Origin of the sequence: Corynebacterium sp. HMSC036E10, assembly GCF_001836265.1 — a bacterium.
GTDB classification, from domain to species: domain Bacteria; phylum Actinomycetota; class Actinomycetes; order Mycobacteriales; family Mycobacteriaceae; genus Corynebacterium; species Corynebacterium coyleae.
The window spans coordinates 57290-112980 of record NZ_KV827977.1 but is presented as its reverse complement, the minus strand read 5'-3'; the positions used below and the strand labels follow the sequence as shown (position 1 = coordinate 112980).

Below are 55691 nucleotides of genomic sequence, written 5' to 3'. Positions count from 1 at the left end.
CCTGGAAATCGAAACCGGCGAAATCGCTGGTGCTGGCCACGCCGCCACCGTCGGCCGTTTCGACGACGACCAGCTGTTCTACCTGCGCTCCCGCGGTATCCGCGAGGAAGACGCCACCCGCCTGATCATCCGTGGCTTCTTCAACGAGGTCCTCAACCAGATCCCAATCGAGTCGGTCCGCGAAGACCTCATCGCCCGCGTCGCCGGCGAACTCGAGCGCAACGAAAACTAAAAGGAGCTTCTATGTCCACCCTCGAAATTAAGAACCTGCACGCCAACGTCCTTCCCTCCGAGGAAGGCCAGGAGCCGACGCCGATCCTCAAGGGCGTTAACCTGACCATCAAGGGCGGCGAAACCCACGCCATCATGGGCCCCAACGGCTCTGGTAAGTCCACCCTCGCCTACACCCTCGCCGGCCACCCGAAGTACGAGGTGACCGAAGGCGAGGTTCTCCTCGACGGCGAGAATATCCTGGAGATGGATATCGACGAGCGCGCACGCGCAGGCCTCTTCCTGGCCATGCAGTACCCGGTCGAGGTTCCAGGCGTGTCCTCCTCGAACTTCATGCGCTCCGCAGTCACCGCAGTGCGCGGTGAGGCTCCGAAGCTGCGCGAGTGGGTTTCCGAGCTCAACGCCGCCCGCGAGGCACTCCAGATGGATGCGTCCTTCTCCGAACGTTCCGTCAACGAAGGCTTCTCCGGTGGCGAGAAGAAGCGCCACGAGGTCATGCAGCTTTCCCTGATGAAGCCGAAGTTCGCCGTCATGGACGAGACTGACTCCGGCCTTGATGTCGACGCGCTTCGCATCGTCTCCGAGGGCATCAACCGCTACCAGGACGAAACCGGTGGTGGAGTGCTCATGATTACGCACTACAAGCGCATCCTGAACTACGTCAAGCCGGACTTCATCCACGTCTTCGCAGACGGCAAGATCGTCAAGACCGGCGACGCTTCCCTCGCTGATCAGCTCGAGGCCGAAGGCTACGAGAAGTTCATCTAATGACGCTCGACGTAACTGCAATCCGGCAAGAGTTCCCGATCCTGGGGCGCACCGTGCGCGGCGGAAAGCCGTTGGTGTACCTGGATTCGGGGGCGACGTCGCAACGCCCGCAGCGGGTGTGGGACGCTGAGCGCGACTTCGTGCTCGGCTACAACGCTCCCGTGCACCGCGGTTCTTACCTCCTCGCGGAGGAGGCAACCGACGCCTACGAATCAGCCCGCGAGGCGATCGCGGCCTTCGTCGGGGCGCGTAACGACGAGATCGCGTTCACCAAAAACGCCACCGAAGCATTGAACTTGGTTGCGTACGTGCTCGGCGATTCGCGGGCAGGTTCTCTTGCGGTCGGGTCCGAGGACACGATCGTGATCACCGAGCTCGAACACCACGCAAACTTGGTGCCATGGCAGGAGCTCGCCCGTCGCACAGGCGCGACGTTGAAGTGGTACAAGATGACCCCGGACGGGCGCATCGACCTCGACTCGCTCGAGCTCGACAACTCCGTCAAGGTGGTCGCCTTTACCCACCAGTCAAACGTCACCGGTGCGGTTGCAGATGTCGAGGAGATGGTGCGCCGCGCAAAGGCTGTCGGGGCTCTCACCGTGCTCGACGCTTGCCAATCCGTGCCGCACATGCCGGTCGATTTCCACGCCTTGGACGTCGACTTCGCTGCCTTCTCCGGGCACAAGATGTGCGGCCCCAGTGGCGTGGGCGCGGTGTACTCCAAGCACCTCAACGAGCTGCCGCCGTTCTTGACGGGTGGCTCCATGATCGAGGTCGTGCGCATGGAGGAATCCACCTTTGCTCCCGCACCGCAGCGCTTCGAGGCGGGGACCCAAATGACCTCGCAGGTCGTCGGGCTCGGCGAGGCAGTGCGTTTCCTCACCGAGATCGGAATGGACGAGATCCAAGCCCACGAGCATGAGCTCACCGCGTACGCCCTGGAGCAGATGCAGGCGATCGACGGGCTGCGCATCGCTGGCCCGCTGACGGCGGAGAATCGCGGTGGCGCGATCTCGTTCACTGTCGACGGCGTCCACCCGCATGACTTGGGCCAGGTGCTCGATGCTGAAGGTGTTGCGATCCGCACCGGCCACCACTGTGCGTGGCCGGCCCACCGGGGCCTCGACCTGCAGTCGACCTCGCGGGCCAGCTTCTACCTGTACAACACGCTTGACGAGGTAGACACCCTGGTGGCCTCTATTGCCAAGGCGAAGGAGTTTTTCGCACGATGAACCTCGAATCCATGTACCAGGAAGTCATCCTGGACCACTACAAAAACCCGCAGCACGCCGGGCTCCGCGAGCCTTATGAGGCGGAGGTGCACCACGTCAACCCGTCCTGTGGCGACGAACTGACGCTGCGTGTTCACCTGTCCGAAGACGGCTCCACCGTCGAGGACGTCTCCTATGACGCCGAAGGGTGTTCCATCTCCCAGGCTTCGACCTCGGTGATGGCCGAGGAGGTCATCGGGCTGCCGGTTGCTGAAGCAATGAAGAAGCTCGAAGCTTTCGACGAGATGATCACCTCCCGCGGCACCCTCGAAGGCGACGCGGAGATGATCGGCGATGGCGTCGCCTTCTCGGGTGTGTCGAAGTTTCCGGCCCGCGTCAAGTGCGCGCTGCTCGGCTGGAAGGCATTCCAGGCGGCAACGTCGGATGCATTGGAAGAAAAGGAGTAACTGTGACCGAATCGAACAAGCAGTCCGAGCGACCACAGCAAACCGAAGAGCAACTCAAGTTGGTCGGTGAAGTAGAGGAGTACCTCCACGATGTCATCGACCCGGAGCTGGGTATCAACGTTGTTGACCTCGGCCTGGTCTACGACCTGTGGATCGAGGAGCGCGAGGGCAAGACTGTCGCGGTGCTCAACATGACGCTCACCTCGCCGGCGTGCCCGCTCACCGACGTGATCGAGGAGCAGGCCACCAATGCGGTGGTGTCGAATACCGCGGTCGACGAGCTTGAGCTCAACTGGGTATGGATGCCGCCGTGGGGCCCGCAGTTCATCACGGAAGAGGGCCGCGAGCAGCTGCGTGCGCTTGGCTTCGCTGTCTAGACATCTATCTTGATCTTTCCCCGTCACGGATTGACTGTGGCGGGGAATTTTCGTTTAGGGGTGGTTGATAGAGTGGTGCCCCGTGATTGTTACGAATGATCTCGAGGTCCGCGTCGGGGCACGCACGCTTCTCGACGCACCAGGCCAGCACCTTCGCGTCCAACCCGGCGATCGCATCGGCCTAGTCGGCCGCAACGGCGCCGGCAAAACGACGACGATGCGCATCCTGGCGGGGGAGACCGAACCCTACGGTGGCTCGGTGACTCGGGCTGGCGAGATCGGTTACCTCCCGCAGGACTCCAAGGAGGGCGATATCGAGCAGACCGCCCGCGACCGTGTGCTCTCCGCGCGCGGGCTGGATCAGATCCAGCGCTCCATGGCAAAGCAGCAGAAGATCATGGAGGAGACCGACGGGGCGGAGCGCGACAAGGCGATTGCGAAGTTCTCCCGCCTGGAGGAGCGCTACCAGGCGCTCGGCGGCTACGAGGCCAACGCTGAAGCGGCGCAGATCTGTGACAATTTGGGGCTTCCGGCCAGGGTGCTTGATCAGAAACTTAAGACGCTTTCGGGTGGTCAGCGTCGCCGCGTCGAACTGGCCCAAATTCTCTTTGCTTCTCGCCAGGGTTCGGGTAAGTCGAAGACGACGCTTCTTCTCGACGAGCCCACTAACCACCTCGACGCCGACTCCATCACCTGGCTGCGTAACTTCCTGTCCAAGCACGAGGGCGGGTTGATCATGATCTCGCACGACGTTGAGCTTCTCGACGCCGTCTGCAACAAGGTCTGGTTCCTCGACGCCGTCCGCGCGGAGGCCGACGTGTACAACATGGGCTTTTCCAAGTACAAGGACGCACGCGCCCTCGACGAGGCCCGGCGGCGCCGCGAGCGCGCCAACGCCGAAAAGAAGGCCTCGGCTCTGCAGAAGCAGGCTGCGAAGCTGGGAGCGAAGGCGACCAAGGCTGCCGTCGCGAAGCAGATGCTGGCGCGTGCCGAGCGCATGATGGGCGAGCTTGACGACGTTCGCGTCGCCGACAAGGTCGCTTCCATCTCCTTCCCGGAGCCGGCACCGTGTGGCAAGACTCCGCTCTTTGGCAAGGGGCTGACGAAGATGTATGGCTCCCTCGAAGTGTTCGCGGGTGTCGACCTTGCGGTGGACAAGGGATCCCGGGTGGTCGTTCTCGGCACGAATGGTGCGGGCAAGACTACTTTGCTCAAGCTGCTCGCCGGGGTGGAGCGCACCGACGGGGAGGGTGGCGTCGTCTCCGGCCATGGCCTCAAGATTGGCTACTTTGCCCAGGAGCACGACACGATCGACGGCTCCAAGTCGGTGTGGGAAAACACGATCGAGGCTTGCCCCGACGCTGGCCAACAGGACCTGCGTGGGCTGCTTGGTGCCTTCATGTTCTCCGGCGACAAGCTCGATCAGCCGGCGGGCACCCTTTCTGGCGGCGAGAAGACTCGCCTAGCGCTGGCGACGCTGGTTTCCTCGCGTGCGAACGTGTTGCTTCTCGACGAGCCCACCAACAACCTCGACCCACAATCCCGCGAACAGGTCCTCGATGCGCTGAAGACGTACACGGGAGCGGTGGTGCTGGTCACCCACGATCCGGGTGCGGTGCGGGCGCTCGAGCCAGAGCGGGTCATCATCATGCCGGAGGGCGATGAAGATATGTGGAGCGACGAGTATATGGAGATCGTCGAGCTGGCTTAGCAATTCGCCATTGGGGCTTGGGCAGGCTAGCGCACACCTACGTTCGTTCGAGGCAGGCGTGTTCCCGGAGGCGGCCTAAAACGGCGGGTGAGGGGATTGGCGGTTTGCCCAGGGTGGTGGCTCGGTAGGCTCGCGCGGTGGTGGTTTCGCTGTAGCAGTCTTCGGTCGGTGGTTTCGTTTACGGATCCGATTGACGGCTGAGTTTTCCGCAGCATCGGCATGATTGAACCTGATTTCGGTGGACCCGGGTTGCTTCACGCCGGCACGACCAGCTGCGTGGTCCCGTTCGATGTGACTCGTGTTATTTCTGTGGTCTTTGAAGTCGTTGTTGCACCGGTGATGGGTTCTACAGAGGGCCGCGAGGTTGTCGATGTTGGTGTCGCCGCCCTGAAGCCACGAGGTGATGTGGTGGATCTCGGCCTGGGTCAGCGGGGCGGTGCACCCCGTCCAGGCACATACGCCCTGCACCGCGAGCAGTGTGATCCTCTGCGCCAGTGATGCAAGGCGGTTTGTGCGGTAGAGGTTCAACGGCAGTGCGGTGGCGCCATCAACGGTCAGGATGAAGTCAGCGGTACCGTCCATGCCGAGGCGGACGAGGTCGAACGCGGTGAGGTCGATGCCGGTATTGGTTTGAAACCTTGTGGTTGGGGAGGCATCGGCGATCTCGTCGAGCGTCACGGAGACGACGACAGATGCGCAGCCGCCACCCGTTGGCTTCTGGCACGTGTCGTAGTGCTTCAGCATTTTTGCGAACTGGTCGTAGGCCCGTTGTGCTGGGGACCGGTAGTCGTCGACATCCTTTGGCATGTTTGAGTTTGGCGCTAGCCCCTTATCGGTGAGCGCCTTGAACAATGCGGTGTCGCTGGCGGTTGCGTCGATGGTGATCTTGTGGGTGCCGTCGGCACGCTGCGGCCCGATATGGAGTCCGCGCTTTTCCATCCCTGCGTTCGGATTCGCCGGGTCGAGGTGTTCGCGGTTGGCTTCTTCGACCCAGCGTCGTACGGTTGCGCGGAGGTCTTTGACGGTACGGCGCGGAGCCTCCTCGAGCGCCTTAGCCTGGAGGCGAGCACGAGCACCTTTAGCAGCCTCAACGAGGCGATCCAGTTCGAGGCGGATCACGCGCTGTTTCTCGGCGTTAACGCGCTCGGCGTTTCGGCGTGCCGTTTCCTGCTCGCGGCGCGCCTGTTCGCGTGCCGCTTGCTGTGCAGCTGCTTTCGCCGCCGCGTGTGCGGCATCGTCGACTATGGATTCAGCATCGGAGTCGAAGAGGTCTCCATCAGCAGTGTCCTGTGTGGTCTGCTCGCAGTCGGGCTCGCCGTAGTAGTCGCGGCCACGGGCGAGGCGGTCGTAGGCTTCCTTGGGGTCAAGACCAAGCTTCTTCTGCAAATACTGGGTCGGATGTTTCGCGCCGACGGTGCGGCCAGCTTCGTCGCGTTCGCAGAGGAAGGCGAAAAAGGCGTCGAGGCTTGCCTTGACGTTGAAGGCTGCCTCAAAGCGTTCCATTTCTTCGTGGATGTCGTCGAAGTGCAACGTTGCCGGGTCGTGAAAGAGGTCCTTGATTGCGAAAAGGGCATGGGAGATGGTGTCGACGTGGCGCGAAAGATCCGTTGACATGGTTTCTCTCCTTTCTCGCAATCGGAATCAGTGTTAGAACGGACCTTTAACAGATGTAGGGATGGAGTCGGTGCAGGGCACAGCGGCAAGAAAGCTAGATGCGATGGATTCTCGGCGTGGTTGTATCAGCCGTTCATGTATGCGGTTCATCGAGTCTTCGTTGACATCGACCACCATGATCAACCGGCCGGAGCTATCGCTCAGGCGCAATGAATTTTCCGGCGAATCAATGGTGAGGAAGGGATGGTCGCTCGGGAAGTGTGGTTTCACTTCGTTCTCGTATTCGTCGCCAAGCAATGCATCTTGGAATGGGCGAATCTGGACGTGTGGTGGCTCCCAGTGGAATAGGGTTTGCGCCAAAATCTCCGCAGTAACGGATCCATCATCCCGGAGTGAAAGCAGATTGGTCAGGATCCTGTTCCCATCGGTCGGAAGCAGGATATCCAGGCCAGAGCAGTACTCGCCGTTGCGCTTTGAGATAACGCGTATGACTTTGCGTTCAAGAAGTGGCGGCGGCTGCATATACATGTCCGTGTTGTGAGCACGAGCCAATTCGTAAAGTGGCTTAACGTTCTCATGGTCAAACGTGCAACGGTCCGGCTTATAATTGTCGATCCTGAGCGTCACTTCGCGCCGGGCGTAGTCGAGGATTAGGTATTTTTCGCAGAGCTCATCGAGGTAAGGCGTGTCCACATATTGTGTGGATAAAGGCTCTGGAAGTTGGCCGAGAAGATTTGCGATGTCGCCGAGTCCCCGTGTCGGATTTTTTGCGTCGATCCGATATGCGTAAATAGATTCGAGTATGAATGCGAATCCATCCCCGTGAAGATGAAATGTTGTGCCGACAGGCTCGCATTCATTGCGTTCGGTTATGACATGTAGCAGCGGTTCTGGGAACATTATTGCGCTCCTTGGGGTATGGAAATTGTGTTACCAGCGACCGTAATCAACTAAAAGCAATTCGCACAAGTGTTTGCTCATTATATTGTGCATTAACCTCTAAATAAACGCAATATCCAAAATGGATGGGATAAGGGCAGTACACTTATCGACGATCCACCTGACCGGCTACACTCACCTCCATGGCAATTAGCAATGAGTTCATCGACACCATCAAGGACGCATGGAACAGCTTGTCCTCGGATCAGAAGACAATCGCTGGCGTCCTGGCCACAATCGATACAGCAGGCAAAGCCTTTGCGCTTCGCGACCTCGCTCGGACCAATTCCAAGAGGATTCGTGGCCCGAAGTGGCTGTGGACTCCGATTATCGGTGCGGTGAACACGTTGGGCTGGGTCGGCTACTTCATCATTGGGAAGAAGCGCTAGGTCCCACGGCAGAGGATCCGCGGTAAAAGCGGATCTTGCTGATGTTTTGGGGGTCGGGCCGCTGCCAGGGATAGCGGTCGGGGTAGGCCCGTACCTCTTCGCTCAGGCGCATGAGTGTGTCTGTTCCAGCAGGACCGCCCAGAGTAAGCACTCCGTCGACGATCTCGACCGCCGATGAGTAAGAAGGTTCGTCCGACATGCTTTGCACCGAAGCCGTTGGGAATTCCGCGAAGAGTGTCCGGCCGCGCCTGAAAACGAAGACGTTCTCGTCGTAATAGCTAGGACGAATTCGCTCCGCGGCGATCAAGCCCCACACGTACACCACGGCCCACAGCGACAGCAGCAACGCAACGACGCGAATGGTACCTGCAGGCAGTACAAGGTGGACAACGACTGCCTCGACGGCAAGCACCGCTGTGACCATCCCAAGCAATTGCAATCGACCAGGTTGATGGGGCAGCGCCGTAGCCTCTTCGGGGATGAGTGTCTCCCGGCGGATCCAACGCAAGAGATCTCGGTATAGACCGAGTTCATACTTGGCCAGGCGGAAGCCGGGGTGTTTTCGGAACAAGCGGAGGAAGCTACGCAAGGGGATCACCTGCCAGCACTTGAAGCACTAATCCCTGTGCGCCCTTCGTAGGTACATCCGACGACGCAAGTGGCACGTCTCCGGGGCTGAGGGTGGGGAAAATGTCTCGCATCAGTCCGGCTTGCGCCAGCGGGCGCAGCCTATCGACGATTACTTCGACGGAAGGGTCTCCAGGCCGCAATTCACCGAGTTTTAGCCAGAGGTCCGCAGCCTTTCGAGCTGCGGCGAGACAGCTGGGATCTTGAAGATTCTTCCGGAGCTGCTCCCAAGTGCCCGGCGTAGCAACGCCGGTAAGGGCCATGAGATCCCATGAATCCAGTTCGATCCGCAAAAGTGACGAATCATCGATTAAGGAGCTGAGCGAAAAACGGATGTCGTCCGGGGTCCCATGTGGCGATGTAGACAGAGCGAGAAGGCGCTGTTTTTGCCGTTGGAGCTGTGTGATGCGTTCGTCGAGAAGGACGAGCGATTTCTCAACAGCATTCGGGCTCTGGACTTCAGATACCGGAACGCCGGCGTCGATAAGTGCTCTGGCGCGAAGGACCGCCGCGAGATCGGATACGGAATAGTTGCGGTAGTTACCACTGGTCCGAGCAGGTTCGGGAACTGCGCCACTCGTATGCAGGTGACGCACGGCCCGCACGGAGCAGCCTGCGACTGCAGCGACTTCTGAAATCTTCACACGACCATTCTCAACCCTGACACTGTGTCAGGGTCAAGATGCCCGTGAAACTAATTAGTTCCTAAACCCGTGTACCGGTGCGGGGATGAAGCCGCCACGGTGAATGAATTCGTCGTTGCCTACCTTGTTTACGGGGATGACCGGTGCGTAGCCGAGTAGACCACCGAAGTTGACCTCGTCGCCAGGCTTGGTGCCCGGGACTGGGATGAGGCGTGCTGCGGTGGTCTTATGGTTCATGACACCGATTGCTGCTTCGTCGGCGATCATGCCGGCGATGAGCTCGGCGGAGGTGTCGCCTGGGATCGCGATCATGTCGAAGCCGACGGAGCAGATCGAGGTCATGGCCTCTAGTTTGTCCATGGAGATCGCACCGGAGTTGACGGCGTCGATCATGCCCTTGTCCTCTGAGACTGGGATGAAAGAGCCGGAAAGACCACCGACGCGGGAGCAAGCCATCATGCCGCCCTTCTTTACCGCATCGTTGAGCAGGGCGAGTGCTGCGGTGGTGCCGTGGGTGCCCACCTGGTCGAGGCCCATGCGTTCAAGAACGTGCGCAACTGAGTCGCCCATTTCTGCGGTCGGTGCGAGCGAGAGGTCGACGATGCCGAACGGGACGCCAAGGCGCTCAGCAGCAAGAGTGCCGACGAGCTGGCCCGCACGGGTGATCTTGAACGCGGCCTTCTTGATCTCCTCGGCGACTTCGTTGAGCGTCGCGCCCTTGAGTGGAGCAATAGCGTTGTCGACGACACCCGGGCCCGACACACCAACGGAGATAACCGTGTCAGGCTCTTCGATGCCGTGGAAGGCACCGGCCATGAACGGGTTGTCTCCGACTGCGTTGGCGAAAACGACGAGTTTCGCACAGGCGATGGAGGAGCGGTCCTTGGTCAGTTCCGCCGCTTCTTTCACGATTTCGCCCATCTTGGCCACGGCATTCATGTTGATGCCAGCGCGCGAGGATGCGATGTTGACGGAACTGCAGACGTTGTTAGTTTCTGCGAGTGCTTCCGGGATGGAGTAGATCAGATTCTTATCGGCGCGAGTGCCGCCCTTTTCTACAAGCGCGGAATAGCCACCGACGAAGTTCACACCAAGTTCAGCTGCTGCGCGATCAAGTGCACGAGCGATCTCAACCGGGTTGCCCTCGACACCTGCAGCGACGAGTGCGACCGGGGAGACTGAGATGCGCTTGTTCACAATTGGGATGCCAAGCTCGCGTTCGATGCCCTCGCAGACGGGAACGAGGTCGCGGGCGCGTTCGGTGACGCGGTCGTAAACCGCCTGTGCGGTGGCCTCCATCGTGGCGCGGGTGCAACCGATGAGTGAGATGCCCATGGTTACGGTGCGGATGTCCAGGCGGTAGTCCTCGATCATCCGGATGACGTCGAGGAATCGTGCGTCAGAAAACTCGAGTTTCACGGAACTCCCTTAGATGTCGTTGATAGCGCTGAAGAGTGCTTCAGATTGGATCCGGACTACCATGCCGAGCGGCTTGCCGCAGGCGTCGAAGGCGTCCTGGAGGACACCCATGTCAACATTTCCTTCGGGGAGCTCGACGCGCATGATCATGGTGAAGAAGTCATCCATGATGGTTTGCGATACATCTACGATGTTAAGGCCCTGGTCGGCTGCGGTTTTCGATACCGCTGCAATCACGCCCGGGCGATCCTTACCTGTGGTTGTAATAATTGCATGCATGCGAAAAGTATAGGCAGGAAATGTGCGTTAAGGTCGCATTTATGAAAACTCAGCATGTACTTGTTCTCGGTGCGGGTGGAAACGTCTCGCGCTTCACTGTGCCCAAACTAGTGGGCAATGGCCATAACGTTAGTGCTCTTGTCCGGAATCCTGACCACGCCAAGCAGCTTATCGACGATGGCGCCACCGTCATCGTTCGCGATCTCACCACTCTCGACCAGGAGGGATGGGCACGCCTCCTTACACCATTCGATGTGGTTGTCTGGTCTGCGGGCGCAGGCGGGGGTTCTGCGGAGCGGACCTGGGCGGTGGATCGCGACGCTGCGATGACGATGATCGACGCGCTCGAAGAGCTAGACGAGTTCGCCCCTTTTCTCGTCATGGTGTCCTATGCAGGTGCTACCGAGGCCTCCACTGAGGATGATGGCGGTTCGTGGTACGCCTACGTTGAGTCAAAGAAAGCCGTTGATCGGCGACTGCTTGATTCGAGCCTGCCACACCAGATCCTTGGCCCAACGCTGCTGACCGATGATCCAGCAGAGGGCATCGCGCTTCTCGACGAACCACGTGGCACCGAATCCGAAACCCCTCGAGAGCTCGTAGCAGATGTGATCGTCGAATCGGTTGGCCGTGGCGAGCCGTTTGCACGTAACCCGCTGGACTTTGAGGGGGGCAGCGGGGCAGTCGCAGGCCTCTAATTGTCGAGGGAGAAGTAGTCCTCGCGGCACAGCCGGGCGAAGTTGCGTAGAAGCATGTTCGCCCGGCTGACGTCGTGATTGGGCAGATCTGCGACGATGCGGGCGTACTCCTCGGCAGGGAAGTAGCCGTAGTCGTGGAAGAAATCCATACGTGTACGCATGGCGTCGGCGTCCATTTCGGCGTGAAACTGTGTGGCCCACACGTGGTCGTCGTAACGCACCATCTGCACTGGGCAGGAGGGACCTGTAGCGAGTACGGTCAACGAATTGGGCAACTCTACAGGGTTCTCTGTATGTCCCGTCAGCGCGGTAAACGTGCCGGAGCCACTGACTACGGGGTCAAGTTCTCCTTCGGCTGTCACGTCAACGATGGTAGGTCCAGAAGGCTCAGGCGAGGTGCGCCCAACGGTGCCGCCGAGGTGGTCGACGAGCCAGGAGATGCCGAAGCAGACGAAAAAGACAGGCTTGCCAGATGTAACCACGGTGGATAGCACGTCGTCGATATGCAGGTGCCAGGCACCACGTTCTTCATTGGTGACGTTCAGCGAGCATCCGCCGACGATAATCCCGCTGACCGTGTCGAGCGGGCCTAATTCAGCGTCAGGCGAATTGATGATGCGAAGCTCCATATCCAATTCGCTCAGGCCAGTTGCGCGCAGCGTGTCGTGATATTCGGCGTGCGCGACATCTGGGCCGATCTCGCCGTTGCGAAGTGAAAGGAAAAGGAGCTTAGCCATGCCGGCTACTCTATACCGCTCGGTCTAGTCCTGATTCATTGGGTGCCGAACGGCTTGCTCCACGATGTCAAGCATCGATTCGAGGCGTTCCACAGGCTCACCGGCAGCGAGTTTGGTGATAAACCCTTCGAGAACAGTCTCCAGGTAGGTCTGCACTACCTCCACGGGGACGTCGTCGCGCATATGCTTGTTCGATTCCAAGCGCGTCCGCACAGCCTGGTCGAGCACCTCTTGATGTTCCCGCCAGCGTGCTTCGAACTTCGGGTCAGTTCGCAGTCTCCGCAGGATTTCCGCACGAGTGGTGAACCAATCGTTTGCTTCAGTGTCGTGGAGCATCCCACGCATGACCTCAACCAAACCCTGCTCACTGACCACTTGTGCCTGGCGCTCCGCGTCCGCTTTCGCAATAGCAAGGAACAGTGATTCCTTGTCTCCGAAGTGATGGAAGATCGCGCCTCGGGTTTTACCGGTGGCTTCCTCGAGCCGTGCAACAGTGGCGCCCTCGTAGCCGTAATGGGCGAAGCATTTGCGTGCGGTATCGATAATCTCGCTACGGCGGCGTGCGAGCTCGGCCTCGCTCACGATAGGCATGTCAGTGCTCCTTGGCGTAGTTCTAGGTCAAAAGTGGTCGAAGACTAGCGGAGTGCGGAAACAAAGGATTAGGGGGTAAAAATGCGGAAGGGGCCCCGCGTAGTGCGGTGGCCCCTTCGCGGCGATGGCGTCAGGAGAGCTGACTAGCTCTTGACCATCTGGCGAAGCACGTACTGCAGAATGCCGCCGTGGCGGTAGTACTCAGCCTCACCTGGGGTGTCCACGCGGACAACAGCGTCGAACTCGACAGCGTCAGCGCCGTCCTTCTCAGCCTTGACGTGAACCGTTGCCGGGATGTCACCCTTGTTGAAGTCGGTGATACCGGACAGGGTGAAGGTCTCGGTGCCGTCGAGGCCGAGGGACTCGTGGGACTGGCCCTCCGGGAACTGCAGCGGCAGAACACCCATACCGATCAGGTTGGAACGGTGGATGCGCTCAAAGGACTCGGCGATAACTGCCTTCACACCAAGCAGGTTGGTGCCCTTAGCAGCCCAGTCACGGGAAGAACCGGTGCCGTATTCCTTACCAGCAAGGACGACGAGCGGAATGTTCTTCTCGGCGTAGTTCATCGCAGCATCGTAGATGTATGCCTGCGGTGCACCCTCCTGGGTGAAGTCGCGGGTGAATCCACCCTGCTCATCAACCAGCTGGTTGCGCAGACGGATGTTTGCGAAGGTACCGCGAACCATGACCTCGTGGTTGCCACGACGGGAGCCGAAGGAGTTGTAGTCCTGGCGCTCAACACCGTGGGAATCGAGGTAGTTCGCAGCCGGGGTGCCCGGCTTAATGGAGGAAGCAGGGGAGATGTGGTCCGTGGTGACCGAGTCGCCCAGCTTCGCCAGAACGCGAGCACCCTCGATGTCCTTGACATCCTCCGGCTCCTCCGGCATGCCGTCAAAGTACGGTGCCTTGCGGATGTAGGTGGAGTCTTCGTTCCACTCGAAGGTTTTGCCGGTCGGGATGTCGAGACCCTGCCACTGTGCGTCGCCCTTGAAGACGTCGGCGTAGTCAGACTCGTACATCTCACGGGAGATGGTGCCAGCGATGGTCTCCTCGATCTCCTCGGTGGACGGCCAAACGTCCTTGAGGAAGACGTCGTTGCCGTCTGCGTCCTGGCCGAGCGGCTGGGTTTCGAAGTCGAAGTCCATCGTGCCGGCGATGGCGTAAGCGATGACCAGCAGCGGGGACGCGAGGTAGTTCATCTTCACGTCCGGGGAGATACGACCCTCGAAGTTGCGGTTACCGGAAAGTACGGCGGTCGCGGTGAGGTCGAACTCGTTGACAGCCTCGGAGACCTCAGCCGGCAGCGGGCCAGAGTTGCCGATGCAGGATGCGCAGCCGAAGCCGGACAGGTAGAAGCCAACAGCCTCGAGGTCCTTCCAGAGGTCTGCGCGCTCGTAGTAGCCGTCGACAACCTGGGAGCCCGGAGCCATGATGGTCTTGACCCACGGCTTAGCCTTCAGGCCCTTCTCAGCAGCCTTGCGTGCGAGCAGGGCAGCGCCAACCATGACGGACGGGTTGGAGGTGTTGGTGCAGGAGGTGACTGCAGCAATTGCGACGAAGCCGTGGTCGAGGGTGTACTCGCCACCCTGCGGGGACTCGACGATGACCGGCTTGGAAGCGCGGCCCTCAGCACCCACAGCAGCGGACTCGCCGTTTGCCGGCCAAGACTCGTTGTAGGAGACGCTGTCGACCTTTGCTGCACGAACCGGCTCGGACGTGCCCTCGCCAGCGGTGTTGTAGTCCGGCAGCTGCTTGCGGAAGGTCTCCTTGGACTCCGCGAGCAGGATCCGGTCCTGCGGGCGCTTCGGGCCAGCGATAGACGGCTTGACGGTGGAGAGGTCGAGCTCGAGGTACTCGGAGTACTCAGCTTCCGCAGCGTCCTGCTCAAGCCACATGCCCTGTGCCTTGGCGTATGCCTCGACGCGGTCGATGTCCTCCTGGTTACGACCGGTCAGGTGCAGGTAGTTGATGGTCTCCTCGTCGATCGGGAAGATCGCGCAGGTGGAGCCGAACTCTGGGGACATGTTGCCGATGGTGGCGCGGTTTGCCAGCGGGATCTGCTTGACACCGTTGCCGTAGAACTCGACGAACTTCTGGACCACGCCGTGCTCACGCAGCATCTCGGTGATGGTCAGCACCACGTCGGTTGCGGTCACGCCGGTCGGAATCTCGCCGGTGAGCTTGAAGCCGACAACGCGCGGGATGAGCATGGAGACCGGCTGGCCAAGCATCGCTGCCTCAGCCTCGATACCGCCGACGCCCCAGCCAAGGATGCCCAGGCCGTTTTCCATGGTGGTGTGGGAGTCGGTACCAATGCAGGTGTCCGGGTATGCAACGCCGTCGTTGTCAAAGACAACGCGGGAGAGGTACTCGATGTTGACCTGGTGGACGATGCCGGTTCCCGGCGGGACAACGCGGAAGTTAGAGAAGTTCTCTGCACCCCAGCGCAGGAACTGGTAGCGCTCCTCGTTGCGCTGGTACTCAATCTCTACGTTCTTCTCGATGGCATCGGTGGAACCAAAGGCCTCGATGATCACAGAGTGGTCAATAACCATCTCTGCCGGGTTCAGGGGGTTGACCTGATCCGGGTTGCCGCCGAGCGACGATACGGCCTCACGCATGGTGGCAAGGTCGACGACACACGGCACGCCCGTGAAGTCCTGCATCAGCACACGTGCTGGGGTGAACTGGATCTCAACGCTCGGCTCTGCCGACGGGTCCCAGTTTGCAATGGCCTTGATGTGGTCTTCGGTGACGTTCTTGCCGTCCTCGGTGCGCAGGAGGTTCTCGCCCAACACCTTAAGGGAGTAGGGGAGTTTCTCCATGCCTTCAACAGCATCGAGAGCGAAGTAGTCGTAAGACTTACCGCCAACCTCGAGCGTCTTCTTGGCACCGAAGGAATTCTTGCTTTCTGCCACGGTGAGCTCCATTCCTCGTCGTAATCAAAAACAGGGATGATGACCCTATGGTCAAGTCCCATACTAAGCGACCCGCCATAGATCCGTACTGATGATAACAGTACGTTCGTTATGTTTTCATATTTTGCTTATCGACTACAGCAAAATCACTCAGATTAGAATCGGCCCAGCAGTTTGGCATGAAGGAGTAATCGTGGAGCCGGAGACGACATTGGACGAGCTAATCGGCCAGCTTGAAACCTCTGCCGTGGCTTTTGGTACGGAGAATCCGGTAAACGATGACCTGCGAAATGGCATTGAAGGCGTGCTGAGCTCGCCGCATTCGGATTCGATTGACCCTGCCGCAGTAGTCGTTTTAGAGCGCACTCCAGAAAAGGTTGCCCAGCTCCGAGATCTTGCCCAGGACATTGCAAACGCTACGGAATATTCAACGGTGCTGATCCGCACACCCCACACCGCAGTGGGGGTAAGCGAAGAGTTGAGTCGTGCGCAGATAGAGACAGGGGAGCTCGCGATGATGTCGCATGCGGATTATGTCGAAGGACTGAAAGCGTTTACAGGGGAGGCGAGTTCCTTCTCTCCAATGTGGCCGGTAGTTGTTGGGGTGGTGCTAGTCGCGTTTGCCCTCCTCGCGATCGCTGCGCGGCGCCCAAAGCCGTCGCGCTAGACAAGTTGCAAGACTTGACGGAATTAACGTCAGGAGTATCTCGGGCTGCCGGAGGGTGCCTGCTCCGCGGCTCTTATTTTGCCATTTTCCCACGTCAAAACGTATAGGTAACGGTTCGGTAACCTTGGATGTGAGCAAACTCACACATCAAATAAGCGTGTCAATACATGCAGGTGAGGCGCCTGTGAATCATGTGACAAGACTTGACTTGATCAACTTTATGTAACGAAAGGGATACAAGTCGGTTGGCTTGACGTATGGTGCTCCTATCGGCTCGCGGGTCGATAGTTGTCACACGTTTCGCGTGAAGCTTCATTGAGCGCTCTAGTCAAGCGTTCGACTGATGGATCGGGCTTGTGGGGAAGCACGCCGAGATCCTGAAACATTGTTGAAGCGCCACGGATTCTTGTGGTGGCTACTTCTTCGCGCTGCCGCGTTAGTAGTCAACATCGAGGCCGCACGTTCCTACCCCTAGTCAGGGTTTATGTGTGCCTTGGCGCGCCTGCAGGTTTCTTGATCACCTGCAGGCCTGCCACGGTATGCGCGTGCGGCGTGAAGGAGCACCTTCGTGGCAAATCCACTTAGGGGCACCCGGTTTGGACGTGCACGTAATGTGTTCGGTACTGCCGCGTGTGTCGTTACCGTGTCGTTGGCGGTGGGCCTCGTCAGCCCGGCTGCCTGTGGTCAGAGCTCGACGTCTACCGTCAGCGAACTCGTTTCCGCAGTCACCCGCGCTCAAGCGGACGTGGACGCCCGAAACTTGAACCTCGGCGAACTGCAAGAGGCGGTTAACCAGTCGCTCGTCGATTTGCACGACGCTCATGCAAAGGCCCAGCAGGCCCGCCTCGGCGAAGAGGAAGCTAAGCGTCGCCTGGACGAGGCTCAGGCTCGCGTCGAAAAGCTGCGCACCGAGCTTGATGAGTTAAGCCGTTCCCAGTATCGCGGGGCGTCGACAAGCGATGTGCTCACGTCGATTAGCGGTAAGGACACGCAGCGCGACGTGCTGGATCGCTCGCTGTTCCTGCGCCAGCGTTCTGAAGAAAAGCGTGCGAAGCTGCAGGAAGCGGAGCAGGCCCGTGCAGAGGCGGCGAACGAAGAGTCGACGCTGCGTCAGACGCGTGAGCTTGCCGACTCGGCTGCTCAAGAAGCCGAGGCTGCGGAGGCGCAAGCGCGTCAGCTTCTCGACGACAACCGCGCAGCGCTCGAGGCAAGCACGGCTGAGCGCGACGCCGCGCAACGCGAGCTTGAAGTAGCGCAATCTGATCTCCAGGAGCAGCACGCGCCTGAGCAGCAGGAAGCATCCGATGAGACAACGGAGGGCCCTGTGGCCAGCCCGTACGCTTCAACCCTGACCATTTCGCGCGGCGATGCCACCTATGAGGTCCCAGAAGAGGTCGTGGACCGTGTTCGGGAGCGCATCTCTGGTACCTCTCCTGAAGCCGGCGAGCCGAGCCGTGAGGCCATCGTGGATGCCGTGCGTGTTGTAGCCCAGACTTCTTCTTCAGATACGACGTCCGACGACGTGTCCCAGGTTGCTGCGCTTTCTTCGGCAGCAGGCTTGCCACAGCTTGACGACGACGCTATCGCGAAGGCTGGCGCCATCGCCGTCGGCGTGGCCCTGGTTGGGGGTGTTGCTGCGAACCACGGCTCCTTCTCTGATGCAGTGAATAGCGGTGACGCAGGTCAACTTGTGACTGCGTTCGCAGAGGGCCTCACTGGTGCCTTGGGCAATGTCGATAACACCTCAGGCACCGTGGCTGACGTATTGCCGCAGGTGCAGACTGCGGCAGATCTTACTGAGAAGGCTCGTGCTGCCTCTGCGGCCGTATCCGACGCCTCTCAGGTTGAGACGGTTATCGCACGGGCTCAGTCGATGATCGGCACGCCGTATGTCTGGGGCGGTGGCGATGCAAACGGTCCAACCACGGGCTTGGAAGGCGGCGGTCAAGCTGGCTTCGACTGCTCTGGCCTCGTGCTTTACGCATTCGCCGGCGCTGGCATTGCATTGCCCCACTACACGGGCTACCAGTACCAGCGCGGCACGCATGTGCCGGCGAGCGAAGCGCAGCGCGGCGACTTGCTGTTCTGGGGTCCGGGCGGCAACCAGCACGTTGCCATCTACCTCGGCGACGGCACCATGATCGAGGCACCGCAGTCTGGCATGAACGTGCAGATTTCTCCGGTCCGTTGGTCCGGCATGGCGCCGAACGCGGTCCGCCTGCTCTAATTTTTCGGGGCCACAGTCTAGGCTCAAGGCTATGGCTCTCAACGACTACGACGCACTCCTCGTCCTTTCCTTCGGTGGACCCGAAGGAAAGGACGAGGTTATTCCTTTTCTAGAGAATGTCACCCGTGGCCGCGGGATTCCGCGTGAGCGGCTCGCCAAGGTAGGGGAACACTACTTCCACTTCGGTGGTGTTAGCCCGATCAATGAACAGAACCGAGTGCTGATTGGCAACATCGAAAAGCAGTTGGAGGCTCGGGGGATTGAACTTCCGGTGTACTTCGGCAACCGGAACTGGCACCCCTTTGCGGAAGATACTGCGAAGCAGCTGGAGGCTGACGGGCATAAGCGCGTGCTGGTGTTCGTGACCTCGGCATGGGGTGGGTACTCGGCCTGCCGACAGTACGACGAAGACATCCAGAGGATCCGCGAAGTGACGCCGCAGCTTGAGTACACCAAGCTTTGGCAGTTCTACGCCCACCCGACGTTCGTGCGGCTTATGGCGAACGTGTTGCGTAGCGCCGTCGATGCAGCGCCGGCTGGTGCAAAAGTACTGTTCACTGCTCACAGTGTTCCGAATGCTGCGGATGATGTCTCAGGTGGCCCGGAGGATGCCAACCTGTACTCACGGCAGGTGCATGAGGCGGCCCGGCTGGTCGCTGCAGAGGCCGGCGTCGAAGAGTACGAGGTTGTCTGGCAGTCTCGCTCCGGCAATCCGGCAACGCCGTGGTTGGAGCCGGACATCGTAGATCGCACCGAGGAGCTTCATGATCAAGACGACACCTTTACACACTTGATCTGTGTGCCACTCGGCTTCATCACCGACCACATGGAGGTGATCTGGGACCTCGACACCGAGCTGCGACAGGCCTGCGAGGCACGCAACATCACGCTAGATCGCGTTGCGACGGTGGGGCTCGAGCCCGATTTCGCTGGCATGGTCGTCGATATCGCACGAGCTATCGCCGATTGTGACAAGCCTGAAACCTTGTCTAACGTTACTGTTCAGGGTTGTACCGTCAACGGCGCGCCGTGCAAGCCGCATTGCTGCGAGCCGTTGAAGCACCCGGGCCGACCGGGTAGCGCAAACTAATTCGCTAGATATTCGCGCCGGTAATCGATCACTGCGTCTGCGACCCCCGCCATGCGGGCGGTGCGGACGTGCCGCCACAGTGCAAACAGGTGAGGGTCGAAGGAGTGGTCGTCGAGGCGCTCCGTTACCGTCTCGATCGTCGCGGCAACACGGTCAGCCCTGGCAAAAAGCTTTGCCGCTCGCGCAGTCACCCCAGCCGGCAGCCCAGGGGTGTCGTAGAAATCAGCGAGCGTGCCGACGGTAAGCCGGGGATTTGGCAATTCCTTCGTGGTGCCACCAGCCGCCTCAATCAAAACGGCGGCTTCATCGGTTGCGCGCGACAGCAGTTGATCTGCCTCACCCGGAGTTAGCCAATCCGGTTCCGGCAGCCGCTCAGTTTCTTCAAACCAACGCCAGCGCACTTCCGCCCCCGAGTAGTCGGGGACAAGGATGTGGCTGATCCCATCTCCCCGGACAACCAACGCACCAGCCTGGGAGAGGGCGTCCATTGCGGGGGATCCAGCTCGGAGGCGCGGTGCCTGTCCTGGCCCCCACAGAATCAAGCGGATAACTGGATCCGGAGACTCAAGGTCGGCGGCGGCGCGGACGTCGCTAAGCAATTGCACCATGGGGGCGTCGCAATAGGTGTGGGTGCCGCCAAGGTCTGTTAACGCGTCGAGGGTGTCGTCCGTGGACTCGATGTTGTACAGCCATGCGGCAAGCCACACTGCAGTGTTTTGGAGAGGCGAGTAGACCTGAGCGCGCGTGTGCATCCAGTTGAGTCTAGCTAGGGGGATAGAATACGGAGCCACTATGGGAGATAGCCGGTATAGCGGAGATATTTTTCAAGGCCACGCGCGTAAGAGGAGGCCAACGTATCCAGAGATGCCTGCAGAGCCAGGCATCATCGTGGAGATCGTCGGCAACGACTTTGTCGGCGCAGTGGTTGGATTCGAGCGAACCTACGACGGCGACTTCGTCCGCCTGGAGGACCGCTATGGAACCCAGCGGCTGTTCAAAATGCTGCCGGGGGCATTCATGGTCGAAGGGCAGCGTGTCACCCTCACCCGATATGTTGCACCGCGTAACGACGAACCAAAGCGCTCCAACTCGGGCTCACGCAAGGTTGCTAACGTGCAGGCGAAGGTTGCAATGCCGTCACGCATCTGGGTGGAGGGCATCCACGATGCTGCGATCGTTGAGCAGGTGTGGGGGCACGACCTGCGTGTTGAGGGGGTTGTCGTCGAGTATCTGGAAGGGCTAGACAACCTGCAGATGCGTCTCGACGAGTTCCAGCCTGGACCGGACCGTCGCGTCGGTGTGCTCGCCGATCACCTCATTAGGGGGACTAAGGAGGCTCGGCTCGTCGAAAATGTAGGACCTCATGTGTTGGTGACGGGGCACCCCTACATCGATATCTGGGCTGCGGTGAAACCGAAGAGCGTCGGCATCGCCGCCTGGCCGGAGGTTCCGTACGGCGAAGACTGGAAGACGGGCGTGTGCCGTCGCTTGGGTTGGTCTGATCCAAAGGAAGGCTGGCGCCGCGTTTCATCGTCCGTGCGCACTTTCCGCGACTTGGATTCAACACTTATCGGTGCAGTTGAGAGACTGGTGGACTTCGTCACTAATCCCGAGCTCACGAAGGAAGATCTCACACACATGTAAGATTTGCGCCGTGGGAGCATTGATTTGGTTTATTGTCGCGGCAGGTTTCGCGCTACTCGAGCTTGGCGTGGGCGAATTGACGCTGCTCATGCTCGCTGCGGGTGCGTTGACAACATCGGGGGTCGCCTTATTCGACGTTCCACTTGCAGCTGAAGTCGCGGTGTTTATCGCTTCCTCGTTGCTGTTCTGGTTCTTCCTAAGGCCACGTCTGCGCAAGCGGATGGATAAGCCGCTGGTGCTCGATGAGACGCCACGCGCGCTCGTCGGAAGTCGTGCAGAGGTTGTCGAGGACATCGGCCCCGGGGGTGGGCAAGTGCGTTTCGACGGCAGCCTGTGGTCGGCACGCGCCCTGGATCCGGCAAAAACTATTCCTGCAGGTTCCCACGTGACCGTTTACGATATCGACGGACCCGTAGCCGTCGTTTGGAAGGAGTCCTAAATGGGTGGGTTAGTTACCTTCGCCGTCATACTTATTCTGTTTATCGCGCTGCTTACAGCGTCGATCAAACTGATTCCGCAGGGAGAAGCTGCGGTTATTGAGCGTCTGGGACGCTACACGCGCACTGCGTCCGGTGGGTTGACGTTCCTGGTGCCGTATATCGACCGCATCCGTGCGCGCGTAGACACGCGTGAGCGCGTGGTGTCGTTCCCGCCCCAGGCAGTAATTACCCAGGACAACCTGACCGTGGCGATTGACACGGTGGTGACGTTCCAGATCAACGAGCCTGCGAAGGCCATCTACGGCGTGGACAACTACCTCGTCGGTGTGGAGCAGATTTCGACGGCAACGCTGCGTGACGTCGTTGGTGGCATGACGCTTGAGGAGACGCTGACCTCTCGCGAAACCATTAACCGCCGCCTGCGCGGTGAGCTAGATGCTGCGACCGCAAAGTGGGGCCTGCGCATTAGCCGCGTGGAGCTCAAGGCGATTGATCCGCCACCGTCGATTCAGCAGTCCATGGAGATGCAGATGAAGGCGGACCGCGAAAAGCGCGCGATGATCCTCACCGCTGAAGGTAAGCGCGAGTCCGACATCAAAACCGCTGAGGGTGAAAAGCAGGCTCGCATTCTTTCTGCCGAGGGTGAGAAGCACGCAGCGATTCTCGCCGCTGAGGCTGAGCGTCAAGCAATGATGCTGCGCGCCGAAGGTGAGCGTGCCGCGAAGTACCTCGCTGCGCAGGGTGAGGCGCGTGCGATCCAAAAGGTGAACGCCGCGATTAAGTCCTCTGGAGTGACGCCGGAACTCCTGGCATACCAGTACCTGGACCAGTTGCCGAAGATTGCCAACAACGAGGCGGCCACGATGTGGATGATTCCGTCCCAGTTCGGCGATTCGTTGCAGCAGTTTGCCAAGGCGTTTGCCAACAAGGACGACGACGGAGTGTTCCGCTACGAGGCGGCACAGGTTGACGAGCGCGATCTTGAGATGGCCGATGAGGGCAATCCGGAGCGTTGGTTCGACACCTCGACCGACCCGGAGCTAGCCAAGGCGCTTGCAGAGGCCCGCGCGGTGGCGAACAAACACGTAGACGATCCAGATCCGACCCAACCTACCGCTGACACCGCTTCCAGCGACTCGGGGTTGCGAGAGATCAGTGCCCCTGCGAACGAGCCGACCGATTTCGGGTTCAATGACCAGGTGTCGAACCCGCTTAATCAGCCAGATCAGCAGCCCGAGTAATCAGGTTGAGGGCCAGTTGCCAGCCGGCTTGTTCGGCTGGCCATCCCGCTGCCTGGAGCCTCTGGCTGATTGCCTGCTTGGATATGCCGAGCTCGGCTGCTGCTTCATTCTGATTCAGCCCGCGGCGCACGAGCGAGGTCGCTTCTCGTCCCTCGAATGTCCGCTTGTGCAGCACGTGGGCTAGCAGGGCGAATGCGGCAGCGATATCCGCAGCCTCAGTAGTTGCGCCTTGCTTGTCGACGACCACACGCACCTGGCCCGCTTTCACCCCAACCGCCTTTGAGGCAGCTTTCAAGGCATCGCTGTTGCTTGCAGCGACCCCTAGGCCGATGGCCCAGTTGCCGTCGGAGAGCAGCGCCATGATCAGGTTTAACGAAGCCTCAGCGTCATCCACCAGGGTGCGGATATCTTCAACACCGAGCACTTCAAACGGGCTGATGCCTGGGAGAGTGCCAAGCGCCTCCGCGGAACGCTCGACGACGGCAGCACGCCCTTTTTCGCGGCCCCTGTATTTCGCATGCACGGCAATCATGGCTGCCAATACTACGCGGGTCTACCCGTGAGCCTTTACTTACGCGCCGGAAGTCGTGCGTCGAGAATCAACCCGCTAAGGCCAATCACTGCCAATACAGCCATCACTGCGATCACCACAGGGTTTGCCTCACCCGTGAGGGTGTCGCCAAAGATAGTGACCAACACGGTTCCTGGAAGTGAACCCGCAAACGTTGCGATGGCAAACGGCAACACCGGAACGCGCGTGAGCGCTGCTGCGTAGTTGAGGACGGAAAATGGAACGGCTGCAATGAGGCGCAGGCTGAAAATCGCGAGCCAGCCGCGTTCTTCGAGGCGCCGGTTGATCTGCTCAACAGCAGGATGTGTCAGCCGCGGTTCTACCCAATCCCGCAGCAGAGTGCGCACGATCAACAGTGAGATAACTGCGCTGACTGTCGTCGCGGTAATCGCGATCAAGATCCCTTGTACCGAACCGAAAAGAATGCCGGCAGAGACGGTCATCACGGTGCGCGGGATAGGGAATTGGGTAATCAAGATATAGAGCAGCCAGAACGCTACTGGGAACCAGGGGCCGAGTGTGTCAGCCCAGGTGCGAAGTGTGGAGAGTGGTGGGACGTCGAGAAACACCCAGCCCGCTATGAACACGACGATAAGCGCTGCGAGTACGAGCTTGTTGCGGGCGGAACCCGATATCTTGGGCATACGCACTCCTCGACCATGTCTGTAAATATAAATGTCCCGCTCCGCAGTTCTATTGACTGCTGAGCGGGACTTATCTGTGCCCGGAGGGGGACTTGAACCCCCACGTCCGTTAATAGGACACTAGCACCTCAAGCTAGCGCGTCTGCCATTCCGCCACCCGGGCTAGGGTGTTTGTTCAGCCTCTCGGCTGGGCACCTGCACTACTATAGGGTCGGTTCTTGCAGGTACCAAATCGCCAGCATAACGCGCAGATTCTGCTAAATTTTGCGGGGTGATAGCTCCACCGCGCAGAATGCTGACGTACCGCTGGTTCGTCCCACAAGTTCCGCCTGCTCATGACCCCGCCCGGCTCCACCCGGCGCGATGGGAGGAAGGTAACCGGGTCGTTCGGGACATGGTTTCCGCGTATCCGGGTGTGCTCGCACTGCATATTCTGAGCTACCTTTTTGGCTCCGGTATCGCAGCGTTCGTGCCGGTGGTGGTCGGCATGATCGTGGACGGTCTCCTTGGCGAAGAAACGTTTAACGCGTGGTGGCTGTTTGCGGTACTGGTGGGCATTTTTGTTTTGTCGTTCATTGGTGAGGCAACCGGCGACGGCCTTGCGGCAGCGTCGGTTGGCCGGGTTACCCACAACGCCCGGTTACACTTATCCTCCGGAGTGCTGCGCGATGGTGCAGGCGCGATGAGCCCGGGTACGGTGCTCAACACGATCGATGCAGACGCAAGCACGGTCGGACGGTACCGCGAACTGCTGTCGTTTCCGCTTATGGCGATCGGTTATGCCGCGGGTGCAGTGGTGGCGATGTGGTCTGTGTCCCCGTGGGTGGCACTTGCCATTCCGGTTAGCGCGATGATCATTGGGCTTTTTGCGGCGTGGACCGCAGGACCAGTGACACGGATCTCGTTGAAGCGTCGCGCTGCGGAAGCGGATGTCGCGGGCTTGGCCACGGATGTCTCTCAAGGCATTCGTGCTGTGAAGGGCCTTGGCGCGGGTGCATCTGTTGCACAACGTTTTGCAGTTGAGACGGCCAACGCCAGGACATTGATCTTGAAGCACCTGAAGGTTGAAGTCGGGCTGGGCTTTGTTCGTCTTGTGGTGGCTTGGCTGTGCAATCTGGCGATCGTGGCACTTGCTGCCTGGTTGACGCTTCGCGGAGAGATCACGCCTGGGCAGATGACATCGGTTGCGCTGCTAGTGCCGCCTGCGCTGAATATGGCGGGATTTGCCTTCGGTGACCTAGCTAGTGGGTGGGGCAGGGCGGTTGCCAGTGGCAAGCGCATCGTGGAGTTGCACCATGCAGCCGAAAAGGTGTCTGAGCCGCAGCCAACCTCCAACGCGATCCCCGGTCCAGGGCTGTGGATCCTCGCTCCGGATGAGCGATCGTTTGCGGTCGTTGAGGCATGGGCGGAGCGTGAGGGGGTGCTGTTCCCACCGCACACCGTCAACGTATTTGAGGGCACGATCGCGGATAACGTGAATCCGCGCGGTGATTTGCCGGCAGTCGTCGTCAAGCAGGCGCTCGCTGCGGCGCATTGCCAGGACATTCTGCGTCGCCTCGGAGGTGTCCGAGAGAACGGTGAATTGCCTGATGCGCCGCTGGGGGAGGCGGGGCTGAATTTGTCGGGCGGGCAGCGGCAACGTGTGGCACTTGCACGCGCACTCGCAGCGGATCCGGACGTGCTCATTTTGGACGACCCAACAACAGGGCTGGACTCTGTCACCCAAGCTGACGTCGTTGCGGCGGTTAAGACGCTACGCGCGGACAAAACAACCATAGTGATCACTGGAAATGCCGCGTGGCGCTCTGCAGGTAACGCATTGGAGGTGCAGTAAATGAAGCGTGAATACGAGCGCGTCGATGCCGTTGCCCCCGCTGGGGTGAAGGAGACCTTCGCGTACCTTGCGGAACTGCCGAACGCACTGGATCGTCGGTGGTGGGTAATGCTGTTGAGTATCCAGGCTGTGATCGTTGCTGTGAACACGACACAGTCGAACCTGTTTGGGCGCAGCGTTGACCCGTTGATCGGTGGCTCGATACCCGGGCTCGGCTCTGGCAGCAGTGCTTTTATTTGGGCCATCGCATTGGCAATGTTTTGCATGCTGATCGAGCTGTCCCTCCGTGGTCTGGGCAACTATGTGGTGGGCCAGAAGGTCGCCCGTGCGTCGATCGATCTGCGCCGTCGTTGCCTCGACGCTATCTTGCGCGCGCCTGTGCCGCGGGTGATGGAGTTGGGCACCGGCAACGTGATTACGCGCATGACGAAGGACATCGATGATGTGGTGCAAACGATCACCGCGATCGGATCCAGGGTCCTCACCACAGCCTTCGTGTTTCCGATTACCTTTCTCGGGCTTTTGCTTATCGACGTCCGCTTTGCCCTCATCCTCGTCATAGTCGGTATCTGCACGTACCCGTTCGCGCGTGCCGTTGTGCGTGCAATCCCTGCTGCGTCGAACGCAGTGAGTGTGGCGGAGGCTCGTAGAAACGCAGTGCTGCTTGATACGGTGCGTGGCCTGCCGACGCTTCGCGCGTTCGGACTAGAACGTTGGGCGCTTGGGCGCATGCGTCGCACCTCCTGGGGTGCGGTGGAGGCGACGATGGATCGTGTGCCCTGGTTCATTCGTCTCATGGGCATCGGACAGTTCGCCTTCGCAGCATGGGTGCTGCTCACTCTTGGTGTGGGTGCCTGGTTGGTGTCTACAGGCGCTGTGACACCTGGGGAGGCCAGCGCTGCTGTGTTCATGGTGATCCGTGCTGAGGTCGTCGTGTTTAATGCGCTGTTTTTCATCGGAGAGCTCCAAAGCGCCGCCACGTCTGTTGGGCGCGCGGTGAGTTTGGCCAAACTGGCGGACGGCCGAGCGGCCACCGTGGTACCTGATGACCTCGATGCCCCTGAAGACGTTGAGATCAACCACGTGTCCTTTGCCTACCCCGGCGGAGCTAACGTTCTTGAGGACCTCTCGGTGACGCTCGCAGCGGGCACGACGACGGCGCTCGTCGGCACTTCTGGCGCGGGCAAATCCACGCTGGCAGCGCTTATCGCAGGCTTGGTGGAGCCGACTTCGGGGAGCATCCGAGTTGGTGGGGTAGATACCTCCCAAGTCAGCGACGTCTGGACTGCGAAGAACGTCACCCTGCTCACCCAGGACGTGCATATCTTCGCGGGCACGCTGCGCGAAGACCTGTCTATGGCTGCTCCGGAAAGTGACGACACTGTTTTGCTCAAGGCGCTCGCCAGTGTCGGGTTGGATCCGAACAGCACGCAGTTTGCCCGACTCTTCCCCAATGGGCTCGACACCGCTGTGGGAGCAGGCGCAGATGACCTCCCACCCGAGGTGAAGCAACAGGTCGCGCTCGCGCGTGTGGCGTTGGCAGGTCCGAAGATCCTCATCCTGGACGAAGCGACAGCAGAGGCGGGCAGTGATGCCACAAACACGCTCGAAGATGCTGCTGCAAGGATTACTGAAGGCACGACGGCGTTGGTTGTCGCGCATCGCCTCGATCAAGCTGCAACCGCTGATCGCATCCTGGTAATGGAAGCAGGACGCATTATCGAAGACGGCACCCATGCCGAGCTTCTTACTGCCGGTGGGAGATACGCACAACTCTTTGAGGCGTGGAGTGGCGAGGGTCACTGATTTTCGGGTAGGAATGGGTCTATGACTGCTTCCTATGTTTCAGACCGTTTCCCCGGCCCCGACCCATATGAGCCCCTGGCGGACGTGCCTTCGTTCACGGTGACCTCGGATGACATTGTTGACGGCGAGCGTCTCAACGACACACTTGCCGGCGATAACGCCACCAGCCCGCAGCTTGCGTGGGAAGGTGCGCCTGAGGGGACGAAGACCTACGCAGTGACGTGCTTCGACCCGGACGCACCAACCGCGTCAGGTTTTTGGCACTGGTCCGCGTTCAACATCCCGGCAGATATCACCGAGCTGCCTGCTGGCGCAGGCGCCAAGGAGGACCTGGGCGTCGGCGCGGTTGTGCTCACCGGTGATTCCGGAGTTAAAGGGTTCTACGGCGCAAACCCGCCGGCAGGCCACGGGCCGCACCGCTACCTGTTCGTAGTCCACGCGGTGGACACGGAATTGCCGGCAGATCAGATCGCGAACCCAACGCAGCTCGGGTTCCACCTGAACTTCCACTCGTTGGGCCGGGCAATCATCTGGGGTTGGTACGAGAACCAGTAGTATTCGGCGAATGGTACCTGTGCAGCTTCGCGTCGGCGGTGCCTTTTTAGGTCTTGCCGCCGCACTCGTCCTCTATGCAGTCGTCGGATTTACCCGTGGTGATGAGGGGTTTGTGATCACCCCTCAGGTGCTCACGGTGCTTGTGGCTGTCGCTCTCGTCGGTGCGTTTGCGACCACGAACAAAGAGCAGCAAGGCTCGCGCACGCAGGTTATCGCCCTTTTCATCGCGATCGTCTTGATCGGCCTTGGGGTAATTCTGCCGAACACCGCATTATTCACGACGACGCCGGTGTGGCTTGTCGCTTGGGCTATCGCCGCGGGCTTCTGCGCCGTGATTCTACGGCGCAGCGTGCAACCGAAGGCCTAGAGCGCTTTCCACTCAAGCCCACTGCCCACGGCCTGCTCAATAGAGTTCAGACCGTGGGCCTTAATCTGTGCAGCAATGCCCCGGTGGATATCCCGGATCCAACCCGGGCCGCCGTAGATGAATGGCGTGTAGCCCTGCAACAGATTGGCACCTGAAGTGATGCGTTCCCACGCCTGTTGGGGTGTGGAGATACCGCCAACACTGATGATCGCCAATTGGCCGCCGATGCGGTCGTAGAGGCGCTTGAGCACCTCGAGTGAGCGTGCCGCAACAGGTGCACCAGAGATGCCACCCGCACCCATGGCTGCAACCTCGTCTGCATTGGTGTGCAGCCCGTCGCGGGAGATCGTGGTGTTGGTCGCCACGATGCCGTCGAGTCCAAGTTCGGCAGCGAGGTCTGCAACAGCGTCGATGTCCTCGTCCGAAAGATCTGGCGCGATCTTGACCAGCACCGGGGTGGTGGTCGACTCTTTCACCACGGAAAGGATGGGGCGAAGCTCCTCCACCGCCTGCAGGTCGCGAAGACCCGGCGTGTTCGGGGAGGACACGTTGACCACGAGATAGTCGGCCAGCGGGCCAAGGGCGGTAGCGGTTGCGCGGTAGTCGGCGACAGCGTCTTCGGCGGTCTTGTTCTTGCCGATGTTAATCCCGACGATGTCGTCGGACTTCCTGCTGCGCAGGTTATCTGCGACAACGAGTGCACCCTTGTTGTTGAACCCCATACGGTTCAAAATTGCCTTGTCCGCGGGAAGGCGGAACAGGCGTGGGGCGGGATTACCCGGCTGCGGCTTCGGAGTCACCGTGCCCATCTCTGCGTAGCCGAAGCCAACGGCGCCCCAGGCGTCGATAGCTTCAGCGTTTTTATCAAACCCAGCCGCAAGTCCGAGCGGGGCAGGGAAGTCAACGCCGAACACTGTCTGGCGCAGCACGGGGTCGTGGACGCGTACAACCTTCTCGAGTGCGCGGTTGATGGGACTCGCGGCATCCAGCACACGCAGGCCACCGCTGATGATGCCGTGGATGCGCTCCGGCGGGATGCGGAACATCAGTTGCAGGGCGCGGTCGTAAAGACTCATGTTGGTCTCCTAGTTAATCTGCTCGTCGGGTGCGACGATTTGGATGCCATCGCCGGTGGCGGATGCGAGGACGACGGTGCCGTCGTCAAGCGAAATGATGCTCTGAGCGTTCGCGACAGTGGCGAAACTCTTCTTTTCGATCGGCACACCCTGGGAGATGTCGTATCCGGTTGCGGTGTTTTCAGCCAAGGAACTTACCCATGCAAGGCGTTGCGACGAATCCCACGCGACGTCCCACGGGCCTTCCGGCACAGGTGCGCTCTGCTGGAGACGAATGATGTCGTCGGTGGTGTAGACGTGGATCTGGTTGCCAGTCGAATCGGCGGCGAGCACAAGCCCGTGCTCGCCTGCGGCAACCTTGCCCACGCCAAGGCCAACGCGCAGCGTGCCACCCTGGCGGGAGCCCTGCCAGTCGATATCCTGGATGGTGGTGTCGAAGCTGCTGATGCGAACTACCGCGTCATCTTGGCCGTCAAGGGCGACCGCCTGCAGCTGGTCGGTCTCGCGGGCAACATCGATCGTGTCCGACAGTTCCCCGTCCTTAAACACCCACACTTTGCGCTCCGTATCGCTTGCAGCGAGCACTTCACCGCTGGAAACAACAGTCGCCGAAGTCACCGGAAGGTCGGTGCTAATAGTTTGCGCGGCTTGGCCGAAGACGTTGACAGCCCCATCACACGCCACTGCGAACGACCCATCGCTGGCAGATACATCCCCGCACGACGCGTCGAGTGGATGCTCTTCAGCCTTGCCGTTGGCAATGTCGTCGATCGACCCAATCAGTAGAGCGTTTTCTGTGCGCACCCCGACAACACCGTTTGTCGTGTCGAGGTCGCGCACAGCCTCAAACTGCACTACACGCCCAGCCGGGTTCTCGCTCGCAGGGGACTGGGCAGGTTCGGCGCTGCCCATGTTGGCTGCGGCGTCGCCACCCGCCTCCTCGATTTTTGCGTTCGGGGTGGCGCTGCATGCTGCCAGCGCGAGCGGTAACACCGCGCTAAGGCAGAGTGCGGCAGTAAAACGGGAAGCAGTACGTCGAACAATCACGCACGTAAGCCTAGCAATCAGCCTGCTGCGTTCAGTGATCAAGCGCGGTGCGGAGTAGGGTGTGCAGCCATGATGTCGTGGCTACAGGTGATCGTCCTCTCCATCGTGCAGGGCTTGACGGAGTTTCTCCCGGTGTCCTCGTCGGGTCACCTCCGTATCGTCTCAGAGTTGTTTTGGGGGGAGGACGCTGGCGCAAGTTTTACCGCTGTGATCCAGCTCGGTACCGAGCTTGCCGTACTTGTGTACTTTGCCAAGGACATTTGGCGGATTCTCACCGCGTGGTTCGCTGGACTGTTCGACAAGGCCAAGCGAGGGTTTGATTACCGCATGGGCTGGATGGTCATCGCCGGCACGATCCCAGTCGGGTTGGCAGGTGTGTTGCTGAAGGACCTGATTCGCGAAAACTTCCGCAACTTGTGGATCACCGCGACCGTGCTCATTTTGTTCTCTCTGGTGTTCATTCTTGCGGAACGCCGCGGCAAGAAGTCTCGTGGGTTTGAGGAGCTGACTATGAAGGACGCCGTTCTCATGGGCCTGTGGCAGTGCCTAGCGCTGATTCCTGGTGTGTCGCGCTCCGGCGGAACGATCTCGGGTGGTTTGTTCCTCAACCTCGACCGCGAGGTTGCTACCCGGTTTAGCTTCCTTCTGGCTATCCCCGCGGTACTCGCGTCTGGTCTGTTCTCCTTGCCCGATGCGTTTGACCCGCAAGCGGGACAGGCTGCCTCCGGAATGCAGCTGCTTGTCGGCTCCGGAATTGGCTTTATCGTCGGTTACATCTCCATCGCGTGGTTGCTGAAGTTCGTTTCTAACCACTCGTTTGCCTGGTTCGCTGCCTACCGCATCCCACTCGGTGTCATTGTGATGATTCTGCTTGGTACTGGTGTCATGCAGCCTGTGTAGGGTTGGGCGCATGCAAGCTTGGCCGAACCCAATTGTTCCTAACGTTGCCGGCACTTCGGTGCCACTGAAGCTCTACGACACCGCTGATCAGCAGGTGAAACCTGTGGATACCACGCCGGATGCGAAGGGCGAAGTGGGGTTGTATGTCTGCGGTATCACTCCATACGACTCGACCCACCTGGGACACGCTGCCACCTATCTCACATTCGACCTTGTGCAGCGTCAGCTGATCGCTAACGGTCACAAGGTGCACTATGTACAGAACATCACCGATGTTGATGACCCTCTGTTCGAGCGCGCCGAGCGTGACGGTGTGGATTGGCGCGAACTCGGCTCAAGCCAGATCGATCTGTTCCGCAGTGACATGGAGATTCTCTCCGTCATCCCGCCGCGCGATTACATCGGCGCGATGGAGTCTGTCGATGAGGTCATCGAGATGGTGCAGAAGCTTCTCGACGAAGGCGTGGCCTACACACTCGACCAGGGCGATGTGTATGCCTCGATCGATGCAACCGAGCAGTTTGGCTACGAGTCGAACCTCGACCGAGCAACGATGGAGGAGTACTTCGCTGAACGCGGTGGCGACCCGGAGCGTGAAGGCAAGCGCGACAAGCTTGACGCGCTGATCTGGCGTGGTCACCGTGAGGGCGAGCCAGCCTGGGACTCGCCGTTCGGCCTAGGTCGTCCGGGATGGCACGTAGAGTGCTCCGCGATTGCGACGAACCGCTTAGGAGCAAGTTTCGCGATCCAAGGTGGTGGTTCGGACCTGGCGTTTCCACACCACGAGTTCTCGGCCGCGCACGCAGAGGCCGCGCTGCACGTGGACCGGATGGCCGGCCACTATGTGCACGCGGGCATGATCGCACTTGATGGTGTGAAGATGTCGAAGTCACTAGGTAACCTCGTCTTTGTTCACAAGCTCACCGAGCAAGGCCACGAGGCTTCCGCGATCCGGCTGGCGGTGTTTTCCCAGCACTACCGGGAAGACCGTGATTTCTCCGACGCGATTCTTCACACCGCTGAGGAGCGACTCGACCGGTGGCGTGAGGCCCTGGCGAACGAGGTGTCTGAAGACGAGGCGCTCGGTGTCGTCGATAAGTTGCGCGCTGCGCTGGCAGACGACCTTGACACGCCCACAGCTCTTCGTGTGGTCGATGGAGCACGAGGCGACTGCGACGGTGTGATTGCGACAGCACTTGAGGGGCTACTCGGTGTGCATCTCTAGGCCTCATCCAGCACAATGGTGGTCATGAGCGCAGCAGCACACACGATTCGTGCCCAGTTCCAGCCTGAAGTCGACGAGTTTATCGATGACCTGACGATGTTCGCCTCAGGCTCCTACCTTTCTGAGGAAGACAAGGAGTTGTGGGACGAGCCATTCGACCCGTCCGTGTTGCCCGAGTTGCGGAAAATGCTTGAGCAGTACCTCGACGAGGTCGACGCACTCGGTTCCCAGCCAGAGGACCAGCAACTGGTGGGGCTAGTTGGACCGTTCTACGAGCGCTTGGAGGCATTCAATGTCCGTCATGCGGACGCGGTGCTTGAGCCAGAAGAAAAGGCAGATATTGAGACGCTCGTGATTCGGGTGTGCACCGCGGCGGGCGCGACCGATGAGGCGCTAGAAGCGCTGCCGGAATTTGAGTAGGCAGCGTCCGGCGGCCGTCTTCTGGGATATGGACGGCACGCTGATAGACACAGAGCCGCTCTGGGGACAGGCGACCTACGAGTTAGGGGAGTTGCTTGGTCGGCCACTGACCCCAGAGGTTCGCGAGCGCACCATTGGCGGGAGTTTCCCGAACACGCTTCGCATTGTGGCGCAGTGGGCGGGGCACACACTGACTGACGGCGACGAACAGCGATATAAAGATTGGATGTTCGGTCGAATGGCTGAACTGTTTTCTGCAGGTATCGAATGCAACCCAGGGATTCTTGAAGTGCTGCAGTCGCTGAAGGAAGACCACAGGCCTATGTTCGTGACGACGAATACAGAACGCGTCCTGGCAGATCCGTGCATTGATGCGATTGGGCGTGCGTTCTTCACCGGCACCATTACTGGCGACGAAGTGATCCACCCGAAACCTGCCCCCGACATGTACCTCGAAGCAGCCCGGCGCGTCGGCGCCGCTCCGCAAGACTGTCTCGTGGTCGAGGACTCGTTCAGTGGCATGTCAGCTGCGGCTGCAGCGGGATGTGCAGTGTTGGGGCTCGCGAATCATGTACCTGCCGGTGTGTATCGGTTTGATCCCCACCTGTTTGTGGGGGCCAGTGCCGACGACGTTTACCGCTGGTTTGCTGCAGCCTGCGGGGCGTAGGTGTCACGCGCACAATCGTCGAGAGGCTTCGCTTTGCTACGTATAGTGGTGTGCCATGAGCACTCGTATTGAAGAAGACCTGCTTGGCAAGGCTGAAGTCCCCGCTGATGTGTACTACGGAGTGCATACGCAGCGAGCAGTAGACAACTTCAAGTTGTCGGCCAGCACCCTGAACGATTTGCCGGAGTTCATCCGTGGCATGGCCCAAGTGAAGAAGGCTACCGCTATTGCGAACCGTCGCCTGCATGTGTTGCCGCGCGAGAAAGCCGAAGCAATTGCGTGGGCCTGCGACCAGATTCTGGAAGAGGGACGCTGCATGGATCAGTTCCCGATCGACCTGTTCCAGGGTGGCGCGGGTACCTCGGCAAACATGAACACGAACGAGGTGGTGGCTAACCTCGCACTGGAATACGTTGGTGCTGAGAAGGGCTCCTACGACATCATCAATCCGAACGATGATGTGAATATGTCCCAGTCCACCAACGATGCGTACCCGACTGGTCTGCGTCTCGGTGTGTACTACGCGGTGCAGGGCTTGCTTGAGGAGCTCGACGAGCTGCAGAAGGCACTGCGCGCGAAAGGCGACGAGTTTTCCGACATCATCAAAATGGGTCGTACTCAGTTGCAGGACGCGGTTCCGATGACGCTGGGTCAGGAATTCACTGCGTTTGGCGCAAACCTCAATGAAGAGCAGCGCACCATCAGCAACGCTGCGACGTCCCTGCTGGAAGTCAACCTTGGCGCAACCGCAATCGGTACGGGAATTAACACTCCGAACGGCTACAAAGATCAGGTTGTCACGGCACTTCGCGAGGTCACCGGCCTGGACATCCAGGCCTCTCCGGATCTGATCGAAGCCACTTCGGATACCGGCGACTACGTCATGATGCACGGCGCTATCAAGCGTGCGGCAATGAAGCTCTCCAAAATGTGTAACGACCTGCGTCTGCTGTCGTCCGGTCCTCGCGCTGGTCTGAACGAGATCAACCTTCCGGAGCGCCAGGCTGGTTCCTCGATCATGCCGGCCAAGGTCAACCCGGTTATCCCGGAGGTTGTTAACCAGGTGTGCTTCAAGGTCTTCGGCAACGACGTGACGGTCTCCATGGCTGCTGAGGCAGGTCAGCTCCAGCTCAACGTCATGGAGCCGGTCATTGCTCAGTCCTTGTTTGAGTCGATCCGTCTGCTGGCCAATGCGGCACGTACGCTGCGCGAGAAGTGCGTTGTGGGCATCACTGCGAACAAGGACGTGTGCGAGGCTTACGTGACTAACTCGATCGGCATCGTCACCTATCTCAACCCGGTGATTGGTCACCATAACGGTGACATCATTGGCCGTGAGGCTGCTTCCACCGGTAAGAGTGTCTATGACCTGGTGCTGGAGAAGGGCCTTATTGAGGAAGAGGATTTGAAGCGGTTGCTGAGCAAGGAAAACCTCATGCACCCGGAATTCCGCGGCAAGCTCTACGTTGATGAGGACGACGCTAATTAGGTTTTAAAACCGCATTTCCTTCCGTGTCAGCGGTGAACCGGGGCAGGGTGGTAGCCAATCTCACACCTGCCCCGTTTCCTTTTGGTGTGATCAATACGGGATAATGGCGGAAGTTCTTACTAACCCGTAATGAAGGAGCGCACACCATGTTGGTTGCCCTGCACACCCTCATTCTTTTCGGGGCAATCGTGTTGGGTGCACGCATTGGCTCGATCGCGATCGGTTTCGCCGGGGGATTGGGGGTGCTGCTTCTCGGCGCAACCGGTATGCCGGTCACCGCAGATGCAATTCCGTTTGATGTCATCGGCATCATCATGTGCGTTATCGCAGCCATCTCTGCAATGCAGCTCGCCGGTGGCATGCAATACCTTGTGGATCTTGCGGAGCGACTCTTACGCAGAAACCCGAAGCGCATTACGGTTTACGCCCCGATGGTGACGTGGTTGATGACAGTCTTCGCTGGAACTGGACATACGGCATTTTCCACGATGCCGGTCATCACAGAGGTGGCGAAGGAAGGAAACGTTCGTCCTTCGCGTCCGCTGTCAGCGGCCGTGATCGCTTCGCAGATGGCGATCGTCGCTTCACCAATCTCTGCAGCAGTTGTGTTCATGGCGTCAGCGCTGGAACCACTTGGGGTGGGGTATCTCCAGATTCTTGCGGTGATGCTTCCCGCGACGTTCCTGGCAATTTTCCCGACGGCGTGGGTTGCCAATCATATGGGCAGTGAGCTTGACGACGACCCCGTGTACCGCAAACGCAAGGCCGCTGGGCTCGTCGCAACGCATCAAGGTCACGATGATTACGTTCCCGCACCAGGTGCGAAGCGTTCGGTCGCTATCTTTCTGGCTGCGATCGTCATTGTGATGGTCTATGCAACGCTGATTTCGGATCAGATTGGCCTGATTGCGGAGCCAACAGTGCCACGTAACGAGGCAATCATGGCCATCATGCTCAGTGCCGCTGTCGTCATCATTATGAGCACCCGCGCTGCTGCCGCGGAGATTCTGAACACCCAAGTCTTTCGATCCGGCATGTCCGCATGTGTCTGCGTTCTCGGCGTGGCGTGGCTGGGTACGACGTATATCAACTACTACATCGACGACATCCAAAACATCGCCGGTAACGTGCTGACCTCAAAACCTTGGCTGCTCGCGGTCGTGCTCTTTATCGCCGCATCACTGTTGTATTCACAAGCCGCAACAGCGAAAGCGCTCATCCCCGCCGCGCTGGCAATCGGGGTGAGTCCACTCACGGCACTTGCCGCTTTCCCGGCGGTCTCCGCACTATTCGTCCTGCCCACGTACCCAACGCTGCTTGCGGCGGTGGAGATGGACGACACCGGTTCGACCCGCATTGGCAAGTACGTGTTTGACCATCCATTCCTCGTCCCCGGAGTGGTCTGCATTTTAGTCAGCGTAATCCTGGGATACCTCATCGGTGCAGCGGTAGTGTGAGATGCATGACTGCACAACCGTTGACTGACGTCGAAATCGCTCAAGCACACGAACTCGAACCCATCACCGACATTGCCGCTCGCGCCGGCGTGGATGAGGATGCGCTCATCCCGTACGGCAAGTACATGGCCAAGGTGGACATCAACAAGACCCCGAAGGACAAGCCGGGCAAGCTCGTTCTGGTGACCGGTGTGTCCCCAACCCCGGCTGGTGAGGGCAAGTCCACCATGTTGATCGGCTTGACCGACGCATTGGCAAACCTTGGACACAAGGCGATGGTGGCGCTTCGCGAGCCTTCGCTCGGCCCGGTCATGGGCGTCAAGGGTGGTGCAGCAGGTGGCGGCTACTCCCAGGTCGTTCCGATGGAGCAGATCAACCTGCACTTCACCGGCGACTTCCACGCCATCACCAGCGCCAACAACACCCTGGCTGCGCTGATCGACAACCACATCCATCAGGGCAATGAGCTCAACATCGACCCGCGTCGCGTGACCTGGCAGCGTTGCGTGGACGTGAACGACCGCGTGCTGCGCAACGTCATCACTGGCCTCGGAGGCCCGACCTCGGGCGTTCCGGCAGAGACCGGCTTCACCATCACGGCTGCGTCCGAGATTATGGCGATCCTTGGCCTGGCCACGGACCTGGAGGATCTGAAGCGTCGCCTCGCGGCGATCACCATCGGTCTGACGTACGACGGCAAGCCGGTCACTGCCGGTGAGATCGGGGCACAGGGCGCGATGGCCGCTCTGCTCAAGGACGCCGTGAACCCGAACCTGGTGCAGACGCTCGGCGGCACCCCCGCCTTTATCCACGGTGGTCCGTTTGCCAACATCGCACACGGCTGCAACACGCTCATCGCAACCCGCACGGCACTCGACTACGCCGATATTGTGCTCACGGAGGCCGGCTTCGGTTCTGACCTGGGTGCGGAGAAATTCTTCGATATCAAGGCTCGCTACGGCGATTTGGATGTCGCAGGTGCGGTGATCGTCGCTACGATCCGCTCGATCAAGCACCACGCCGGCATTGCCAAGGAAGACCTCAAGGCCGAAAACGTCGATGCGCTTGCAGAGGGCATCGTGAACCTGGAGCGCCACGTAGAAAACGTGCGCAAGTTCGGCGTCACCCCGGTGGTTGCGCTCAACCGCTTTGTCACCGATACCGACGCCGAGCTCGATTTCGTGCGTAACTGGGCAGAGTCCAAGGGCATTGCGCTTGCCGACGCCAACGTGTGGGCCGAGGGCGGCGCCGGCGCCACCAAGCTCGCTGAAACCCTGCTGGCGAACCTCACTGAGGGCGAATCACACCCGCTGTACGACCCGGCTGAGGGCGTGGAGAAGTCTATCGAAACCATCGCCAAGGAGATCTACCGCGCAGGCGAGGTGCAGTACTCCGCTGCAGCTCTGAAGGACCTAAAGACGTTGAAGGACAACGGCTTTGACAACCTGCCGGTCTGCGTGTCCAAGACGCAGTACTCCTTCTCCGACGACCCGACGGAGCTCGGTGCGCCAGAGGGCCACACCCTGCACGTACGCAACCTCATCCCGCGCACTGGCGCAGGCTTCGTCCTCGCGCTGACCGGTGATGTGATGACTATGCCGGGCTTGCCGAAGAAGCCGGCAGCCAACAACATCGACGTTGACGAGAACGGCGTGGTCAGCGGACTGTTCTAGTCCGTTTCCGGTCCCGGCTCCTCCTCTGCGCGGGAGCCAGGCCAACCGGGATACTCGGGTGGTGTGCCGCCAAAGACTGGACACAGTGATTGGAAGGCGCACCACCCGCAAAGCTTTGACTGCTGTGGACGGAACGAGCCGGCTTTGCCGTCGGCTTCGATCTTCCACCACAACTCCGCCAGGTCGCGCTCGAAGTACTCCAGCTCCTCGCGCGAAGGCGTGAGGATCATCGAGTCCATCACCTTCAGGTACATCAGTTTCAGCTGGGTCGGCACAACGCCGAAGAGCCGCCAGTACACCAGCGCATAAAACCGCATCTGGAACTGTGCGTCCTGGGAGTAGCGGGGCAGTGGCTTCTTGCCGGTCTTGTAGTCGACAACACGCACCTCGCCGGTCTGCGCGATGTCCACCCGGTCGATGAACCCGCGCACGGGAACCCCGTTAGGCAACGTGAAGTCAACTGGCATTTCTTGCGCGTGCGCGTCGAACCCGAGCGGGTTTTCCATGGTGAAGTAGCCACGCAGGAGCGTGCGGGCATCCACGAGCAGCTGGTAGTCGTCTTCGACGGGTTCGGCGCAGGTGGGGTCGTCGATACGCATTTGCTCCCACGTCGGCTTGAGCCGCTTCACGGCGGCGGGGTAGGTGCGCTCCTCGCGGGGCCAGGAAAACATCTCTTCCAGCACGGCGTGTACGAGCGTGCCTTTCACCTGCGCTTCCGTGGATGGTTCCGGCAGGCGGTCGATCGCGCGGAACCTGTATTGCAGCGGGCAGCGCTTGTAATCGGACGCGCGGGAGGGGGACAGGGCGAGTGGTCGTGGCGTATTGCTAGGAGTCATGGTGCCCAACATCTTAGAGTGGGGGTATGACACAGCCGTTCATCGATTTCATCAGCCAGAGTCCATCCGCTTATCACGCGGCGGAAAACGTCGCCACAAGCCTCGAGGCAGCAGGGTTTACTCGCCGGGCAGTGCTTGACGACGACGCCACACGCCCCGGCGGCCACCTCATCATCAGCGATGGCGCCGTGATTGCGTGGTGGGTCCCGGACAACCCCAACCCGCGGTTCCGTGTTGTCGGCTCGCACACGGACTCACCTGGCTTGATGGCCAAGCCGGACCCGGATGTGGTGCGCGAAGGCTTCCGCCAGGTTGCCGTCGAGGTCTACGGCGGGCCGATTCTGGCGAGCTGGTTTGATCGTGACCTCACCTTTGCGGGGCGAGTAGTGACCACCGACCGCAAGGAACACCTGGTGAACACGGGTGCGGTTGCGCGCGTTCCCAACTTGGCTATCCACCTCTACCGGGGTGACATGCCAGAGATCGACCGCCAGGTGCATACTCAGCCGATTCTGGGTGTGGACCGACCGTTGCTCGAGTTGGCGGCGGAGTCGGCGGGCATTGCTGCAGACGAGATCGTCGCGCACGAACTCATCACCGCAGACGCACAGCGCGGCGAGGTCATCGGTGATCTTCTGGCCGCTGGTCGCCTGGATAACCTGACCAGTGTGTGGGCGTCGCTCGAAGCGATGCTCGCAGCCAAGGACGACGCCCAGGACATCCTGGTGCTTGCGGCGTTTAACCATGAGGAGGTGGGCTCTGCATCCACCGCCGGAGCCGGCGGCCCAATGCTGGAGCGCGTCCTGACCAAGGTTGCGGCGGCATTCGGCGATCCGTCTGAAATCATCGCGAACTCCATCCAGGTTTCCGCCGACGCGGCACACGCGGTGCACCCGAACTATCCGGGCAAGCACGATCCGACGCACCACCCGCTGATCAACAAGGGCCCCGTGCTGAAGATCAACGCCAACCAGCGCTACGCGTCCAATGCCGCCACGGAGGCCGAGTGGATCCTGGCGTGCCGCGCAGCCGGGGTTCCGCACCAGACCTTCGTGGGCAATAACGCGGTGCCGTGCGGGTCAACGATTGGCCCGATTTCCTCGACACGTCTGGGCCTTCCCACCGTTGATGTGGGTGTGCCACTGTTGTCCATGCACTCCGCACGCGAGCTGTGCGGAGTGGACGACATGGACTACTTCGTTCGCGCACTGTCGGCTTTTTACACCGGCGCGCAGTAAGGCATACTTACCGGCATGTATTCGGGACCGTTCCAGCCAGGCGACAAGGTGCAGCTCACTGACGCGAAGCGCCGCCACTTCACCATCGAGCTCAAGGAGGGTGGCCAGTTCCACTCCCACAAGGGCATCGTCAGTCACGACGACATCATCGGTGCCGACGAGGGCACGGTGGTCAAGTCCACGCTGGGCTCGGACTACCTCTGCTTCCGCCACCTCCTGGTGGATCACGTCCTGTCCATGCCGCGCGGCGCTGCGGTGATCTACCCGAAGGATGCGGCCCAGATCCTCGTCGAGGGCGACATCTTCATGGGCGCACGCGTGTTGGAGGCGGGTGCCGGCTCCGGCGCGTTGACCATGTCGCTGCTGCGCGCGGTCGGACCCGAGGGGCACGTGTACTCCTACGAGATTCGCGACGACCACCTGGCGTTTGCCCGCGACAATGTCGCTGAATACTTCGGCGGCGAACCGGACTGGTGGACGCCTCGCCTCGGCGACTTCGGCGAGGTCACCCCGGAAGACCTCGACGGCCAGGTCGACCGCGTCATCTTGGACATGGTCGAGCCCTGGCACTTCATCGACACCGTGAAGAACGTGCTCATCCCTGGTGGCGTGTTCATGACGTACGTGGCCACCGTGCCACAGCTGATGAACATCATGGAGGCCATCCGCGAGGCGAAGTGCTTCACCGAGCCACGCGCCTGGGAAACCCTGCTGCGCGAGTGGAAGGTCGACGGCCTGGCCACCCGCCCTGAACACCGTATGAACGCGCACACCGCGTTCCTTGTATGGACCCGCAGGCTTGCTGATGGTGTGACGCCGCCGCGCCCGCAGCGTAAGGCTCGTCGATAAGCACTTGCGCCTTAGCGACGATAGGTAGGCTCGGATCCATGGTTGGACACATTGAAGACGATGCTTTCGGGCCCGAACTGCGCAACCTCAAACGCGAGAATCAAGATCTGGGGGCGCGCAACAAGCGGCTTGCGGAGCTCTTGAAGTCCAGCCGCGACAAGCTCAACGACCTTTACGTCAAGGTCGAGGAACTCGGCGAGCCGGCGTCCACCTACGGCATCTACCTCGCCCCTGGCACTCGCGATGGGGAAGCGGAGGTGCACACGTCCGGTCGGCGGATGCGTCTGAAGATCTCACCGCTGGTCGAGCCGCAAGCTCTCGTGCCGGGCACGCTTGTGCGCCTCGGCGAGGGAACCGTTGTGGTGGAGGCCTGCGGGTTTACCCCAACGGGCCAGATTGCCACGATGGTGGAACGCATCGGCACAGATCGTGCCGTGGTGGCCGACCAGCAGGGCGCGGAGTCGCTGGTCATGCTCGCCGAGCCGCTACTCAAAACCACGCGCGCAGGCGATACGGTGCTGGTGAATTCGTCCGCCGGTTACGCGTTTGAACGCATCGAGAAAACCGAGGTCAACCAACTCTCGCTCGAAGAGATCCCGGATGTGACCTACGAAGACATCGGCGGGCTGTCGTCCCAGATTGAGACGATCCAAGACTCCGTCGAGCTGCCGTTTTCACACCCCGAGCTCTACGCCGCATACGACCTCACCCCGCCGAAGGGCCTGCTGCTCTACGGCCCTCCGGGTTGCGGTAAGACGCTCATTGCAAAGGCGGTGGCGAACTCGTTGTCGCAGCGCATTGGAGACGGGGGGCAGGCGCACTTCATCAACGTCAAAGGCCCCGAGCTGCTGAACAAGTTCGTCGGGGAGACCGAACGCCGCATCCGCCTGATCTTCGAGCGCGCCCGCGAGCTCGCCTCCGAGGGCAACCCGGTCATCGTCTTTTTCGACGAGATGGAATCCATCTTCCGCACCCGCGGATCGGGTGTCTCCTCTGACATGGAGACCACCGTGGTACCGCAGCTGCTTACTGAGATCGACGGCGTGGAGGACATCGCCAACGTCATCGTCATCGGCGCGACCAACCGTGAGGAACTCATCGACCCGGCAATCTTGCGCCCGGGCCGCCTCGACATCAAGGTCCGCGTGTCGCGGCCCAACAAGGAGGAGTCGAAGGACATCCTCGCCCGCTACCTCACCGACGCGATCCCCCTTGCTGCTCCTCGCGAAGAACTTATCGACGCAGCTGCTGCCGCCATGTTCGCCCCGCGCCCCTTCGTGCGCCTCGAACTTGTCGACGGCACCGCCGAGGTACTGCACTACTCCGACTTCGTCTCTGGCGCCTTGATTGCCAATGTGGTGGACCGCGCGAAGAAGCTCGCGATCAAGGACCACCTCTCAGGTGTGTCCACCGCGGGAATCACCGCCGATCACCTGCGCGAAGCAGTACGCAACGAGCAGGACGAAAGCGAAGACATGCCGAACACTGCGAACCCAGACGAGTGGGCGCGTATTACTGGCCGCCACGGCAAACGCGTCGTCGCCGCAGAGGTCATCGGGTAGTAGTTATTCATTTTCCTCGATGAGTGCATTCTGCACCGATAACCCTTTTTCTAATCGGTCGATTCGCTCTTTGAGTACGCGGGCATTCGCGGGTGATTGAAGTAGAAAAGAGGTCTCGTTCATTGACTCGTATTCCGTGCTCGAGACAAAGTCGGCCCCCTTGCGAGACTCTGAGTAAGTCATGACTTTCATCATATGCGTCCGACAGTTTGGACGACGATCTCAACGGCATGGTCGAAGTCAGACGCGCTCAAGTGAGCAAAGCTCAGCAACAGCCCGTCGCCACCATTTGTCCACAATGCAGATTCATGGCCGGACTCGACGCCTGCCTCGAGCAGGCGTTGTTCAAACGCATCCCGTTCCTTTCGCGTGTCAAAATGCACTGCAAGGTCTGCGCCGTCGCCGGGTGCAAGTTCTGCACCGTTGACCAACGGAACCAGCCGCTCGTTGAGTACTTCGCGCCGCTTCGCCAGACCACGGTGCACAGCGCGAGATGAGCGGCGAGCGACGCCGTCGTTAAGCAAGTACGCGATGGCACGCTGTGTGACCGAAGAAACTGGCATGCCGAGGACGCTGCGAACCTCGCGCAGCACTTCTGCAGTTGCTGGCGAGGCGACGACGTAGCCGGCCGCGAGTTCCCGCGAAAGCAGCGTGGAAAACGTGCCAAGGGTGAGCACGTCCGCGCGTGTGGCCAGCGAGGACAGCGCAGGCTGCGGGGAGATGCGGTAGCGCAATTCGGTGTTGAAGTCGTCTTCGATTATCACGGTTTCGGTGCGAGCCGCCCATTCCAGGAGCTCCACACGGCGGGTGGCGGGCATGGCGCCACCGAACGGGTAGAGGTGGGAGGGGGTTACCAGCAGAGCGTCCAGAGTGTCGGGGAGTTCGCTGACCACAATGCCCTCGTGATCGGTTGCGCATTCCACGACCTCGTGGCCGCTGAGCGGGATCACTCGCCTCAGGCCTGGGTGTCCGGGGTCCTCCACGCCGACGCGCAGTGCGGCACCTAGCGCGTAGAGGATGCACATCAGCCCTTCGCGTGAGCCGCCGGTGACCACGATCTGATCCGGAGAAACGTGCATGCTGCGTGCAAGACGGAGGTGTTCAGCCACCGCGTGGCGTAGCTCTGGTTCCCCGGACTTATCCATGGAGTTATCGGGTTCTGCGGCGGCCTCGCGCCACGCTTTGCGCCAAGTGACGGGGCGGATGGTGCCGGCGTTGCCGGGAGAAGGCTTCAGGGAGATCTGGGCCTTCGGTGTCATGCGGGGCGGCGCGTCGGTGGTGCGTTCAGGCATCCGTGCGGCGACGGTGAGGTCTGGGTGGATCCGCGTGGGCGCTCCCTGGCTGGTCAGCAGGTAGCCCTCACCCTCGAGCTGGTCGTATGCAGTGACCACACTGCCTCGCGATACCCCAAGTTGCTCGGCGAGAACACGGGTGGACGGGATTGCGTCGTTAGGCGAAAGCGCGCCGGTGGCAACAGCGTCGCGGATCCCTGCCGCGATTTGAGCAGGAATGGGCGTGGGATAGTCGCGTGAGACGTCGAGAAGCATCAACTGGTCCAAAGAATCTAAATATAACTGGCTCTTGGAATCTACCAGTTGGAGGTGCAGACTAAGCGGTATGTCTGATGTAGAACAGTTGAACCAGAAGTTCCTCGGCGGCGTGATTATGGACGTCGTCACCCCAGAACAGGCGAAGATCGCCGAAGACGCCGGCGCGGTCGCTGTGATGGCCCTCGAGCGCGTCCCCGCGGATATCCGCGCCCAGGGCGGCGTGGCCCGCATGTCGGATCCGGATCTGATCGAAGGCATCATCAACACCGTCGATATCCCGGTCATGGCCAAGGCCCGCATCGGCCACACGGTGGAGGCGAAGATCCTCGAGCACCTGGGCGTGGACTATATCGACGAGTCCGAGGTGCTCAGCCCGGCGGACTACGTCAACCACATTGACAAGCGTGGCTTTTCCGTGCCGTTCGTCTGTGGCGCGACCAACCTCGGCGAGGCACTGCGCCGCATCAACGAAGGTGCATCCATGATCCGCTCCAAGGGTGAAGCTGGCACGGGTGACGTGTCCGAGGCCACCAAGCACATCCGCAAGATCACCAGCGAGATCGCTGGCCTCCAGGCTATTTGGGAGAACAACCGCGACGAGCTCTACGTGGCCGCCAAGGAGCTGCAGGCTCCGTACGACCTTGTAACGTGGGTTGCCGAGAATGGCAAGCTGCCAGTGCCATTGCTTGTCGCTGGTGGCGTGTCCACCCCGGCTGATGCGGCCTTCATGATGGAACTCGGCGCGGACGGTGTGTTTGTCGGCTCCGGCATCTTCAAGTCCGGCAACCCTGAGGCCCGCGCAAAGGCTGTGGTGAAGGCGACGCAGAACTGGAACGACATCGCGGTAGTCACCGAGGTGTCCCGTGGCCTGGGCGAGGCGATGGTGGGCATCAACGTCTCCGACCTCCCGGCACCGCACCGCCTGGCTGAGCGCGGCTGGTGACGCATTTATTCGTGCATCGACTAACCGGTTGAGAATGGCCATAGTTGTACGACCCTAAGTTCTCTGCGACTCGAACCTGTCAAACACATCGCCCCCAGGTCATGCGTGATACTTGGGGGCGAAGACTATTTCCTCATAACCACTCGAATTGGGCGGTCGAATCTATGTGTCTCTTCGAATTGCGAAAGCACTAGCACCGGCAGTGCGGAACTGCACCAGAAAACTCGCAATCAGTACTAGCCCTGTAGTGCATAGGTGCTCCGGAGAGAACCACGGTCCAGCATCTAGAAGTACCGCAAAAGGCCATGGGGTGAAGTTGGTAAAGAAAACCAAAGGCGTATTACAAAGCGCCCACAGGATAATGGTGGCGAGTGTCCCCAGTGATTTTCCCCACTGCGTGATCAGTATTGCACCTGCCGCAAATATCAACACACTGTTGTTGATAATCAGTTCGCTCTCTGGACTGACGGCGGGATCGGTCCCCGGCTCAAGATGATAAGCAACATTGCTCTGGATCGAGGCGAAATAGGCGACAATCACGACGACCATCGCACCAAAGGTTTGTCTAAATACTGATAACCACTGAGCCCGTCGTCTCCGCAGATCAATGTGAGGCATCGAAGGTGTTACAAGCACAACCGTGGTCAAAGCGAAAAGAAGCGAAACTAGCTCAACAGCTGTAATGCCAAAGGTCTCAGTGGGACTACCTCCGACCTCAAACGTTATCCCACGAACTAAACGAATCATTACTCCGCAAAATGCCCCCAAAAGGCAAATGATGTGCCACGGGGTGGACAAGAGAATACTACGGATCGGCATCGGGCTACCTCTGAGTAACTAAACGATGGTCAATGGTTGACCTAGGACTCCTCCGTCAACATTTCCCATGTAGCTTGACAAGACACAATTGCTCTCCAGTTCTTCGCTATGTTTTTGTCAACCACGCTGTGGTCAAGGGAAGATAGCACGTCCTCCGGTGCTGGATCCGTCTCACCGCTCTCGGAAATGCTTTTGTAGAAAGCACCATTTTTCTCAACGCTCTTGGAATAAACACCAGTGCGCTTAGTGATATAGACCCCAACTCGGTCGATCACAAAGGCTCCTTCGGACGTCGGATCTGTACATGACCCGATTCCTAGCTCATCGAGAAGAAGCCCACTGATGTCTAGGCGCCGATCCTCGCCGGCGGTCGTAAAGTTTTGGTAACCGTGGTCCCCGGACTTGATCCGGTAAGCCGAATTGCTGGCGAGTTTCCTCGGTCTTACGCCGTCCGGTAAATATTCTTCGAGGGCGGAGATATCACGAGTCATTTGCTCAAGCCCGGGCTCATCGGCCGAATCCACACATATCTCTGACCCGCCCGACGAGAATGCGCAAGAGTCTCGATCGACGATCGCGACGGGACCTGCAGCTGCCTGCAACAGACCTGCAACACCGACAATCGCCGTAATAGCAATTACTCCGCTAAGACTAATGTTTTTCGAAGCACCAGCAGCCAACAAAAGAAGTCCACCAGCTACCAGTGCGAGGCAAACGCTTACACCCAAGGCAACTACCAGGTTTCGAGGCTCAGTGAGATCAGTCGGATCAACCGCCTGCAAAACAATTGGAGCGACTGCCCAAGTTTTGGCACTGTTAGCACCGAACGCGACAACAAAGTAGGTGACAATAACTGCAATCAATGGCGAGACAGCGGGATGAAACTTGCGAAAGGCAAGCGCAACGAAAGCGGACAGCGCAGCAACCGTGGAGAGAAAAACAGTGCTGACAGCGACTACCAGCAGAATCCAGACGGATCCATCTGCACTTTTAGCGATAGCATCGGTAAAAGCAGGAATAGCCCCAAGTGATATTGACGCGGCTGTAATTAATGCTGGGGCGAGGGTCAAGAATAGAACCTGCAGTTTTAGCGGGTATCGGCCAAGTGAGTTGGCAGTTCCCACGCGAGGAGAAGCTAACGCTGCCACGTTGTAGGAGACGATGACTGCTAGTCCAAAGCAGGATAAAGCAGTTGCATCTCGAAATGCCTCAGCGATATCCGCAGTTCGCGGATACGCAAATTGCATTTGTTTAGAGGTCACCCAAAAGGAAACCCCAACACCGAATACCACCTGAAGGACACCGAGCACCATGAGCACTGGTGAGCCAAATTTTCTAGTGATCATAAGCTGAAGTCCTGAATTAATGTTTCGATGCCACGTAAGCGAGGGCGCGTTCTAGGGGATCGGTTGACACCGAGGAAAAATTGTCTGCCGAAACAGCTTTTAACCGATTCCATTCTCCCTCGTACGCGATGCGACCGTTGTGGAGCGCAACCACGTTGTCAGCCACATGCTCGAGATCATCCTGCAGATGCGTGGAGAGAATGATTGTTGCGCTATCTTTGAGACGATTTAGGAGATGTCGCACCTCAATCCTCGCCTGCGGGTCAAGACCTGCGGTAGGTTCATCCAAAAATAGAATATCGGGCGAATGGATCAGGGAAGCTGCAATTCCAACGCGCCGAGTTTGTCCTCCAGACAGGTTGCTGACTCGGGAATTCTCAATCTCTGGGAGCTCGATCATCTCCAATACTTCCGGGATTCGTCGCAAATAGGCGCGTCTATCAAGCCCTGCAACCCAGCCTGCGTATGCAAGGGCATCACGGCATGTCATAGTCGAGGCGAAACGTACATCTTGGGGTACATAGCCAATACGACGCCGATAGTTAACTAACGCTCTTCCTGCGATCTCCGTTCCATCGACCGAAAATCCACCTCGTGTCGGCTTTTCTATGGTGCACAGGAGACGTATCAACGTAGACTTTCCACTGCCGTTGCCGCCTATCAGGACCGAGAGACCCGGCGGGAACGTTACAGACACGTCTTTGACTGCTTCCGTAGTGCCAGTGCGTGACTTGAAAGTCTTGCTTAAGGAATTGGTGCGGATCAAGGAGCTTCCTTCCTATTTATCGGCAGGCCCCGGAGTTATCTCCACGCAACGAGTTTCCTGTGCTGCTGGCCACCCGGCCGTAGTAGCTTCCAGGTCCCTTGCATGCCCCAAAAGCTCGAACTATTTGATTGTTTACGCCCCTGACAGAACCAATGAGTGGGTCCGGTGCCCGAGGAATATCCTTGCGCAGCTCTAAGAAAAATTCAGCATTGTTCGCGCAGTTTTCCCGACCGCCTTGGATGCCCAGCCAATTTGTGGACTTGTCCCAACCGACATCCCAGACAACCAAACGGCAGGTTCCCGGCGCTCCACTTTCGCGGAAATCGTACGGAACAATCTCTGAAACATCGTCAGTCATCGATGTGGAGGGCGAATCGGACCACTGAGAAGGTTCCAAGGAGACGCCACTGCTTGGCGATGCGTCTGATATGGGTGAGAGGAATGACATACCAATTACTGTTGCGGTCAGTATGGCGAAGATGTGGCTCCTTGAAGCTTGCATGTTCTTTACTCCCAAAATAGTTCGGAGGTGAAGCACCTCCACCAGAAACTTACAGGTACAGAAACTATAGCGTGGAGCACTACCGCGTAGCAATAGTGACAATCATCACACTTTACCCCCACCCTGTACTCTGTTGAGGTGATGAGTAATAACCAATTGCGCTACATGGGTACCGAGACCGAATACGGCATCACTTGCCCCGATAATCCGCTGATCAGCCCGCTCGTCACTTCTACCCACGCGGTGGTGGCGTATGCGGCGTTGCGTACAAAAGCGCGTACTCGGTGGGACTACGCCGAAGAAGCCCCGCTGAAGGACGCCCGTGGGTTCGATCTGCAGCGCTATCGCAGTGTGCCGGTGGTGGATGCGAATGCGATCGGGGTGGCGAACGTTGTCGTCGCTAATGGTGCGCGTTATTACGTCGACCACGGCCACCCGGAGTACTCAAGCCCGGAATGCTCGAACGCGATGGATGCCATGATCTATGACGCAGCCGGCGATCACATTCTTAATGACGCCGCAGCTGACATCCGTCACCTGTGGGAGGAGCAGGTCTCCGTCCTCGCCAATCACGATCCGTGCCCGCCGCTGAAGTTCTACAAGAACAACGTCGACGGCAAGGGTCGCTCCTACGGCAGCCACGAAAACTACCTGTACTCCCGCCACACCAATTTTGAGCGGCTCACGCAGGCGTTGATTCCGTTCTTCGTCACTCGCCAGGTGATCATCGGCGCCGGGCGCGTCGGCATCGGCCAAGCGTCGGAGAAGCCCGGTTTCCAGATCTCGCAGCGCGCAGACTACTTCGAGCAGGAGATCTCGCTCGAGACGACACTCAACCGTGGCATTGTGAATACGCGTGACGAGCCACACGCCCCGGAGGAGGACTTCCGTCGCCTCCACGTCATCGTGGGCGATGCGAACATGAGCCAGTTCTCCAACTTCCTCAAACTCGGCATGACGAAGTTGGTGCTCGACGCCATCGAGCAGGACGTGGACTTCTCAGACCTGCGTCTGAAGGACCCGGTTGCGGAGATCCATGCGGTCAGCCACGACCCGACGCTGAACCATGAGCTTTCGCTTGTCGACGACACCACGCGCACCGCAATCTCCATCCTGCGGATCTACCGTGAGCGGTGTGCAGGCCTTGAGGGACTTGGGGTCGTCGATAAGCAAGTGCTCGAAATGTGGGGCGAGATTCTCGACGACTTGGAGCGCGATCCGCTCTCGACGACCGACCGGCTGGACTGGACCGCAAAGTGGTCGCTGATCCAGCGTTTCGAGCAGCGCGGCGCGACAATGGCGAAACTGCAGGCGATTGACCTGCAGTACTCGGACATTGACCCGTCGCAGTCGCTGTATCACGCGCTTGTCCGCAAGGGTGCTATGCGCACGCTGGTTGATACGGAAACGATCAAACGCGCCGCCGCAGAACCACCGCGCGACACGCGTGCGTTCTTCCGCGGCACTGCCGGCCAAAAGTTCGGCGAAAACCTGGTCGCCTCAAGTTGGCAGTCGATGCTGTTTTCTGTCGACGAGCAGCTCTACCGGGTCCCGCTCGACCTGCTTGGGGAGCACACCGCGGCCGACACCGAAGAACTTATTGCCCAATCCAACACGGTGTCCGACTTGCTTGCCGGACTGGGCTTGAAAACGAATAGGTAAAGGTAGGCTGATAGCCATGGCTACGCAACAGATGCACGCCGCAGGTGGCGGCGGTGAAGATAAAGGTGACAACTTCGACGCATCGCAAGGCGCCGGGCAAGCTCAAATCAACACGACCGGTACGGATGATCTGCTGGACGAGATCGACGCGCTGCTGGACACCAACGCTGAGGAGTTTGTGAAGTCGTTCGTGCAAAAGGGCGGTCAGTAAACGCAATGGTGGCCGGGTACCCACGGCGCATCATGGGCGTCGAAACAGAATTCGGCGTGGCTGCCTACGACGGTGCCCGCCAAGTGCTCACCCCGGAAGAGATCGCTAGGTACCTCTTCCGTCCAGTCGTGGCGCAGCACCGCAGTTCCAACGTGTATGTGGACAACGCTGCGCGTCTCTACCTGGATGTCGGATCGCACCCGGAATACGCGACGGCGGAGTGTGACTCGCTGTCCCAGCTCCTCGCGCACGATAAGGCGGGCGAGTGGATCTATGCGGATCTTGCAGAAACGGCTGACAAGGCCCTTGCGGCAGACGGCCTCGGCGGGTCGACCTATTTGTTTAAGAACAACGTGGACTCCCGTGGCAACTCCTATGGTGCACACGAGAACTACCTGGTCAGCCGCGAACTCGCGCTGAAGTCCTTCGGTCAGCAACTGCTGCCGTTTCTAATCACACGCCAGCTCATCTGCGGCGCCGGCAAGATCGCAGGCGACACATTCGTCATCTCGCAGCGCGCTGATCAGGTGTGGGAAGGCGTCTCGTCCGCAACGACGCGCACCCGTCCGATCATCAACACCCGCGACGAACCCCACGGGGACTCGCATCGCTTCCGTCGCATGCACGTCATCGTGGGAGATTCCAACATGTCCGAGCCCACCTTTGCACTGAAGGTGGGCTCGATGCTGCTGGTCATTGAGATGCTCGAGGCAGGCTTCGACCTGCCCGACATGGAGCTCACAGACCCGACTGCGCATATCCGCGATATCGCAGCGGACCCGACCGGGTCGACGCCGCTCGACCTAGCTGCGGACGGCACCGTGACCGCCCTGGAGGTGCAGCGCACAACGCTTGAGGCTGCAAAGCGCTGGTTGACGCAACGCCCAGACGAGGGCACGCCGAACGAGGAGATGGCCCGAGTCGTGGACCTGTGGGAGCGCACCCTCGATGCGATTGCGACACAGGATTTCTCCCAGGTAGATACAGAGATCGACTGGGTGATTAAACGCAAACTGCTTGGGCAGTTCCGCGCCAAGCTCGGTTGCGGCTGGGATCACCCAAAGCTCGCCCAGATCGACTTGACGTATCACGACATCAACCGCAAGCGCGGACTATTTTACCTGTTGGAGCGCAAAGGTCTTGCCAAGCGCTGGATTACTGACGACGAGATCGCACAGGCTGTGGCGAACCCGCCTGAGACCACGCGTGCCGCCATCCGCGGGAAGTTCCTTGCAGCGGTGCGCGAGGCGGATACGCCGTACAACGTCGATTGGGTGCACTTGAAGGTCAACCGTCCGGAGCCGCGCACGATTGAGTTGCTCGACCCGTTCGCCAACACCAGCGCCGAGGCAGATGACCTCATCGACTACGTCAACGCTCACGCGGGGGAAGGGGAGTAGCGCATGGCCGACGATTCCGACATGATCATCCGCCAGGTCGGCCTCACCTTTGCACTGCTCAACTCACCTGAAAAGCGGGACGTCGCGTGGGTACAGCGCCACGTCGACGGTTACGGAGGTCGCAGCCGTGACGCTGCAGGTCATCTCATCCGCCGTGACGTCGCAGAACTGCGCCGACTCTGGGTTCCCGCCCACTTTGTGGACGGGGAAGTGTGGGTCGATAAAGACCTCTACGAGCTGCCCCCGGTGGATCTCACCGCCGAGGAAGCATCCGTCGTCGGGCTAGCAGTTGATCTTTCCCAGCCAGGCTCGCTGGGTAGTTTCGCGCGTTCGGGATGGACGAAGCTCGCCGCGTCCGGTGCGACGCGGAACCTGGACGCTCCGACGTTGGTGTCGGTGTCCAACGATATTTTCCAACTCCGCCCAGAGACGTTGCGCGCCATCGTCGCGTGTGTGCGCAACAAACAGCGCATGTCCTTCGACTTTGTCCGCGCACCAGGCAAGGATCCTGAGCGTCGCGTGGTGGACCCGTGGGGCGTGGTGTCGCTGAACAACCGCGCCTACTTCGTCGGCTACGACATCGACCGCGGCGCCGAGCGCGTTTTCCGTGTGAAGAAAATCTCCCAGGTGAAACGTGTCAACGCTTCAGAGCCGTTCCACGAGCAAGTAGGCGAGCTCCAAAACATTGTGGAGGCATCGCTGCGAGGTGACCTGGTCGATGCCACCGTCACCGTTACCAATGGCGCCGGTGAAGAACTCGCAATGCGGGGCAAGCGTATCGACGACACCATCACGCTCACCTCCGTCGACCGCGATTGGGTCGTTCGCGCGATTGCCAGCATTGCGGGCAGCGTTATTGCGGTGGAGCCAGCTGGGGTACGGGAGGACGTCGTCAAGCTTCTGCGCTCTGCGAAGGGAAAGGATCCTCATGAGCACTGACCTGAAGCGTCAAGAGCGCGTGGTGCGTTTGCTCAACCTGGTTGCTTACGCATCCAACCACGCGGACCTGACGGTGATGGAGATCGCGCGCGACCTCGGCGCAGATCCGCAGCAGGTGCGCGATGATCTGGACTTGCTGTACATGTCGGGCGTTGGCACTGGTCCGGGGGAGATGATCGAGCTGGAGCATTCCTGGAAGGGCGTGCGGATCATCGACGATCAAGGCTTGACCAAGCCGCTTCGCCTCACCCCAGTCGAAGCAAGTGCGCTGCTGGTGCTGCTCGACTCGTTAGAGACAATGCCTGGGCTTGTCGACGCACGCGCGGTCCGCTCCGCAGCCGACAAGATCCGTACCGCGACAACCTCGAGCGGCATCGGCGATGCGGAGCACCCCACGACGTCGAGTATTGCGTCTACGGTCGCCGAGGCACTCTCTGCCAAGCAGCAACTTGAGGTGACGTATTACTCGGCAACCTCAGACTCAACGAGTAAGCGAATAATCGAACCGGCGAGCCTCTTCCATGAAGACGGCAACACCTACCTCCGAGCAGCAGATGCCGGCGAGATGAAGACGTTCAGGCTTGACCGAATCCGGGAAGCAGTGCTTCTCGACGAGCCGTCCACCGCCACGGACACCGACTTCGACAGCGCCGATCCCTTCGGGATGGCCCTGCAGGCGAAGGCTCGGCTGTTAATTCATCCGGACGCGACGTGGCTGGCGGACTACTGGGACATCGATATCGAAAGTGACGTAATTGACTCCGAAACGGGGTGGATTCCGGCCACCATGCACTACGGCAGCGGCGACTGGCTGATCCGGTTCTGCCTAGGTCAAGCCGACCGCGTACGCATCCAAGAGCCAGCGAAACTGGCTGCTGAACTCGAGGCGCGCGTGAATTCTGCGCTCGAGGCGTTAGACTAAGAGCCCTTACACGTCTGTTGTTGAAAGGAACGCAATGACTTTGCCGAGTGGAGCAGAACTACTCCTTATTCTTTTCGTAATCTTGCTTTTGTTTGGTGCAAACAAGCTGCCGGATCTCGCACGCTCCATGGGTCGCTCCGCCCGTATCTTTAAGTCTGAAGTCAAGGAGATGCAAAACGACGAGGCTGGCGAACAGCCGAAGCAACAGCACGAGATTGAATCCGCGGCTGCCCAAGAGACCCGCAGCGCCGCGCAGGACGCCGATTTCTGGGAGCGCCCGGAGAACCAGCCGCGCTCCTAAGTGGCAATGAAGGCAAAAGTGACTAATCGGAGGAAGAATCCTACCGGCGAGATGTCGCTGGTCGAGCACCTCCAGGAACTTCGTCGGCGGGTGCTTGTCTCCCTAGCCGCTATTCTCGTCGGGACGATTGTCGGCTTCATTTGGTATCAATATGCGCCTTGGCGCTTGATGCCGCTGGGCGAAATCATTCGTGGCCCATATTGCAGTTTGCCTGATGAACTTCGAGCAGATTTTACCGGGGACGGTGAGTGCCGTCTTTTGGCAACAAGACCATTAGAGATGTTCATGCTGCGACTGAAGATTGGTGCTCTCGCAGGTCTTGTTCTGGCATCTCCGGTGTGGCTATCCCAAATTTGGAAATTTATTACGCCAGGACTGCTAAAGAACGAACGCCGTTATACGTTTGTTTTCGTAACTATTGCAGTAATTCTTTTTGTAAGCGGCGCAACTCTAGCCTATTTCATCCTTGACCAGGGTTTTCTTATCTTGATGTCAATTGGCTCTGAGTTTCAGATCGCTGCACTGACCGGTGGAGATTATTACAACTTCCTGCTTTCTCTCATCGTGATCTTCGGCGTGAGCTTCGAGGTGCCACTGATCATCATCATGCTCAACCTTGTCGGTGTGCTGCGCTATGAGCATGTGAAGGATAAGCGCCGGTTCATCATCGTGTTGATCTTTATCTTCGCGGCCGTCATGACTCCGACGCAGGATCCATTTTCCATGACGATCCTTGGTCTTTCTATAACGTTTTTGGTCGAGCTTGCGTTCCAGTTCTGCCGTTTCAACGACCGCAAGCGCAAGCGTGAGCGTCCAGACTGGATGGACCTCGACGACGAACAAGGATCCGGTCCCATCGAAGCACCGACGCCGGTTGGGGCTGCGAGCCGGATTGGGTCGTCGACAAGTATCAAGGCTGCACCGATCGAACGACCACAACCTGTGCGCCGCGCGCCAGAGACGCCGCAGAACAGTTCGCCGCAAACCGCGCAGAAGCGGGGCTTCGAAAACGACATCGACTTTGGGGACGTACTGTAGGGGGCATGCTTTCCCCTGAGAACTCCACGCCGTTTTTGCAGGAATTCGCCGCCGCGAAGCCTTTCGATCTCGACGACTTCCAGATTGACGCCTGCAAAGCCGTCGAGGAGGACCGTGGCGTGCTGGTTTGCGCGCCGACTGGTT

General features: G+C 59.8%; 57 protein-coding genes and 1 tRNA gene (2 of these 58 running past the window's edge). 37 read left to right on the top strand and 21 right to left on the bottom strand.

All coding sequences use genetic code 11. The annotated features are described in order from the left end of the window. The 6 genes from sufD to HMPREF2736_RS04420 form a co-directional block, all read left to right on the top strand. A protein-coding gene (gene sufD / locus HMPREF2736_RS04445) for a Fe-S cluster assembly protein SufD (protein ID WP_070828987.1) crosses the window boundary here: on the top strand, positions 1 to 232 show its 3' portion. Its footprint begins 932 nt before the window's first position; 232 of the gene's 1164 nt are visible here — the last part of the coding sequence; its start codon lies off the left edge, out of view; the stop codon is at positions 230 to 232. A gap of 11 nt (positions 233 to 243) precedes the next feature. After that, positions 244 to 999 (top strand): Fe-S cluster assembly ATPase SufC, encoded by a 756-nt coding sequence (gene sufC / locus HMPREF2736_RS04440; protein WP_070451435.1) that lies wholly within the window; start codon positions 244 to 246, stop codon positions 997 to 999. Then, positions 999 to 2231, top strand: coding sequence for a cysteine desulfurase (locus HMPREF2736_RS04435; RefSeq protein ID WP_070828986.1), 1233 nt, complete (start codon positions 999 to 1001; stop codon positions 2229 to 2231). Before sufC ends, HMPREF2736_RS04435 begins: the two co-directional genes overlap by 1 nt. Then, positions 2228 to 2677 (top strand): Fe-S cluster assembly sulfur transfer protein SufU, encoded by a 450-nt coding sequence (gene sufU / locus HMPREF2736_RS04430; RefSeq protein WP_070820264.1) that lies wholly within the window; start codon positions 2228 to 2230, stop codon positions 2675 to 2677. Before HMPREF2736_RS04435 ends, sufU begins: the two co-directional genes overlap by 4 nt. 2 nt (positions 2678 to 2679) lie before the next feature. Continuing rightward, entirely contained in the window at positions 2680 to 3054 is a 375-nt protein-coding gene (locus HMPREF2736_RS04425) for a metal-sulfur cluster assembly factor (protein WP_070423143.1), read from the top strand. A gap of 82 nt (positions 3055 to 3136) precedes the next feature. Continuing rightward, positions 3137 to 4765 (top strand): ABC-F family ATP-binding cassette domain-containing protein, encoded by a 1629-nt coding sequence (locus tag HMPREF2736_RS04420; RefSeq protein ID WP_070828985.1) that lies wholly within the window; start codon positions 3137 to 3139, stop codon positions 4763 to 4765. Between the two features lie 75 nt (positions 4766 to 4840). Here the strand turns inward: HMPREF2736_RS04420 and HMPREF2736_RS04415 are convergent, their stop codons facing one another. Continuing rightward, positions 4841 to 6379 carry an HNH endonuclease signature motif containing protein gene (locus tag HMPREF2736_RS04415; RefSeq protein WP_070828984.1) on the bottom strand — a complete coding sequence of 513 codons (1539 nt, stop codon included), beginning with the start codon at positions 6377 to 6379 and terminating at the stop codon, positions 4841 to 4843. Between the two features lie 33 nt (positions 6380 to 6412). After that, entirely contained in the window at positions 6413 to 7279 is an 867-nt protein-coding gene (locus HMPREF2736_RS04410) for a hypothetical protein (protein ID WP_070828983.1), read from the bottom strand. A gap of 182 nt (positions 7280 to 7461) precedes the next feature. On the opposite strand from HMPREF2736_RS04410, the gene HMPREF2736_RS04405 reads away from it, so the two are divergent. After that, a complete protein-coding gene (locus HMPREF2736_RS04405; RefSeq protein ID WP_083284808.1) occupies positions 7462 to 7707 on the top strand; it encodes a PLDc N-terminal domain-containing protein in 246 nt (81 codons plus the stop codon). Here the strand turns inward: HMPREF2736_RS04405 and HMPREF2736_RS04400 are convergent. Genes HMPREF2736_RS04400 through HMPREF2736_RS04385 form a run of 4 tightly spaced genes read right to left on the bottom strand, consistent with a single transcriptional unit; the run spans position 7688 to position 10676 of the window. Then, entirely contained in the window at positions 7688 to 8296 is a 609-nt protein-coding gene (locus HMPREF2736_RS04400) for a hypothetical protein (protein ID WP_070829172.1), read from the bottom strand. The genes HMPREF2736_RS04405 and HMPREF2736_RS04400 overlap by 20 nt on opposite strands. Next, positions 8289 to 8978 carry a MerR family transcriptional regulator gene (locus tag HMPREF2736_RS04395; RefSeq protein WP_070828982.1) on the bottom strand — a complete coding sequence of 230 codons (690 nt, stop codon included), beginning with the start codon at positions 8976 to 8978 and terminating at the stop codon, positions 8289 to 8291. The genes HMPREF2736_RS04400 and HMPREF2736_RS04395 overlap by 8 nt, the downstream gene beginning before the upstream one ends. A 54-nt stretch (positions 8979 to 9032) precedes the next feature. Continuing rightward, positions 9033 to 10397: a PFL family protein gene (locus HMPREF2736_RS04390; protein WP_083319475.1), complete on the bottom strand. Its 1365-nt coding sequence runs from the start codon at positions 10395 to 10397 to the stop codon at positions 9033 to 9035. 9 nt (positions 10398 to 10406) lie between these two features. Next, positions 10407 to 10676: an ACT domain-containing protein gene (locus HMPREF2736_RS04385; protein WP_070423148.1), complete on the bottom strand. Its 270-nt coding sequence runs from the start codon at positions 10674 to 10676 to the stop codon at positions 10407 to 10409. 41 nt (positions 10677 to 10717) lie between these two features. Between HMPREF2736_RS04385 and HMPREF2736_RS04380 the strand changes: the two genes are divergently transcribed. Continuing rightward, positions 10718 to 11374 (top strand): NAD(P)H-binding protein, encoded by a 657-nt coding sequence (locus tag HMPREF2736_RS04380; protein WP_070423245.1) that lies wholly within the window; start codon positions 10718 to 10720, stop codon positions 11372 to 11374. Here the strand turns inward: HMPREF2736_RS04380 and HMPREF2736_RS04375 are convergent. From HMPREF2736_RS04375 to acnA, 3 genes are all read right to left on the bottom strand, one after another. After that, positions 11371 to 12111 (bottom strand): glutamine amidotransferase-related protein, encoded by a 741-nt coding sequence (locus tag HMPREF2736_RS04375; RefSeq protein ID WP_070828981.1) that lies wholly within the window; start codon positions 12109 to 12111, stop codon positions 11371 to 11373. The genes HMPREF2736_RS04380 and HMPREF2736_RS04375 overlap by 4 nt on opposite strands. Before the next feature lie 24 nt (positions 12112 to 12135). Beyond that, positions 12136 to 12702: a TetR/AcrR family transcriptional regulator gene (locus tag HMPREF2736_RS04370; protein ID WP_070423150.1), complete on the bottom strand. Its 567-nt coding sequence runs from the start codon at positions 12700 to 12702 to the stop codon at positions 12136 to 12138. A gap of 143 nt (positions 12703 to 12845) precedes the next feature. After that, positions 12846 to 15623 carry an aconitate hydratase AcnA gene (acnA, locus tag HMPREF2736_RS04365; RefSeq protein ID WP_210399442.1) on the bottom strand — a complete coding sequence of 926 codons (2778 nt, stop codon included), beginning with the start codon at positions 15621 to 15623 and terminating at the stop codon, positions 12846 to 12848. 193 nt (positions 15624 to 15816) lie between these two features. Between acnA and HMPREF2736_RS04360 the strand changes: the two genes are divergently transcribed. From HMPREF2736_RS04360 to HMPREF2736_RS04350, 3 genes are all read left to right on the top strand, one after another. After that, positions 15817 to 16290, top strand: coding sequence for an Rv1476 family membrane protein (locus tag HMPREF2736_RS04360; protein ID WP_083279523.1), 474 nt, complete (start codon positions 15817 to 15819; stop codon positions 16288 to 16290). Positions 16291 to 16858: 568 nt separating this feature from the next. Then, positions 16859 to 18517 carry a DIP1281 family NlpC/P60 protein gene (locus HMPREF2736_RS04355; RefSeq protein ID WP_070828979.1) on the top strand — a complete coding sequence of 553 codons (1659 nt, stop codon included), beginning with the start codon at positions 16859 to 16861 and terminating at the stop codon, positions 18515 to 18517. Between the two features lie 31 nt (positions 18518 to 18548). Beyond that, a complete protein-coding gene (locus tag HMPREF2736_RS04350) occupies positions 18549 to 19607 on the top strand; it encodes a ferrochelatase (protein WP_070828978.1) in 1059 nt (352 codons plus the stop codon). Here the strand turns inward: HMPREF2736_RS04350 and HMPREF2736_RS04345 are convergent. Then, positions 19604 to 20359 (bottom strand): hypothetical protein, encoded by a 756-nt coding sequence (locus tag HMPREF2736_RS04345; RefSeq protein ID WP_070615045.1) that lies wholly within the window; start codon positions 20357 to 20359, stop codon positions 19604 to 19606. The two genes, HMPREF2736_RS04350 and HMPREF2736_RS04345, sit on opposite strands and share 4 nt — an antisense overlap. Positions 20360 to 20399: 40 nt before the next feature. Between HMPREF2736_RS04345 and HMPREF2736_RS04340 the strand changes: the two genes are divergently transcribed. Genes HMPREF2736_RS04340 through HMPREF2736_RS04330 form a run of 3 tightly spaced genes read left to right on the top strand, consistent with a single transcriptional unit; the run spans position 20400 to position 22932 of the window. Further along, a complete protein-coding gene (locus HMPREF2736_RS04340) occupies positions 20400 to 21251 on the top strand; it encodes a DUF3097 domain-containing protein (RefSeq protein ID WP_070423154.1) in 852 nt (283 codons plus the stop codon). A 10-nt stretch (positions 21252 to 21261) separates the two neighbouring features. After that, positions 21262 to 21690: an NfeD family protein gene (locus HMPREF2736_RS04335; RefSeq protein ID WP_070423155.1), complete on the top strand. Its 429-nt coding sequence runs from the start codon at positions 21262 to 21264 to the stop codon at positions 21688 to 21690. After that, positions 21691 to 22932 (top strand): SPFH domain-containing protein, encoded by a 1242-nt coding sequence (locus HMPREF2736_RS04330; RefSeq protein ID WP_083308122.1) that lies wholly within the window; start codon positions 21691 to 21693, stop codon positions 22930 to 22932. On the opposite strand, the gene HMPREF2736_RS04325 is transcribed toward HMPREF2736_RS04330, so the two are convergent. The 3 genes from HMPREF2736_RS04325 to HMPREF2736_RS04315 all read right to left on the bottom strand — a co-directional run bounded on the left by HMPREF2736_RS04325 (position 22904) and on the right by HMPREF2736_RS04315 (position 24310). Then, complete coding sequence (locus tag HMPREF2736_RS04325) at positions 22904 to 23464, bottom strand: MarR family transcriptional regulator (protein WP_070423156.1); 561 nt, start codon at positions 23462 to 23464, stop codon at positions 22904 to 22906. The genes HMPREF2736_RS04330 and HMPREF2736_RS04325 overlap by 29 nt on opposite strands. A 35-nt stretch (positions 23465 to 23499) precedes the next feature. Further along, positions 23500 to 24147: a TVP38/TMEM64 family protein gene (locus HMPREF2736_RS04320; protein ID WP_070423157.1), complete on the bottom strand. Its 648-nt coding sequence runs from the start codon at positions 24145 to 24147 to the stop codon at positions 23500 to 23502. A gap of 77 nt (positions 24148 to 24224) precedes the next feature. Then, positions 24225 to 24310, bottom strand: a tRNA-Leu gene (locus HMPREF2736_RS04315). 231 nt (positions 24311 to 24541) lie between these two features. On the opposite strand from HMPREF2736_RS04315, the gene HMPREF2736_RS04310 reads away from it, so the two are divergent. Genes HMPREF2736_RS04310 through HMPREF2736_RS04295 form a run of 4 tightly spaced genes read left to right on the top strand, consistent with a single transcriptional unit; the run spans position 24542 to position 28709 of the window. Next, the gene (locus HMPREF2736_RS04310; protein ID WP_349018360.1) at positions 24542 to 25981 is read left to right on the top strand and encodes an ABC transporter ATP-binding protein; all 1440 of its coding nucleotides are present in this window, start codon (positions 24542 to 24544) and stop codon (positions 25979 to 25981) included. Next, positions 25982 to 27787: an ABC transporter ATP-binding protein gene (locus HMPREF2736_RS04305; protein WP_070828977.1), complete on the top strand. Its 1806-nt coding sequence runs from the start codon at positions 25982 to 25984 to the stop codon at positions 27785 to 27787. It begins immediately after the preceding gene. Between the two features lie 21 nt (positions 27788 to 27808). Further along, complete coding sequence (locus HMPREF2736_RS04300; RefSeq protein ID WP_070828976.1) at positions 27809 to 28342, top strand: YbhB/YbcL family Raf kinase inhibitor-like protein; 534 nt, start codon at positions 27809 to 27811, stop codon at positions 28340 to 28342. 10 nt (positions 28343 to 28352) lie between these two features. After that, positions 28353 to 28709 (top strand): hypothetical protein, encoded by a 357-nt coding sequence (locus HMPREF2736_RS04295; RefSeq protein WP_070423161.1) that lies wholly within the window; start codon positions 28353 to 28355, stop codon positions 28707 to 28709. On the opposite strand, the gene HMPREF2736_RS04290 is transcribed toward HMPREF2736_RS04295, so the two are convergent. Both HMPREF2736_RS04290 and HMPREF2736_RS04285 read right to left on the bottom strand, forming a co-directional pair. Beyond that, positions 28706 to 29785: a quinone-dependent dihydroorotate dehydrogenase gene (locus tag HMPREF2736_RS04290; RefSeq protein ID WP_070820253.1), complete on the bottom strand. Its 1080-nt coding sequence runs from the start codon at positions 29783 to 29785 to the stop codon at positions 28706 to 28708. The genes HMPREF2736_RS04295 and HMPREF2736_RS04290 overlap by 4 nt on opposite strands. 9 nt (positions 29786 to 29794) lie before the next feature. Then, on the bottom strand, positions 29795 to 30832 hold the full coding sequence (locus HMPREF2736_RS04285; RefSeq protein WP_244268727.1) for a YncE family protein: 1038 nt from the start codon (positions 30830 to 30832) through the stop codon (positions 29795 to 29797). Positions 30833 to 30904: 72 nt separating this feature from the next. On the opposite strand from HMPREF2736_RS04285, the gene HMPREF2736_RS04280 reads away from it, so the two are divergent. From HMPREF2736_RS04280 to HMPREF2736_RS04250, 7 genes are all read left to right on the top strand, one after another. Next, complete coding sequence (locus HMPREF2736_RS04280) at positions 30905 to 31732, top strand: undecaprenyl-diphosphate phosphatase (protein WP_070423249.1); 828 nt, start codon at positions 30905 to 30907, stop codon at positions 31730 to 31732. Positions 31733 to 31742: 10 nt separating this feature from the next. Beyond that, entirely contained in the window at positions 31743 to 32957 is a 1215-nt protein-coding gene (gene mshC / locus HMPREF2736_RS04275) for a cysteine--1-D-myo-inosityl 2-amino-2-deoxy-alpha-D-glucopyranoside ligase (RefSeq protein ID WP_070828975.1), read from the top strand. A 24-nt stretch (positions 32958 to 32981) separates the two neighbouring features. Further along, a complete protein-coding gene (locus HMPREF2736_RS04270; RefSeq protein ID WP_070451478.1) occupies positions 32982 to 33377 on the top strand; it encodes a hypothetical protein in 396 nt (131 codons plus the stop codon). After that, a complete protein-coding gene (locus HMPREF2736_RS04265; protein WP_256381018.1) occupies positions 33370 to 34044 on the top strand; it encodes an HAD family hydrolase in 675 nt (224 codons plus the stop codon). Before HMPREF2736_RS04270 ends, HMPREF2736_RS04265 begins: the two co-directional genes overlap by 8 nt. A 55-nt stretch (positions 34045 to 34099) precedes the next feature. Further along, complete coding sequence (aspA, locus tag HMPREF2736_RS04260; RefSeq protein WP_070423166.1) at positions 34100 to 35533, top strand: aspartate ammonia-lyase; 1434 nt, start codon at positions 34100 to 34102, stop codon at positions 35531 to 35533. A 146-nt stretch (positions 35534 to 35679) separates the two neighbouring features. Then, positions 35680 to 36990 carry an anaerobic C4-dicarboxylate transporter gene (locus HMPREF2736_RS04255; RefSeq protein ID WP_070828974.1) on the top strand — a complete coding sequence of 437 codons (1311 nt, stop codon included), beginning with the start codon at positions 35680 to 35682 and terminating at the stop codon, positions 36988 to 36990. A 5-nt stretch (positions 36991 to 36995) separates the two neighbouring features. Further along, positions 36996 to 38663: a formate--tetrahydrofolate ligase gene (locus HMPREF2736_RS04250; RefSeq protein ID WP_070828973.1), complete on the top strand. Its 1668-nt coding sequence runs from the start codon at positions 36996 to 36998 to the stop codon at positions 38661 to 38663. Here HMPREF2736_RS04250 and HMPREF2736_RS04245 read toward each other — a convergent pair. Continuing rightward, entirely contained in the window at positions 38660 to 39499 is an 840-nt protein-coding gene (locus HMPREF2736_RS04245) for a RecB family exonuclease (RefSeq protein ID WP_070451605.1), read from the bottom strand. The two genes, HMPREF2736_RS04250 and HMPREF2736_RS04245, sit on opposite strands and share 4 nt — an antisense overlap. Before the next feature lie 26 nt (positions 39500 to 39525). On the opposite strand from HMPREF2736_RS04245, the gene HMPREF2736_RS04240 reads away from it, so the two are divergent. From HMPREF2736_RS04240 to arc, 3 genes are read left to right on the top strand one after another with little or no spacing between them, the layout of a single operon-like run. Beyond that, positions 39526 to 40737: a M18 family aminopeptidase gene (locus tag HMPREF2736_RS04240; protein WP_070828972.1), complete on the top strand. Its 1212-nt coding sequence runs from the start codon at positions 39526 to 39528 to the stop codon at positions 40735 to 40737. Between the two features lie 15 nt (positions 40738 to 40752). Then, a complete protein-coding gene (locus HMPREF2736_RS04235; protein WP_070828971.1) occupies positions 40753 to 41586 on the top strand; it encodes a tRNA (adenine-N1)-methyltransferase in 834 nt (277 codons plus the stop codon). A gap of 38 nt (positions 41587 to 41624) precedes the next feature. Continuing rightward, complete coding sequence (gene arc / locus HMPREF2736_RS04230) at positions 41625 to 43148, top strand: proteasome ATPase (RefSeq protein ID WP_070828970.1); 1524 nt, start codon at positions 41625 to 41627, stop codon at positions 43146 to 43148. A gap of 3 nt (positions 43149 to 43151) precedes the next feature. Here arc and HMPREF2736_RS04225 read toward each other — a convergent pair whose 3' ends face one another. Continuing rightward, complete coding sequence (locus tag HMPREF2736_RS04225; RefSeq protein ID WP_210384752.1) at positions 43152 to 43331, bottom strand: type II toxin-antitoxin system Phd/YefM family antitoxin; 180 nt, start codon at positions 43329 to 43331, stop codon at positions 43152 to 43154. Between the two features lie 8 nt (positions 43332 to 43339). After that, a complete protein-coding gene (locus HMPREF2736_RS04220; protein ID WP_246822050.1) occupies positions 43340 to 44707 on the bottom strand; it encodes a MocR-like pyridoxine biosynthesis transcription factor PdxR in 1368 nt (455 codons plus the stop codon). Between the two features lie 58 nt (positions 44708 to 44765). Here HMPREF2736_RS04220 and pdxS point away from each other — a divergent pair, with 58 nt between their 5' ends. After that, complete coding sequence (pdxS, locus tag HMPREF2736_RS04215; protein WP_083322976.1) at positions 44766 to 45641, top strand: pyridoxal 5'-phosphate synthase lyase subunit PdxS; 876 nt, start codon at positions 44766 to 44768, stop codon at positions 45639 to 45641. A gap of 162 nt (positions 45642 to 45803) precedes the next feature. Here the strand turns inward: pdxS and HMPREF2736_RS12190 are convergent, their stop codons facing one another. From HMPREF2736_RS12190 to HMPREF2736_RS11930, 3 genes are all read right to left on the bottom strand, one after another. After that, positions 45804 to 46190 (bottom strand): hypothetical protein, encoded by a 387-nt coding sequence (locus HMPREF2736_RS12190; protein ID WP_070423175.1) that lies wholly within the window; start codon positions 46188 to 46190, stop codon positions 45804 to 45806. A 311-nt stretch (positions 46191 to 46501) separates the two neighbouring features. After that, a complete protein-coding gene (locus tag HMPREF2736_RS04205; protein ID WP_070484790.1) occupies positions 46502 to 47806 on the bottom strand; it encodes a hypothetical protein in 1305 nt (434 codons plus the stop codon). A 16-nt stretch (positions 47807 to 47822) separates the two neighbouring features. Next, the gene (locus tag HMPREF2736_RS11930) at positions 47823 to 48572 is read right to left on the bottom strand and encodes an ABC transporter ATP-binding protein (RefSeq protein ID WP_083279525.1); all 750 of its coding nucleotides are present in this window, start codon (positions 48570 to 48572) and stop codon (positions 47823 to 47825) included. Between the two features lie 643 nt (positions 48573 to 49215). Here HMPREF2736_RS11930 and dop point away from each other — a divergent pair. The 8 genes in view from dop to HMPREF2736_RS04160 are tightly spaced (at most 34 nt apart) and all read left to right on the top strand, a layout consistent with a single transcriptional unit that may run on beyond the window. Continuing rightward, positions 49216 to 50736: a depupylase/deamidase Dop gene (dop, locus tag HMPREF2736_RS04195; RefSeq protein WP_070828967.1), complete on the top strand. Its 1521-nt coding sequence runs from the start codon at positions 49216 to 49218 to the stop codon at positions 50734 to 50736. A 16-nt stretch (positions 50737 to 50752) separates the two neighbouring features. Further along, entirely contained in the window at positions 50753 to 50947 is a 195-nt protein-coding gene (locus HMPREF2736_RS04190) for a ubiquitin-like protein Pup (protein ID WP_070828966.1), read from the top strand. 32 nt (positions 50948 to 50979) lie between these two features. Further along, positions 50980 to 52347, top strand: coding sequence for a Pup--protein ligase (gene pafA / locus HMPREF2736_RS04185; RefSeq protein WP_371326407.1), 1368 nt, complete (start codon positions 50980 to 50982; stop codon positions 52345 to 52347). Positions 52348 to 52350: 3 nt separating this feature from the next. Beyond that, complete coding sequence (locus HMPREF2736_RS04180; protein ID WP_070828964.1) at positions 52351 to 53286, top strand: helix-turn-helix transcriptional regulator; 936 nt, start codon at positions 52351 to 52353, stop codon at positions 53284 to 53286. Next, complete coding sequence (locus tag HMPREF2736_RS04175; RefSeq protein WP_070828963.1) at positions 53276 to 54208, top strand: helix-turn-helix transcriptional regulator; 933 nt, start codon at positions 53276 to 53278, stop codon at positions 54206 to 54208. The genes HMPREF2736_RS04180 and HMPREF2736_RS04175 overlap by 11 nt, the downstream gene beginning before the upstream one ends. A 34-nt stretch (positions 54209 to 54242) precedes the next feature. After that, the gene (tatA, locus tag HMPREF2736_RS04170; protein ID WP_070484785.1) at positions 54243 to 54509 is read left to right on the top strand and encodes a Sec-independent protein translocase subunit TatA; all 267 of its coding nucleotides are present in this window, start codon (positions 54243 to 54245) and stop codon (positions 54507 to 54509) included. Positions 54510 to 54515: 6 nt separating this feature from the next. Beyond that, a complete protein-coding gene (gene tatC, locus HMPREF2736_RS04165) occupies positions 54516 to 55547 on the top strand; it encodes a twin-arginine translocase subunit TatC (RefSeq protein ID WP_246822084.1) in 1032 nt (343 codons plus the stop codon). A 5-nt stretch (positions 55548 to 55552) separates the two neighbouring features. Next, positions 55553 to 55691, top strand: partial view of a DEAD/DEAH box helicase gene (locus HMPREF2736_RS04160; protein WP_070828961.1) — the 5' portion only. The gene runs 2624 nt beyond the window's last position; the window shows 139 of its 2763 coding nt (coding positions 1-139); its start codon is at positions 55553 to 55555; its stop codon lies beyond the right edge, outside the window.

Bases quoted from the DNA above. Each gene is read 5' to 3' on its own strand.
- HMPREF2736_RS04245 (WP_070451605.1), bottom strand. From the start codon at position 39,499: ATGACTCCTAGCAATACGCCACGACCACTCGCCCTGTCCCCCTCCCGC.
- HMPREF2736_RS04255 (WP_070828974.1), top strand. From the start codon at position 35,680: ATGTTGGTTGCCCTGCACACCCTCATTCTTTTCGGGGCAATCGTGTTG.
- dop (WP_070828967.1), top strand. From the start codon at position 49,216: ATGAGTAATAACCAATTGCGCTACATGGGTACCGAGACCGAATACGGC.
- HMPREF2736_RS04340 (WP_070423154.1), top strand. From the start codon at position 20,400: ATGGGAGATAGCCGGTATAGCGGAGATATTTTTCAAGGCCACGCGCGT.
- HMPREF2736_RS04370 (WP_070423150.1), bottom strand. From the start codon at position 12,702: ATGCCTATCGTGAGCGAGGCCGAGCTCGCACGCCGCCGTAGCGAGATT.
- HMPREF2736_RS04175 (WP_070828963.1), top strand. From the start codon at position 53,276: ATGAGCACTGACCTGAAGCGTCAAGAGCGCGTGGTGCGTTTGCTCAAC.
- HMPREF2736_RS04435 (WP_070828986.1), top strand. From the start codon at position 999: ATGACGCTCGACGTAACTGCAATCCGGCAAGAGTTCCCGATCCTGGGG.
- HMPREF2736_RS04240 (WP_070828972.1), top strand. From the start codon at position 39,526: ATGACACAGCCGTTCATCGATTTCATCAGCCAGAGTCCATCCGCTTAT.
- arc (WP_070828970.1), top strand. From the start codon at position 41,625: ATGGTTGGACACATTGAAGACGATGCTTTCGGGCCCGAACTGCGCAAC.
- HMPREF2736_RS04295 (WP_070423161.1), top strand. From the start codon at position 28,353: ATGGTACCTGTGCAGCTTCGCGTCGGCGGTGCCTTTTTAGGTCTTGCC.
- HMPREF2736_RS04250 (WP_070828973.1), top strand. From the start codon at position 36,996: ATGACTGCACAACCGTTGACTGACGTCGAAATCGCTCAAGCACACGAA.
- HMPREF2736_RS04310 (WP_349018360.1), top strand. From the start codon at position 24,542: ATGGTTTCCGCGTATCCGGGTGTGCTCGCACTGCATATTCTGAGCTAC.
- pdxS (WP_083322976.1), top strand. From the start codon at position 44,766: ATGTCTGATGTAGAACAGTTGAACCAGAAGTTCCTCGGCGGCGTGATT.
- sufU (WP_070820264.1), top strand. From the start codon at position 2,228: ATGAACCTCGAATCCATGTACCAGGAAGTCATCCTGGACCACTACAAA.
- pafA (WP_371326407.1), top strand. From the start codon at position 50,980: ATGGGCGTCGAAACAGAATTCGGCGTGGCTGCCTACGACGGTGCCCGC.
- HMPREF2736_RS04235 (WP_070828971.1), top strand. From the start codon at position 40,753: ATGTATTCGGGACCGTTCCAGCCAGGCGACAAGGTGCAGCTCACTGAC.
- HMPREF2736_RS04290 (WP_070820253.1), bottom strand. From the start codon at position 29,785: ATGAGTCTTTACGACCGCGCCCTGCAACTGATGTTCCGCATCCCGCCG.
- sufC (WP_070451435.1), top strand. From the start codon at position 244: ATGTCCACCCTCGAAATTAAGAACCTGCACGCCAACGTCCTTCCCTCC.
- HMPREF2736_RS04325 (WP_070423156.1), bottom strand. From the start codon at position 23,464: ATGATTGCCGTGCATGCGAAATACAGGGGCCGCGAAAAAGGGCGTGCT.
- HMPREF2736_RS04180 (WP_070828964.1), top strand. From the start codon at position 52,351: ATGGCCGACGATTCCGACATGATCATCCGCCAGGTCGGCCTCACCTTT.
- aspA (WP_070423166.1), top strand. From the start codon at position 34,100: ATGAGCACTCGTATTGAAGAAGACCTGCTTGGCAAGGCTGAAGTCCCC.
- tatA (WP_070484785.1), top strand. From the start codon at position 54,243: ATGACTTTGCCGAGTGGAGCAGAACTACTCCTTATTCTTTTCGTAATC.
- HMPREF2736_RS04330 (WP_083308122.1), top strand. From the start codon at position 21,691: ATGGGTGGGTTAGTTACCTTCGCCGTCATACTTATTCTGTTTATCGCG.
- HMPREF2736_RS04300 (WP_070828976.1), top strand. From the start codon at position 27,809: ATGACTGCTTCCTATGTTTCAGACCGTTTCCCCGGCCCCGACCCATAT.
- HMPREF2736_RS04280 (WP_070423249.1), top strand. From the start codon at position 30,905: ATGTCGTGGCTACAGGTGATCGTCCTCTCCATCGTGCAGGGCTTGACG.
- HMPREF2736_RS04270 (WP_070451478.1), top strand. From the start codon at position 32,982: ATGAGCGCAGCAGCACACACGATTCGTGCCCAGTTCCAGCCTGAAGTC.
- HMPREF2736_RS04205 (WP_070484790.1), bottom strand. From the start codon at position 47,806: ATGATCACTAGAAAATTTGGCTCACCAGTGCTCATGGTGCTCGGTGTC.
- HMPREF2736_RS04190 (WP_070828966.1), top strand. From the start codon at position 50,753: ATGGCTACGCAACAGATGCACGCCGCAGGTGGCGGCGGTGAAGATAAA.
- HMPREF2736_RS04410 (WP_070828983.1), bottom strand. From the start codon at position 7,279: ATGTTCCCAGAACCGCTGCTACATGTCATAACCGAACGCAATGAATGC.
- HMPREF2736_RS04320 (WP_070423157.1), bottom strand. From the start codon at position 24,147: ATGCCCAAGATATCGGGTTCCGCCCGCAACAAGCTCGTACTCGCAGCG.
- tatC (WP_246822084.1), top strand. From the start codon at position 54,516: ATGAAGGCAAAAGTGACTAATCGGAGGAAGAATCCTACCGGCGAGATG.
- mshC (WP_070828975.1), top strand. From the start codon at position 31,743: ATGCAAGCTTGGCCGAACCCAATTGTTCCTAACGTTGCCGGCACTTCG.
- HMPREF2736_RS04345 (WP_070615045.1), bottom strand. From the start codon at position 20,359: ATGCACACGCGCGCTCAGGTCTACTCGCCTCTCCAAAACACTGCAGTG.
- HMPREF2736_RS04415 (WP_070828984.1), bottom strand. From the start codon at position 6,379: ATGTCAACGGATCTTTCGCGCCACGTCGACACCATCTCCCATGCCCTT.
- HMPREF2736_RS04305 (WP_070828977.1), top strand. From the start codon at position 25,982: ATGAAGCGTGAATACGAGCGCGTCGATGCCGTTGCCCCCGCTGGGGTG.
- HMPREF2736_RS04350 (WP_070828978.1), top strand. From the start codon at position 18,549: ATGGCTCTCAACGACTACGACGCACTCCTCGTCCTTTCCTTCGGTGGA.
- HMPREF2736_RS04375 (WP_070828981.1), bottom strand. From the start codon at position 12,111: ATGGCTAAGCTCCTTTTCCTTTCACTTCGCAACGGCGAGATCGGCCCA.
- HMPREF2736_RS04380 (WP_070423245.1), top strand. From the start codon at position 10,718: ATGAAAACTCAGCATGTACTTGTTCTCGGTGCGGGTGGAAACGTCTCG.
- HMPREF2736_RS12190 (WP_070423175.1), bottom strand. From the start codon at position 46,190: ATGGTCGTCGTGATTGTCGCCTATTTCGCCTCGATCCAGAGCAATGTT.
- HMPREF2736_RS04385 (WP_070423148.1), bottom strand. From the start codon at position 10,676: ATGCATGCAATTATTACAACCACAGGTAAGGATCGCCCGGGCGTGATT.
- HMPREF2736_RS04405 (WP_083284808.1), top strand. From the start codon at position 7,462: ATGGCAATTAGCAATGAGTTCATCGACACCATCAAGGACGCATGGAAC.
- HMPREF2736_RS04225 (WP_210384752.1), bottom strand. From the start codon at position 43,331: ATGACTTACTCAGAGTCTCGCAAGGGGGCCGACTTTGTCTCGAGCACG.